Consider the following 57,671-nt stretch of genomic DNA (forward strand, 5'->3'; position numbering starts at 1 on the left):
ACGATACGACCAGCGGCCGCTGGCGCCATCTGCTGCAAACCCCGCTGACCGACGGCGAGGGCCAGCGAAACGCCTATTTCGTCGGTCCCGTGCTCGGCCCGGACAAGCTGTTCCACATCGCCTGGGTATGGCGGGAATCGCCGAACGCCGAGACCAACCACGATCTTTCCTACGCGCGCAGCCGCGATCTCGTGCATTGGGAAGATTCGAGCGGAAAGGCCCTGCAACTGCCGATCCGGCTCAAGACCGGCGAGATCGTCGATCACGTGCCGGTTGGCGGCGGGATCATCAACAACAACACCGTCGTCGGCTTCGATCCGGCCGGGCGCGTGATGATCACGTTCCACAAATTCGATGCGGGCGGAAACACGCAAATCTATGTCGCGCGCCGCGACCCCAAGGGCTGGACGATCGCGCAGGTGAGCCACTGGAGCGGCTTCCGCTGGGATTTCCGGGGCGGCGGCTCGCTCGACAGTCGCCTGTTCGTGCAGGGCCCGGCGCCCGTCGGCAGCGATCGCATCCGGGTATCGGTCATCCGCGACGGCAAGCCGATCGATTTCCTACTCGATGCGCAAAGCCTGAAACCGTTGGAGGAAAAGGCTGGCACGTCGTTGGCGGAACGCCTCGCTCCCCATGTCGCAACACCGAAGGAGATGATGCTCAACACCGTGGAGGATCCCGGCGGTTCAGGGATAGCCCTCATCTGGCCATCGCGCCCGCCTCATCGCGACCAGCCCGATGACGATATCCCGTCTCCGACGGTTTTACGCCTCGCTGTTCCGAAATAGCCACGCCTTCGCACACGAAAGCCAGTCGGCGAAAACGGTCACGATGACGGGCAAATGCGTCCGATGCGGAACGTGTCGGACACCCCCATCGCAACTCCAACGGAGCGCCGGCTGCCGATCCTGGTCCCGATCCAGACGGCCGTTCGTGTTGCTCCGCCTCCCTCAACCTCGGATCGCGCAGCCGCTATGTTCACCGTTCGGCACTCGCCCGACGCCGGTCGCATTTCCAGCCGGAACGCGAGAGCGTCGCCGCGACTACGGCGAACCGCACGCCTCTAATCAGGCCCCGTACTCAATCGATAGACCGGCGACGTATCGCCGGGCCAAGGCAGTGCGTGAAGGCCGTTGGCAGCACCCAGCCACTCCGGACAGGATCGGCCCCTCGCGGGTCGGGATGATCGCCGGCGTCCATCTGTTGAACGGGGGACTGCCGGTATGCTCTGGGGGCCGGCGCGCCTTGCCTATTCAACGGGATACGCATCCCGCACGGCCAAACCGCACGTGATCGCGGCACCGATCGCCCGGCCGAATAGATCATAGGGCGCCATGAACGAAGCGCCTCCCCCCTAATGCCGAGGGGGCGACATCCCGCTGGATAAGGACGGTCGCTCGCGATCGCTGTCCAGCGCCTTCATCAGCCCGGCCGGGTCGTTGGTGAACAGGGCATCGTCGCCGCGCGCGCGATAGGCCTCCCAGTCCTTCGGATCGTCGATCACCTCGGAGACGACCATCACGCCTGCCGCGCGCAGCCTCGCCACCTCGGCTGCATCGGCATCCTGCATCCGCAGCAGCATGCAGGTGGCATGATGCTGGCGGGCGATGTCGAGAGGATCGCCTTTCGCGCGCCACACATACAGAAGGCAGGTGCGGATGCGCGGGTTGAGCGCGTGCATCGCATCGATCGTGCGCCAGTCGGCCGACTGGAGGATGAAGCGATCCTCCAGCCGATACCTGCGAACCTCGGCCTCGACGAGGCGGGCGAACAGCAGCGGATCGACGTCGCCCTCGCCCGCATCCGGCATCTTGATCTCGCCGAACAGCAGCGCCTTGCTATTCTTGTAGCGCGCCAGCAACCGATCGAAGGTCGGCATGCGCGTGCCGGGCACGGCGCGCTGGTTCGGGTAGAGCGCACGATGCTTCGCCCCGCAATCGAAGCGCTGCAATTGCGCGAGCGTCAGGCTGTGCACCGGCGCTGGCATTACGCCCGAGCCGGGATCGGCGGTGCAGAAGGTGCCGTTGACCGAGGAATCATGCGTGACGATCAGCTTGTCGTCCGCGCTTAGCCCCAGATCGAATTCGAGAACGTCGGCACCAAGGCGCACGGCATGATCGAAGGCCGGAAACGTATTTTCCGGCATCAACGCGGCGCCGCCCCGGTGCGCCACGACCAGCGGCCCGTCCGCTCCGCCGGCCGAAGCCGGCGTCGCCGCGAGGAGCGCGCCTGCCAGCGCCGCTCCCCACATGCCCATCGAGAACATAGGTGCCATCCCGAAACCTTCGATCCGCGACATCAGAAGTTCACGTCGAGCTTGACGAAGGCATAGCGCCCGATCGCGTCATAATAGCCGGCGCCGGTCTGGGCTCCGCCCGAACTGTTCGGCCCCGGCGCGGTATCCTGCAGCGGTCCGAAGATGCCGACATTGCTGACATTCTTCACGCCGAAGGTGAGGCCATATTTGTCGGTCGGCCGGAACTGTACGGTCAGGTCGTTATAGACATAGGCGGGCACATGGCCGGGATCGCGCGTCTCGGCCGAGGCGTCGGTCAAGTCGAACTGGCTACGGCTGATAAAGCGGGTGTTCACGCCGAAGCTGAATTTGCCGATGCTGTAATCCAGCATCATCGTCGCCTTGAAGCGCGGGTAATTCCACTGACCGGAATAATCGACACCGGCGCGGCCGCGCGACGCCACCGTCGTCTGCTCCAGCAGATAGGTTCCGTTCAGGCCCATCCGCAGCATCCCGCTGCCGATCCTATGGCGGTAGTTAGCGCCGATATCGATGCCGCGCGCACGCTGGGCGGCGAGATTGTAGTTGCTCGCCTGGATCATCACGATCTGCCCCGCCGCGTTGCGCTGGATCAGCCCGCAATAGAAGCTGTCCGGCCCCGAGGCGGAGTCGACGCACAGGTTCAGGATGTTGAGATAGGGGACGGCGGTGATGACATTGTCGATCTTGATGTCCCAATAATCGACGGTGAGATCGAAGCCGCGCAGGAATTTCGGCTGGACGACGCCGCCCAGCGTGAAGCTGTTCGAGGTTTCGGCCGAAAGCCCGGTATTGCCGCCCAGCGTGATCTGCGGCGCATTGGTGTTGGGATAGGGCAGCGGCAGCGTCAGGCCCGGCATGACGGCCGCGCAATTCTTAGCCCGGTTCGGCCCCTGTGTGATGTACACGCCCGAGCAGGGATCGTTCGTGATGCCCACCGTCTGGACGAACTGCGGCGAATAAAGCTCGCCGAAATTGGGCACGCGTACGCTGTGCGAATAGACGCCGCGCAGCGTCAGCCCGCTCACCGGCTCCCAGGTCGCGCCCGCCTTCCAGGTATTGGTGGCGTCGGTGTCGCTATAATGGGAATAGCGATAGGCCCCCTCCACGCCAAGATGCTTGGCGAAGGGCAGGTCCGCGAGCAGCGGCACCACGACTTCGCCGTAAAGCTCGGTCGTCGTGCGCGAGGCGTCCAGCGCGGGATGCCGCACATAATCCCAGCCGGGGCTGAAGATGATGTCGGTCAGCTTCACCGTATCGGGATCGTCGCGCGTCGAGAGCGTCTCCTTGCGCCACTCGGCGCCCGCCGCGATCGAGACATCTCCGTAAGGCAGGCTGAAGAGCGCACCGCTGACGGTGCCGCCCGCCGTATAGAGCTGGTTCTTGCGCCGCTCATACCGATCGGCCTGCACATAGTTCAGAAAGGCCTGGCTGGGCCGGTCGGTGGTGAACAGGTTGAAGGGCACGCAGCCCGCCGCGCGCGCCGTGGCGTTCGCGCACATCGGCTGGCCGGTGGCGGGATCCGCGATCACGTCCCGCGCATACAGCCAGTTGAAATGGCGGATCATGTTGGTGGTGGTGACGTTGTCGATCACCTGTCCGTACTGGAAGAAGGCCGACCATTTGAGTTTATCGGTCAGCGCGCCGCCGACGTCCGTGCCGATCGTCACATTGTCGCGCTCATGGATCTCGAACGGCTGGTCCAGATTGAGATAGGTCCGGTTGAGCGCCAGCGAGGTGAGGCCGTTGCTCGTCATGAACTGGCGCAGCGAGGCCGGCAGATAGGGGTTGGTGAGCGTGGCCACGCCGCCCGTGGTCCCGCCCCACCAGTTGGTCGGGCGGGAATCGTCGCGCACCTCGGGGAAGACGGTGGGCGAGCGGGTGTAGCTGTGCGCATAGCTGGCGGTGGCGTTCCAGGTGACCGCCGGGGTCAGCTCGTAGCTGAGGTGGCTGTAGAGCGACCCGTTCACGGATTTGTTGCGGAGGAAGTGGTTCTCGAAGCCGGTGGCACCGGGACCACCCGTTCCCGATCCGAGCGCGCCGGCCGCGATCACGCGATCATAGCCGGTGGGGCTCACCGCGCCGTTGTTCAGGATGTACCACTGATTGTTGTAGAAGAAGGTCGGCGTGGCCGAACGCTGCAGATAGCGGATGTTGGTGGCGAGGATATTGTCCGGAATGCCGTCATTGGGTCCGGTATTGGCCGGGTTCGCGATATAGCCGACGCGCTTTGTGTAGCGATCCGAATAGCGCAGCGGGGTCGTCTCATTATAGGTGCCGCCCAGCACGAACGATCCGCGCCCGTCGTCGAACTTCAGGCCGGTGGTGGCCGAGATGTTGGTCTGGCGGCCGTCGCCCCGCTGCGAGATGCCGTTGGTCGCCGACAGATGAACGCCGGTAATGTCCTTCTTCATGATGATGTTGACGGCACCCGTCACGGCATCGGCGCCGTAAATGGCGGCTGCGCCGCCAGTCACCACCTCGAAACGATCGATCATCGCGTCGGGGATCGTGTTGAGATCCACCGCCGAGGTGCGCGCGCCGCCCGAGACCCAGCGCTTGCCGTCGACCAGCACCAGCGACCGGTTCACGCCCAGATTGCGCAGATTGATGTTGGCAACGCCGACATCGTAGGTTTCGCCCTGCGAATTGGAGTTGCCGATGCCGGGGCCGATCGCGGGGTTGAGCGTCAGCGCATCATAGACGGTGTTGTAGCCGAAGCCCTTCACCGTCTTCATGTCCAGCACGGCGATCGGCATCGCCGACTGCAGTTCGGGGCGCGCGATGCGCGTGCCCGTGACGATCAACGCCTGCTCGCCTTCCGCCGGCTCACCCGTCGCCCCGGCGATATCCGGGGACGTCATTTGCGCCGAAGCGCCGCTCGCCGTGACCAGAGATACGACGGAAACGCCCGCAAGCAGCAAGTTTCCCCACAGTCCGTTCATGTGTCCCCCGAATGAATATCGCAAATGGTGAAGATGATCAGGCGCGCACGCGCATGATCTGGCGCGAACAGTCGCCGGATGATTCAGAATGATCGTGTGATGAATGGATCGATGACGCCTCTTGCGAGGCTTCAATCGGGAGATGTTCGGGGAACCGGATTTCCGGACAGGGATTTCGAAATTTTTTTTCGGCGCCGGACTGAGGAGAAATCCAGCGTCTCTAGAAGCTGACGGCGACCTTCGTGAAGAAATAGCGGCCGACCGCGTCATAATAAGCCGCACCGGTCTGGACGCCGCCCGAGCTGTTGGGGCCGGGCGCGGTATCCTGCAGCGGGCCGAAAATGCCCGCATTGCCGACATTCTTGATACCGAACGTCAGGCTGTATCGAGCGCTGGGCCGGATCTCGACCGTGACGTCGTGATAGAGATAAGCGGGCACGCGGCTGGGATCCCGCGTCTCGGCCGAAGCGTCGGTCACGTCGAACGCGCTGCGGCTGATGAACCGACTGTTGAGCCCGAACGTGACCTTGCCGATCGAGTAATCGGCGGTCAGCGTCGCCCGGAAGCGGGGATAATTCCACTGGCCGGCATAATCGATGGCGTCGGTTCCGGGCGAACCGATATTGGTCTGCTCGATCAGATAGGTGCCGTTGAACTGCAGCCGCGCCCGCCCCGGCCCGAGAGATCGGCGGTAGCTCGCCCCGAAATCCACGCCGCGCGCCCGTTGCGTCGCGAGATTATAATTGCTGGCGAGGATCGAGACGATCTGGCCGTTCGCGCCGCGCGTGACGAGTCCGCAGCAGAAATTGGCGATGCCCGAGCTGGAATCGACGCAGAGATTGAGGACATTCAGATAGGGCAATGCGGTGATGACGTTGGCGATCCGGATGTCCCAATAGTCGACGGTCAGATCGAACCCCGTCAGAAAGGGAGGCTGCAGCACGGTGCCGAACGTGAAGCTGTTCGATCGCTCCGGCGTGAGATCGGGATTGCCGCCCAGGTAGATGGTGGGGGCGTTGGTGTTCGGATAGGGGAGCGGCAAGGCGAGGCCGGGCAGCAAGGCGGCGCAGTTGCGGGCGCGATTGGGCCCTTGCGTGATGAACACGCCCGAGCAGGGATCGCTGGTGATGCCCACCGTCTGGATCAGCTGCGGCGAATAGAGTTCGCCGAAATTGGGGATGCGGATGCTGTGCGAATAGACACCGCGCAGCGTGAGCCCGCGAAAGGGCTGCCACGTCGCCCCCGCCTTCCATGTGCCCGTGCCGGGCTCGTCCGAATAATGAGAGAAGCGATAGGCGCCCTCCACCTGCAGCGCGTGGGCGAGCGGCAGGCCGCCCAGCAACGGCACGACCAGCTCGCCATAGACTTCGGTCGTATCGCGCGCCGCATCGAGCCCAGGATGCAGCACATAATCCACGCCGGGCTTGAAGACGATGTCCGCGAGCTTCGCCGTATCCGGATCGTCGCGCGTGGACAGCGTCTCCCGCCGCCATTCGGCGCCCGCCGCGATCTTCACCTCGCCATAAGGGAGGGAGAAAAGGCCGCCGTTGACGGTGGCGCCCGCCGTATAGAGCGCGTTGCTGCGCCGCTCATGCCGATCCGCCGCGACATAATCGAGGAACGCCCGGCTGGGTGGCTCGGTCGTGAACAGGTCGAAAGGCACGCAGCCCGCCGCCCGCGCCGCCGCATTCGCGCACACCGGCCGGCCGGTCGCGGGGTCGGCAATCGCGTCGCGCGCGAACAGCCATTCCGTGTGGCGGATCATATTGGTGGTGGTGACGTGGTCCGAGGTCTGGCCCAACTGGAAGAAAGCGGACCATGTCAGCCTGCCTGAAAGCCGGCCGTCCAGTGCGGTGCCCACCGTCCCATAATCCCGCTCATGGATCTCGAACGGCTGCGGCAGATTGGAATAGGTGCGGTTCAGCGGCAGCGATGTCAGGCCGTTCGCCAGCATGAACTGCCGCAGCGAGTCCGGCAGGAACGGGTTCGTCAGCGTCGCCATCCCGCCGGTGGTGCCGCCCCACCAGTTGGTGGCGCGCGTGTCGTCGCGCGCCTCCGGAAAGACGGTGGGCGCACGCGCATAGCTGTGCGCGTAGCTGAGGGTGGCGGACCAGGAGAGCGCGGACGACAGATCGTAGGCCAGGCGCGAATAGAGCGAGCCCAGCACCAATTTGTCTCGCAGCAGATGGTTTTCGAAGGCGGTGGCGCCGGCCCCGCCATGCCCGCTGCCCAGCGCGCCCGGCGTGATCACATAATCGTATCCCGTGCGGCCGAGCGTGCCTTCGTTCAGGATATACCATTGATTGTTATAATAGATGGTCGGCACGGACGACCGCTGCAGATAGCGGATGTTGGTATCGAGGATATTGTCCGGAATGCCGTCATGCGGCCCCGTGCTGGCGGGATTGGGCACATAGCCGACCCGATCGGTGTAGCGATCCGAATAGCGGAGCAGCGACGTGTGGGTGAAAGTGCCGCCCAGTTCGAACGAGCCGCGCCCATCGCCGAAGCGAAAGCCGGTGGTGGCGGACAGGCTAGGCTGGCTCGCATCGCCATGTGTCGACAGGCCGTTGGTGGCGGACAGATGCAGCCCGGTGACGTTCTTCTTGGTGATGATGTTGATCGCGCCCGTCACGGCATCCGCGCCGTAGATCGCAGCGGCGCCACCCGTCACCACCTCGAACCGGTCGATCATGGCATCGGGAATGCTGTTGAGGTCGACCGCCGAAGTCCGCGCCCCGCCCGAGACCCAGCGTCGTCCGTCCACCAGCACGAGCGAGCGATTCACACCCATGTTGCGGAGGTTGATGTTGGAGACGCCCACCTCCCAGGTGTCGCCCTGTGAATTCGCGATGCCGAGCCCCGGCCCGATCGCGGGATTGAGCGTCAACGCGCCATAGACGGTGTTGTAGCCGAAGCTCCTGGCGGAGGCCGCATCCACCACGGCGACCGGCATCGCCGATTCCAGTCCGGGCCGGGCGATGCGCGTGCCGGTGACGATGATCTGGGGCGCGGCGTCGGCGTGCGGCTGTGTCGCCGGGGCATGGCGGAGCGGCAGAGCCGCCGGTCTGGGTTTCGCCGCGAACTCGGGCGTGCTGGCGGCCTTCTCCGCAAGCGCGAGACCGACGACATTATCCCTGTGCATCACCACGCGCAGCCCCGTCCCGCGCAGCAGCTTCGCCAGCGCCGCATCGACCGGATAGCGGCCGCGCACGGCGCGCGTCTTCTGATGGCCCAGTTGCGAGATCGGCGAGACGATCTGCAATCCCGCCTGCCGCGCGAATTCGGGAATGCCGGTGACGGCGGGCTGCTCGGCAATATCGAAGGTCCGGAGCTGCGCCTGGGCGAAAGCGGGCGCACACAGCAGCAGCGGGGCGATGATCGCGCCTACCCCCTTGGCGGGAATCACGGGATTCCTCCTAACGGACTCGATCTTCGGAGCGGGCCTCCGCTGGAAGATGTCTGGGCATCCGCGCTTCCGGCTATGCCGAAGGGGATTTCTTCGCGAGGATGCGGACGATCTCGCCCTGACCTGAGACGATGCCGCCGAAGCTCGCCGCGGCCACCGCTGCGAAGCCGCGCGGATCGTCCGCGCGGAACAGGCCGGTGATCTTCTGCGCGGCCAGCTCGGGATCGACGACGATCCGCACCGTGCCGTAGCGATCGAAGGCGCGGACAGCGGTGGCCAGCGTCTCCCCCCCGAACGAGATCATGCCATCCCGCCAGGCGAGGAAGCGATCCCGCTCGGACGCGGCGATCGCGCGTATGGCGCCCGCACCCAGCGGCGCGCCGTCGGCCAGCGACAATTCCTGATATTCGCGTAGGTCCAGCCGTCGTGGCGCACGGAACAGGCCGTCGCTCTGCGAAACCGTCAATTGCCCCTTCGCGACCAGCGCGACCAGGGGCAGGCCCGCCATCGCCTGAATGCCCACCGCGCCTTCGGCCATCTCCATCGCCAGCCCGCCGGCATCGATCCCCAGCGCCCGCGCACCACGCCGCGCGACATCGAGGAAGATCTTGCCGCGCTGCAGGGTCAGGCGGCGCCCGTCTCCAGCACCCGCCACATCCACCTTCGTATCGGTGTCGAGCATGATCGTCGTGCCGTCGGCCAGCGCCAGCTTGCGGATCTCGCCCACCCCGCTCTCCAGCGTGCGAACGCGCCCGCGCCCGACGAAGGCGACCGCCGCCACGGAGGCCGCGATCGCCGCGCCGCCGCCGAGGATCATCCGCCGGTCGGGACGGTGTCGCCGGTTCGGCGTGATCGGTTCGGGCTGCTCCGCCTCCCCCGCGCCGGTCCCTTCCGGCATGGCGCCGAGCGCGACCGCGCGTTCGGCATGGATCCAGGCGGCCTGCGCACGCACATAGGCGCCCAGCCGGCGCGGATCGGATTCCAGCCACCGGTCGAGTTCGGTCCGTTCCGTATCGCTGAGGCCGCGCTCCGCCCGCGCTGCCCAGTCTATCGCAGCGTCGTCGATGTCAGCGGCCCGTTCTCGATCGGCCATTCGTCGGTTCGGGTCCTACGGAAGAGAGATCACGAACCCTAGATGACTCGGGCGACACATTTCCGCCACGTCCAAATTGCGCGAGCAGCAGCTTCATGCCGCGTGCGGCATATTTCTCGATCGTATGCTCGGCCAAGCCCAGTTCGTGCGCCGTCTCGCGTTGCGAGAGCCCCTGCACGCGGCGGAGCCAGAAAACCTTGCGGACCTGCGGCGGCATGGTCTCGATCGCCGCCTCCACCCGCCGCAGTTCGCGCTGGCCGAACACATGCTGTTCGGGCGAGGGCATGTCGTCCGGCTCTTCGAGCGCGGCGAGATCGGCGATGGCCTCGATCGAGACGATCTTGCTGCGCCGCAGGCCCTGCAGGAACACGGAGCGCGCCACCTGCATCGCATAATGGCGCGGATCGCGGATGCCCTCGACCGAATCGAGCTTGGCGAGGATCGCGTAGGTTTCCTGGATGAGATCGTCGATATCGGAGTCCGCCACCTGCGTCGTCCGGCGCAGCCACGCGCGTATCGCGGGCTCGTGCGGCAGCACGTGCGAGGCCAGCCACCGGCTTCGTGCGCGATAAGGGGCGTCCATGCGCGGCAGATCGCATGGAAGTATGACAGCCGTGCGAAACGAGACAGCCCGGATCAGCCGGGACCGCGCCTCAACTTCCGCCGTTCGTTCAGATTTCGATTTCCGCGTAATCGTGTTCATGTCGGACGCGGGCCGCATCCGCCGCGGGCATCTCAATTCCCATCGGCGTCGACCATGAACACTATCGGCCTACCGCGCGACACTGGCTCCCAACCGGCCGACAGAGCGGCGCGCACGCACCGCGAGATCGTGGCGTCGTCGAGTTGAAGACGACCGCGCGGCAACCCCTTCAACAGCCGCTTGGGCGGCGGAAATTCCACCAATGCTTCGCGCTTGGCATCCTGCTGGAGAAGGGAAATCGTCATTCCCTTCCAGCCTTCGTCATCCGACAAATGCGGTTCGCGCTGAAGGTGCCAATCATATGATACGCCATCGACATCTACGGTGCCGGCATTGCCTCGGGAGTTCGACATAGCGGCGGCACTAGCATGCCCACCGTGCCGAAGCACAGGTGCGGGTTGATGCCCAAGGCGCAAACGATGCCCGCGCTTGCTGACCGGCCCGATCGCGGCGCGCCAAGCCCCGCCTTGCTTCGGCACCCTGCCATCGTCGATCGACGGAGGTTTGGGTCGATCGCCGAACAACCGATCCTGACGGAGAAAGCAGGCAAGCCGACCGACAGCTTTCAGGTGGGTCCAGCGGGCGCAGCCTGTCCGGCGACGGCATGGGCTGAAGACAGAGCCGCAACCGAACGATATGAGCCCGGGATGGCCCGGCTGCTCCTGTTCAACAAACCCTTCGGGGTCTTGTCGCAATTCACCGACCGCGGATCGCCGACGGTTCGGTCGACATTGTCGGACTTCATTGCGGTGAAGGGCGTCTATCCCGCCGGAAGACTCGATCGGGACAGTGAGGGCCTCCTGCTGTTATGCGATGATGGGCGGCTGCAGGCGCGCATTGCCGATCCACGCTTCAAGCTGCCCAAGACCTACCTTGTTCAGGTCGAAGGCGATCCGCAGGAACCGGATTTGGAGCGCTTGCGGCAGGGCGTCCGGCTCACGGATGGCATGACCCTGCCGGCCGATGTTTCCCGCATTGACGCGCCGGACCTGTGGCTGCGCGATCCGCCGATACGCCAGCGCAGGTTCATCCCCGACAGCTGGCTAAAAATCACCATCCGCGAAGGGCGCAACCGGCAAGTGCGCCGAATGACGGCGGCGGTCGGGTTGCCCACCCTCAGGCTGGTGCGCTGGTCGGTCGGCGACTGGACCGTTGCCGGGATCGAGCCGGGCCGGTTCGAGGAATTGTCTGGTCCGGGCGAGATGACCAGGGGCACGTAGGACCGATGACGCGGTTTGGCGTGTGAGCCTTCGCACAGAAGGGCTTTGAAGCTTTCCGCCTGGCTCGTACGAGATCCGGATGGGTTGCTTCCATCGTCTCGCGCTCGGTGCCCGCGCCTAGCAGCTCGTACAAAGGCCGATCGGCAGGGTTTTCGACTACAATGAATTATCGCCATTCCTTCCATGCCGGCAACAGCGCCGATGTCATGAAGCATAGCCTCCTGATCGCCCTCGTCCGGGCCTTGCAGCTCAAACAGGGCGCGCTGACCCTGATCGAAACGCATTCCGGCTGCGGGCTCTACGACCTTGACGGCGATCAGGCCCAGCGCACCGGCGAGGCCACGCAGGGCGTGCTGCGGGCCTTTGCCGACCCGAACCCTTTGCTGAACGACTATCGCGCCGCCGTACAGGCGGTGAATGTGGGGGCCGAGCCGCATCTCTACCCCGGCTCACCGCGCATTCTGGCGCAGCTTCTGCGCCCGCAGGACATCCTGATCCTCAATGAAAAGCATCCCGAGGACGCCAGTGCCCTGCGCGGCGCGATGCGCGGCACGCAAGCTGCCGTGCATGAGCGGGACGCCTACGAGCTTTGGCTGGCGATGCTCCCGACCCGCACCCCGCGCGGCGTGGTGGTGGTCGATCCGCCGTACGAGCAGACAGACGAACGCGCCCGCATCACAGCCACCCTCGCGGCCGCTTACCGCAAATGGGCGCATGGCGTGACGGTGATCTGGTATCCGCTGAAAGACCGCGCCACGCATTCGCTGTGGAAGGAGCAGTTCCGCAAGCTCGGCATCCCCAAATTCATGGTCGTGGAGCATTGGCTGTACGATAGCGATCAGCCGGGCATATACAACGGCGCGGGTCTTTTCATCGTCAACCCGCCATACGCCTTCACGCAGGCACTCCCACCTCTGTTGGAAGCCCTCCGCGCCGCGCTGGCGCCGGAAGGACATAGGGGCGAGATCACAGCCGATTGGCTGGACGATTGAAATAAACCCACATCGCCGCCCCGGCCCGAAAGAGAAATTGCCGCACTGCAGATCATCAGCAAACCATCTCACGAGTTTCGCGCGATGTCGGATATTGGCTGGTGACCAGCGCTTCACGTGCACCACGTCAATCACGGAACGCTGGCAAGTCCGCTTTCTCCGCGCTCGATCCAAGGCCCGGGGAGACGTCAGGCCGGTTTGGCTGGCACGGGGCGAACCACGACGGCGAACCGATGCTTTACCGTGCAAATATACCTTGCGACGGTTACCGAACGCTTCGGAAGGGAGCGATGGGGCATCATCGTTGGATCCTGCCTTCTACGAACTCCGCCCTTGGAGCGAGGGGCGCGTCGTCGGCGCGCGGCAGCGTTGAGTTGTTCGACACGATCGCGAAAGTTGGCCAGGCGCGCAGCACGTCCGCCACATTAGGCAGCAACTGGTTGTCGAGCGCGAGGCAGCCATCCCCATCGCAGAGCAACGCCTCCGCACGACGGATCGCCCCGCGCAGCGTCTCCCACGACGCAGGCCTCAAAGCATGAGACGACGTGCAGCATCGAACTCGGCCATAGCATCCCGATTTTTGGATTGGATGGACCAATAAATAATTGGCTTTTTCCGTCCGTGCTTCGCGAAAAGGAAGAGCCGCGCAAGTCGGTGAAAACATAATTTCAATGGGAGATGTCGATTGCGTAATTGCTGTCTGACAGTTTCGTCCGCCGCGCTCGCCTTTGTCGGTTCCGCCGCTTCCGCACAGAATGTCGCCCTCCCCGCATCGAGTTCAACCACGACAGCGACAGCGACAGCGACATCGGCAGCACCCGCATCGGCCGCCCCTACTGCGACGGATGCAGCGGCTGAGCGCCCGACGGCACCGGTTTCCGGAGGGGGCCTTGAAGAGATTGTCGTGACAGCGCAACGCCGAACGGAATCGTTGCAGCGCGTGCCCATTTCAATATCGGCGATCACATCGACGGCGCTTACCAAGGCCGGCGCGACAGGAACATTGGCTCTGACAACTGTCACGCCGGGGCTGCAATTGCCACAGAACCGCAACTCGGTCACGCCCTCCATTCGCGGCGTCGGCTCACAGAATGTGACGCCCGGCGACGAGGGCGCCACGGCGGTCTATGTAGACGGCATTCTGTATGCGGCGGCTGGCGCGAACATTTTCTCGCTAAACAACGTGGATCAAGTGGAAGTGCTTCGCGGCCCGCAAGGAACGCTTTTCGGGCGCAATGCCGTGGGCGGCCTGATCAATATCATCACGCGCACGCCGAACGACGAGCAGCAAATTCGCGGATCGATCGGTTACGGCAATTACGATACGACGACCGGCCAACTTTATGTCGCAGGCGGCCTCACCACCGGCATCGCCGCCGACCTCGCGCTTTACGGCTCTTATCAGGGCAAGGGCTGGGGCCGAAATCTCAATCTCGGCAATGAGGTGAACTTCAATCGCGAAGGATCGGCTCGAAGCAAATTCGCGTTCGACCTCGACGGGGCGACGAAACTGATACTGAGCGGCGACTATTCCTATGGAAAGAACGATATCGGCAACACTCGCCAGCCTCTGCCCGGAACTCGTGCCGTCGGCGGCGGCGGATTTGTCGGGACAATCTATGACACGAGCGGCGACATGCCGATCTACGCAAAAAAGGAAACGTGGGGCGTATCGGCGAAACTGACCCATTCGCTCGGCTGGGCCGACTTCACGTCAACGACAGCGTTCCGCCATTATGATCTCGAATATAATTTGGATCAGGACGGCACCCCGACCGTATATGTGGATGGTCGAACGCCCGAACTCACGAAGACTCTGCAGCAGGAATTTCTTCTGGCAGGTAGCGTCGGGCGGCTCAAATGGACGACGGGCCTTTTCTATTTCTACTCCAATGCGGCCTGGGTTGATTTCACGCAACGAAGCACGGTCACGCCAGCAACAAATTTCATTCTCAATTCTCGAATGCTTACCAATTCCTATGCGGCCTTCGCGCAAGGATCCTACGCGTTGACGGATGCGACACATCTCACTGTCGGTCTGCGATATACGCGCGACACGCGGGCTATCAGCGCGGCGCAATATGCGCTTGCCGGCAATCCCCGTCCTGCCGGGACTCTGCTGAATTCCACGGATCTATTACCACATGATCAGACCCATCGCGCGTTTGACAAGCTCACGTGGCGGTTCGCGCTCGATCAACAGATCACGCAATCGATCCTGGTGTTCGGGTCCGTCAGCCGCGGCTTCAAGAGCGGGGTATTCAACGCATCGAGCCCGTTCAATCCTGCGGTATCGCCGGAAACGCTCGACGCATATGAAATCGGCGCGAAGGCGGATCTGTTCGACCGCCAGTTGCGGCTGAACGTCTCCGCCTATCACTACAATTACGACAATATCCAGCTGCAGGCTGTCAACGCGACGGGGCAGAGTATCCTGCTCAATGCCGCCAAGGGCCGGATCAACGGCATCGACGGCGACATCACCGTCGCGCCAAGAGTGAGCTTCGGCGACCTGCAAGTGCATCTGACGATGGCATATCTGGATGCCACGTATCGCAGCTTTCCGGCAGGACAGGTTCTCACTCCACGACCTGCCCCGGCCGGAGGCAATATTCTCAGCAGCGGCGATCTTTCCGGGAACGATATCATCTTCTCGCCGCACTTCACATCCGGCGTTTCGGGGAGTTATGAATTCCCCGTCGACGGTAGCCATGATCTGGGCCTGAGCGCGACATGGTATCGCAACGGCAGCTTTTACTGGGATCCTCAAAACCGGGTGAAACAGCCCGCTTATGATCTCGTGAACGGACAGATCTCGCTCTCGTTCGCGGACAGGAAATTCACCATCCGCGGCTTCGTTCGTAACTTGCTGAATAAGAAATATTACGCTCAGGTTTCGCCGAGCCCGACGGGAGATCTCGGCGTGCCAGGTGCACCCAGAACGTATGGCGCCGCATTCGACTTCTCCTTCTGATGACACAGCACGGCGCAACGATCCCCAGCAACACGGAATTGGGAGGCAAGGTGAGCGCGACATATCAGCCCGCATCGGGATCGGATGATCCGGACCTCGCGACGGCGGACCTCCTGGAAGCGCTTCCTTTTTCCCGCTTCCAGCTCGGTCTGTTGCTGATGACCGGTGCGACTGTGGTGCTGGACGGGATCGACAACCAGATCCTCGGGCTGGCAGCGCCGTCTTTGATCGCCGATTGGCATATCAGCAAAGTCGAGCTTGGCACGGTATTCGCCGTCGGCTTCGCGGGCATGGCGGCGGGAACCGTGATCGCGGGCTGGATCGGCGACCGTTTCGGCCGGAAGATTGCACTCGTCCTCGGCGTGCTTGCCTTTGCGATCGCAACCCTGCTCACCGGCTACTCCCGCTCATTGTTCGAGATGGGCGCTTTGCGGCTGATCGCCGGGCTTGGGTTGGGCGGCGTTCCCGGCACGGCGGCCGCCTTGATTGGCGAGTATATGCCCGCCCGCTTTCGAGCCGCCGCGATCTCGTTCGGGATCATCTGCGTGGCGATCGGCGGAATCATCGGCGGCTTCGCTGCCGCCGCGATCCTGCCGACACATGGCTGGAGATCCTTTTTCTACGTCGGCGGGCTCGTTCCGCTCGTCGGCGCCTTCTTTCTGCTCTGGAAGCTACCGGAATCACCGCGTTTTCTGGCGGCGCGCCCGCGCCGTCATGCCGAACTCGCCAGGAATTTGGGACGTATGGGGCTGTCGCAGCCGCGTATGTTCGTGGAGACGCTGGCGATGGATCGCAAAGGCACGCACATCCCGGGCCGCGCGCTGTTCGGCTCGGAACTGCGTCGTGATACGCTCGCGCTCTGCGCAGCCCTCTTCATGGGGCTGTTTTTGATCTATTCCATGTTTAACTGGGCGCCCACGTTGCTGTTCAGTAACGGTTTCGCGCTCGAGCTGACGCACAGCGGCCTTACGGCATTCAATATTGGAGGAGCTGTCGGATCGGTCATCGCCGGTTTCGCGATGACGCGCCTAGGCTCGCGTCGGGTCTTGATTCCTCTGACGATAATCGCAGCGTTCGTTTGCGCTGGACTGGCCGTATCGCCGATCAATCCCGGCGCGTTTACGAGCCTGCTGGTGGCGCTGCTTGTGCTGGGCCTCACGGGCAGCACCGTGCAATCGACCATCTACGCCGTGGCAAGTCATGCATTTCCTACCAGCCTGCGCGCGCGGGGAATTGGCGTGATGGCGGGAGCCGGGCGACTTGGCGCAATGCTGAGCGCCTTTGCCGGCGCCGATCTTGTGGATTGGGGGGGAGCCGCTTTCTTCACGGTCCTGGGCGTGGTTCTCCTTGTTCAGGCCATCTGTCTCGCCCTATTACGAAACCATATTCCAGCAGCGTCGGCGGCGTGAGGACCGTCCTGGCTTCGTACGTCGTCTGGATAAGCGTATCGTGAACGACGCACGCCGCTCCGTTGCCGCACACGCCGCGCCTATGTGGGTATTGGGCATGGTCACGCTCAGCGGAACGCTTGCCATACATATCTTCATTCCGGCGATGGCGATGGCGGCCGCCGATTTACAGGCGACGCCCGCCGCAATGCAGCTGACGACGAGCTTTTACGTCGTCGGCTTGGCGCTGGGTCAACTCGTTTACGGTCCGCTCGCCGATCGTCATGGTCGTCGGCAGACGTTGTTGGGGGGGCTTGCGCTGTACACGCTGGGCGGCCTCGCCGCATGGACCGCGACCGACGCGGGCACACTCGCTGCGGCGCGCCTCGTCCAGGCGCTCGGAGGATGCAGCGGAATGGTGATCGCACGCGCTGTCGTCCGTGACACGATGGGGCCGGCTCGGGCGAACCGCGGACTGGCAACCATGAACCTGATGATGACGGCCGGTCCCGGCATTGCCCCCTTGATAGGAGGCTTCGTGGCTGAGGCGTTCGGCTGGCGATCCATTATGGCGTTGCTCGTGTTGATGGGGAGCATCAGCCTGTTATGCGTGTTCCTCAGGCTCCCAGAAACACATATGCCGGGCCTGCCAGAACCGGCCGGAACGATCCTGCGTCGGTATCTGCATCTGGCGTTCACGCCGCACTTTCTGGGATATGCGGTCGGGGGAGCGTTCGCGACGACGAGCTGGTATGCATTCATAGGTGCCGCCCCGGGGATTTTCTTCGTCGGGTTGGGGCAGACGCCGCGTGCGACGGGCGTGTGCATGGGCATCATCGTAGGCGGCTTGTGGATAGGAACCGTGGTCGGCTGGCGTTTGGCCGGGCGTCTGACGGCCGAGCGCCTGCTCATAACGGGAAGCCTGCTCAGCCTCGTCGCGGCCATCCTGTTCCTGTTCGTGATGATCGCCATGAATTCGGTGACACTGGTGACCTCGGTCATGTTTCTCTTCACCGCGGGGATCGGGATCGCCGGCCCTGCCGCGCTCGCTCAAGCGTTGGGCGCGAACGATGCGATGATCGGCTCGGCCTCAGGGTTGTACGGTTTCGTCCAGATGGCGATGGGTGCCCTCTGCACAGCGGCTGTCAACCTGGGACGCGATCCCGGCCTGTGGGCGGCCTGTGTGATGCTCGCCGCCGGCATTGGTGCCCAGGTCATGTTTCGGATGGGGCGGGCCGCACGGCTTCAGGGCGAAAGCTGATGTCGCCCAACGACGAATTCTCGCAGCGATACTGCGCCGTCGGATTGCCCCGCCGCGAGAGACATCCCGCCCCTGCGATCATGTCCTCGACCTTGTTCTGACGCAGCGCGATCGCCGCCTGTGCGCCGCTACGGCCCGCGCCTACGGTCGCGACATCCCGATATTCATCCCCAGGCGTCCCGCTCGGGAATTGCCATCTTCAGGCAGAGCTACATGTTCGGATAGTTGGGACCGCCGCCGCCTTCGGGCACGACCCAGTTGATATTCTGTGTGGGGTCCTTGATGTCGCAGGTCTTGCAGTGGACACAATTCTGCGCGTTGATCTGCAGGCGCGGCGTGCCGACATCCTGCCCCACGATCTCGTAGACGCCCGCCGGGCAGTAACGCTGCTCGGGCGCATCGTAGAGCGGCAGGTTCACCGTGATCGGCACCTCCGGATCCTTCAGCGTCAGATGGATCGGCTGATCCTCCTCGTGATTGGTGTTCGACAGGAACACCGAGGAGAGACGATCGAAGCTGATCTTCCCGTCGGGCTTGGGATAGTCGATCGGCCGCGCATGGTCCTTGCGCGCCAGCGTCGAACAGTCCCGGTGATGCTTGAACGTGTACGGCAGGCCGAGCCCGAAAGTGTTCATCCACATGTCGAGGCCGGCCCAGACCGTGCCCATCAGCGGCCCGAACTTCGCGATGGACGGCTCCGAATTGCGGACGAGCTTCAGCTCCTTGGAGATCCAGCTGGCATTCACGGCGGGCTGGTAGCCGGCCAGCACGTCGCCCTGCCGCCCGGCCGTCACGGCCGCATACGCCTCCTCGGCCGCCAGCATGCCGCTCTTCATCGCGGTGTGGCTGCCCTTGATGCGCGGCACGTTCACGAAGCCCGCCGAACAGCCGATCAGCGCGCCGCCGGGAAAGGCCAAAGTCGGCACGGACTGCCACCCGCCCTCGTTGATCGCGCGCGCGCCGTAGCTCACGCGGCGCCCGCCCTCCAGGATCGCGCGGATCGCGGGATGCTGCTTCCAGCGCTGGAATTCCTCGAACGGAAAGAGGTGCGGATTCTTGTAGCCCAGCCCCACCACGAAGCCGAGCGCCACCTGCCCGTTCGCCTGGTGATAGAGGAAGCCGCCGCCCACCTCCTCGGTCAGCGGCCAGCCCTGCGTGTGGATCACGCGGCCGGGCACATGCTTCTCCGGGGCGATGTCCCACAGCTCCTTCATGCCGAGGCCGTAAACCTGCGGCTGGCAGCTCGCCTCCAGATCGAAGATGCGCTTCACCTCCTTGGTGAGGCTCCCGCGCGCGCCTTCCGCGAAGAAGGTGTATTTGGCGTGCAGCTCCATGCCCGGCTGGTAATCGGGCTTGTGCGTGCCGTCGCGCGCCACGCCCATGTCGCCGGTCGCGACGCCCTTCACCGATCCGTCGTCGTGGAACAGCACCTCGGCCGCCGCGAAGCCGGGGAAGATCTCGACGCCCAGCTCCTCGGCCTTGCCCGCCAGCCAGCGGCACAGATTGCCGAGCGAGCCCGTATAGGTGCCCTTGTTGTGCATGAAGCCGGGCGTGAAGAGGTGCGGCATCGCCGTCTTGCCACCCTTCGACAGGAACCAGTGATGATTCTCCGTCACCGGCACTTCGGCCATCGGGCAGCCGTCGGTGCGCCAGTCGGGCAGCAGCTCGTCCAGCGCGATCGGATCCACCACCGCGCCCGACAGGATATGCGCGCCGATTTCGGACCCTTTTTCGAGGATGCACACCGAAAGCTCGGCGCCTTTCTCCGAAGCCAGCTGCTTCAGGCGGATCGCCGCGGCGAGACCGGCCGGCCCACCGCCGACGATCACCACGTCATACTCCATCGATTCCCGCTCGTGCATGGACTATAATTTTCCGGTCAGTTCGGGGACGATCTGGAAGAGATCGCCGACGAGGCCGATGTCGGCGACCTGGAAGATGGGGGCGTCCTCGTCCTTGTTGATGGCGACGATGGTCTTGCTGTCCTTCATGCCGGCGAGATGCTGGATCGCCCCCGAAATGCCGACCGCGACATAGACGTCCGGCGCCACGATCTTGCCGGTCTGGCCGACCTGATAGTCGTTCGGCGCATAGCCCGCATCGACTGCGGCCCGGCTCGCGCCGACGCCCGCGCCGAGCTTGTCCGCCAGCGGATCGATCACCGCATGGAACTGCTCCTCCGAGCCCAGCGCGCGGCCGCCCGAGACGATCACCCTGGCCGACGTCAGTTCCGGACGCTCCGACTTGGCGATCTCGGCGCCGACGAAGCTCGACAGGCCCGCATCGGCACCCGACGCCGCCTCGATCGCGGCCGAGCCGCCCTCGCGGGCCGCCTTCTCGAACGCGGTGCCGCGCACCGTGATCACCTTCTTCGCGTCCGACGACTGCACCGTCGCGATCGCATTGCCCGCATAGATGGGGCGCGTGAACGTATCGGCGCTCTCGACCGAGAGGATGTCGCTGACCTGCATCACGTCGAGCAGGGCCGCCACGCGCGGCGCGATATTCTTGCCGTTGGAGGTGGCGGGCGCCACGAACGCGTCATGGCCGCCCATCAGCGCGACCACGGCCGGCGCGACATTCTCCGCCAGCGCATGCTCGAACGCGGCATCGTCCAGCACCACGACCTTGGCGACGCCGGCGATCTTCGCGGCCGCCTCCGCCACGCCGGCGACGCCGGAACCGGCGACCAGCAGGTGGACCTCGCCGAGCTGGGTGGCGGCGGTGACGGCGGAGAGCGTGGCGTCCTTCACGGCGCCCGCTTCCTGTTCGACCCAGACGAGGACGCTCATGCGGCGACTCCCAAAGCTTTCAGCTTGCCGACGAGTTCATCCACGTCGGCCACCTTGATGCCCGCCTGACGCTTCGGCGGCTCGGCCACCTTCAGCGTCTTCAGGCGCGGGGCGATGTCCACGCCCAGATCGGCGGGCGCCTTCACGGCCATCGGCTTCGACTTGGCCTTCATGATGTTCGGCAGCGACGCATAGCGCGGCTCGTTGAGGCGCAGATCGGTCGTCACGATCGCGGGGATCTTGAGGCTGACCGTCTCGAGGCCGCCATCCACTTCGCGCGTCACGGCGACGCTCTCGCCCGACACCTCGACCTTCGACGCGAACGTGCCCTGGCCCCAGCCGAGCAGCGCCGCCAGCATCTGGCCGGTCTGGTTCGAATCGTCGTCGATCGCCTGCTTGCCGAGGATCACGAGGCCGGGAGCCTCCTCGGTGGCGATCGCCTTCAGGATCTTGGCGACGGCGAGCGGCTCGACCTCGTCGTCCGTCTGCACCAGGATCGCGCGATCGGCGCCCATCGCCAGCGCGGTGCGCAGCGTGTCCTGCGCCTTCTGCGGGCCGACCGAGACGGCCACGACCTCGGTCGCGACACCCTTCTCCTTCAGGCGGATCGCTTCCTCGACCGCAATCTCGTCGAACGGGTTCATCGACATCTTCACGTTCGCCAGATCGACGCCCGTGCCGTCCAGCTTCACCCGCGGCTTCACATTATAATCGATCACCCGCTTCACGGGCACCAGAACCTTCATCTCGCCGATCTCCCTTAATGGTCAGACCATTCGATATTTCGGCATATTCTGTCAATCGGCGATTATGGTTCACATGTGACCAGGACGACAAAAAAAGGGCCGCCCAAACGGACGGCCCTCACATCGTCTCAAACTACTTGGCGAACCGATCGTTCACTCCGCCGCGACGAGAATACTTTCCTCCGCCTCGAACATACCGCTCAGCAGACGCCGCGTCTGATTGACCGCGCCGTCGCTGGCAATCCCGACGAATTTTCGATCCGGACTTTCGTTGATGCGCGCCTGCTGCTGTTCGAGCGTGACTTCATCTTCCGTGATCGTATCAAAGAACTGCGCGAAAAGGACTTCCGGGACACCGCTCTCTTTCGATGCCGTCGTACAGATCGTCCACAGATAATGACTTGTCGTCTCGGTCTCGGGTGTAACGAAATGATTGTTCGCGAGCATGAAACCGCTGTCGCGCTTGCCCTCATACGCGCCGGTCCCGACGTCACAACCGCCGGCGTTCACGCGCAGCGTCATCCCCCGGCCCGGCTCGAACCGCACCTCCTGCCAACGATCGACACGGCCCTTGAAGCCGCCAGCGTCGATATAAGAGCGCGGTGGCACCGAATTGGGCATGTGACGGATGAGAGTAACCTTGCGCCCGTCGAAATCCACATTCGTATCCGCGCCATAATGCTGCTCGGGATTACCGCCGATCGTGCGCGCGTGAATGTACGGCACGTGCGTCAGATCCATGATATTGTCGACGATCAGTTGCCAATCCGCCTTTACGTGGAAATTGAAAGGCTTCCAGGTCCAGCGAGGATCGTCATGCTCAGGGGTATCGATAATGTCGTCCGGATCGGCCGCGGCGGCGTCGCCCATCCAGATCCAGATAAGTTGGTCTTTCTCTACCACGGGGTATGAGCGAACGTTCGCGGCGGCCGGAATGCGTGCCTGATTGGGAATGCGCGTACAGGCACCACTCTTGTCAAACTCCACGCCATGATAACAGCAGCGGATGACGTTGCCATCGACGTGGCCGGCGCTCAGGGGCATCGCGCGATGGCTGCACCGATCTTCGAGCGCCGCAATCTCGCCCCCCTCGGTGCGAAACACCACGACGGATTCCCCGAGATACTTACGTCCGATCTGCTTACCGGGTGCGATCTCGCTGGCGAAAGCAGCCATATACCAGGCGTTACGAATGAACATTGCGGGCTCTCCAAAACCTCACCAGGCTGCCGACGGCGCACCCGTTTTCTTCTCGCCAGGAAGATAAAGGTGCGACGATAAGCGACCAAATAACTTTCCGGATCCTGCATTCAAGAATCGGGATCGATGCCACGATGTCGGAGGCGCTCCGGCTTAGCGCAGGTAAAGCCCGCCATTCATGTCCAGCGTTGCGCCCATGAAAAATCCGCCCCGGTCAGAGGCGAGCAGCGCCGTGGCGGCCGCGATCTCGCCGACTTCCATGAAACGCCCGATCGGGACCTCATCCTCGACAGCAGCGATCATGTCCGGTGACATGCGTTGCTTAGCGGAGTCGATTGGACCGGGAGAGATGGCATTGACCGTCACGCCGGTTCCGGCGAGATGCCGCGCGAAATATTTGGAAAGCATGATCGCGCCTGCTTTCGATGCTGCATAATGGGCAGAAGCAACCGTTCCGCCATTCTGGCCCGCCAACGACGTGATGTTGACAATCCGGCCATAGCCGTTGGCGACGAGGTGATCCTGGAATACCTGGATGCTGAGGAAAACGCTGCGCATGTTGATGCGCGAAATCTCGTCAAACTCCTCCGGCGTTATGTCGGGCGTCGGCGTGCGCTTGCCCTGACCGGCATTGTTGATCACGATATCAAGTTTGCCCCAGCGATCGACGATCGCCGCCAGCGCGGCCTCAAAGTCTGCTTTCTCGCGCACGTCGAGCTTCAAGGCAAATGCGGTTGCGCCGGAAACGTCCAGTGAGGCGGCGACCGCCTCGGCCGCAGCCGGATTGATGTCGCTCACTGCAACTTTACCCCCGCCCGCGTGAATTTCGCGGACGATTGCCTCCCCTACCCCCGAGCCACCGCCCGTCACGATGGCGATCCGTCCTGCGAAGGAGAAGCTGCCGTTAGCGGGAAGGACGAGATCGGACATCGGGGCGCTCCAAACAGAAAAGGCGGGAGGCGCCTTTGAACGCCTCCCGCCAAAGGGGATGTTGTCAGTTCTTAAAGGTCAATGTCGCGCCAAAAGTCCGCGGCGTGTTGGTGAAGATCTTCCAATATGTCGTGCCGGCGCCGGGCCGTATCAGGAAAGCGGTGATGTCGTCGGCATGAAGGATCTGATAATTGTTGGTGAGATTCTTCACCCAGGCGCCGACCGTCCAGCGCTTGTTGGGATCCTCATAGGTCAGACGCGCATTGAGCGTACGGCCACGCGTCTTGTCGTACAGGTTCGGATAGAGCCGCAGCGTGTTGGCATCGTCCGTCGAGATCCGATCCGAATAGCTGAAATCGGCTTGCGGCGTGATCGTCCCGCCATTTCCGATGTGCGCATCATAGCTCGCGCCAACGGCAAACGCGTTCCGCGGCGCGTATTTCGCCGGGTTTCCGGAATAATCGGCGACGACCAGCGGGTCCTTGAGCGACGTATATTTCCCCTTGAGGTAGGTATAGTTGAAGGTAAGCCGGACATCGGGAGCGGGCCTGACGACCGATTCCAACTCCGCGCCGCGCATGACCAGCGTCCCGTTATAGGTATGCGCGATCCCGCCGGCGCCGGAGAAATTCTGCAGGTTCTTCGTCTTCTGGCGGAAAACCGAAAGGTTCACATCGACCTTGTTGTCGAAGAAGCGGCTCTTGATGCCACCCTCGATATTCTCGGCCTTTTCGGGGTCCAAGGGAATAGTGGGATTGCGATAGGCATTGTCGACGAAGCCGCCGCTCTTGAATCCCTTCGCATAGGTCACGTAGAAATTGACCGCATCGATCGGCTTCCACTTGGCGCTGAAGCGCGGCGTGAAAGCGTTCCACGTCTTGCCGCCCGAGGCGAATACCTCACCCGGAAAACCGAAGCCCGGGATCGTGCCGGGGTCGGTCAGAGAGAAAGCGTGATAGTCGATCTTCTTGCGGTCGCTCGTATATCGGCCGCCGGCAATGAGCGAAAAGCGGTCCGTCACGGCGAATGTCGCCTCTCCGAACACGGCGACGCTGCGGACATTGCCGTTCTGCACGCGATCGATGTTGGTGATGCTGGGGTTCGGGCGAACGGCAGCCGCTGTCGAGCTTCCCGGCAGCGGGCTGTAGAAGAATTGGTTGTTCGTGTAGACGTTGGCCGACAGATAATAAGCGCCGACGACGTAAGAGAGGCGGTTCGGCGCGGAGGCGAAGCGCACTTCCTGGGTGAAGCTGCGATTGCGCACATTCTGCGCGCGACCGAAAACAGGGGTCACGGTGCCGACGGGAACGTCGTCGTTCAACGCATAGCTGTTGTTCATCCGATATCCGCTGATCGCGGTCAGCACGCCGCCCAGAAGATCGAGATCGCCGCGCAAATAGCCCCCTCGCAGCCGCTGATGGTAAGGCGAGCGCGCATAATCATTGTTCACCCACTCGGCGTTGGTGAAATTACCAAACGTCGCCGGAACGACCTGATTGCCGCCAATCCCTAGCGAGATCGCGCCGCCATTACCGCTCGTATAGCTATAGTCACCGGCGAGGACGATCTTCAGCGTGTCCGTTGGCGTGAACAGCAATTTGCCGCGGGCGGCATAGCTGTCCATGTCGCCATAACGACCGGACTGATTGGGCGCCTTGATGAGACCGTCAGAACGCTCGGTGCTGAACGCGATGCGCCCCGCAATCTTGTCGTCTTCCAGCACCGTGTTGAACGCACCCTCGGTACGCAAATAGCCGCGATTGCCGCCGGTCAGTTGGCCATAATAGTTGGTGTCGAACTCAGGATTGTTCGTGATGACGGCAATCGCGCCGCCCACGACATTGCGACCGAACAGCGTACCCTGTGGGCCACGCAGCAGTTCCACGCGGCTGACGTCGTAGAAATTCGAGTTCAGATCGTTGTTGAAGACATAATAGACATCATCAACGAAGAACGCGACAGGCGTGTCCAGAGTTGCTGTTCGAAAGGTCGACACGTTGCCGCGGATGGCGACAATGGAAAGCGACTTGTCAGCCGTGTTGATCGTGATTCCAGGCGTCGTGCCGACGAGAGCGGCCGGGCTGTTAATCTGCTGGGTGCGAAGCTGTTCACCGGAGAAAGCCGCGATCGAGAACGGCACCTCGCGTACCGTCGACGCACGCCGCTGGGCGGTCACGATGATGTCTCCAGTGACTGCGCCTGCCGCCGTGGCAGGCCCGGCTTCCGCTGGCGCCTGCGTGCTTGCGTCAGCTGGCGTCGGCGTAGCGGTCTGGGCATGGCTCGGGGCCGCGAGCACCATTGCAAGCGCGGCCGAAGACAAAGCGATATTGGTCTGCACCTTTGCATCTCCCCGGTAAAATGTCGCGGTCTCTCGGGGCCGCTTCTGGGGGGTGAAGACAACAAGCCGGGCCGCCGCGCAAGGGTGTTATTAGAACAATCCCGGTTTTCTAATGGGATAGATCGCTTTCCGATCGGTACTCGCCGTCAATCTCTCTAGCGGCCGATGGCAGGTCCGCTTATCAAAACTGCATCGGGCACGAGGCTGGAGAGGCTCGACGGACCAAATCCAGCCGGCACCCAACCGATCGAGATCATTGGAAAGAGCCGAGATGCAGTCGAACGATAGCGCCGACCTCACCCGCGTTGGCCCGGGCACGGTCATGGGCACCTTCATGCGCCAATATTGGATGCCCGCCCTCCTGTCGTCGGAAGTGGTGGCAGACGGCGATCCGGTACGCCTGATGATCATGTGCGAAAAACTAATCGCCTTCCGCGACACCAGCGGCAGGGTCGGGATCATGGATCATCGCTGCCCACATCGCTGCGCATCCTTGTTCATCGGGCGCAACGAGCAGAGCGGGATCCGATGCGTCTATCATGGCTGGAAGTTCGACGTGGATGGCAAGTGCGTCGATATGCCGAGCGTGCCGGCGCGGATGGACTTCAAGGAAAAGGTCCACGCCAAGGCTTATAAGACGCATGAGGCCAACGGCCTGATCTGGGTCTATATGGGCGAGAACCAGGCCAGCCCCCCGCCGCTGCCTGAGATCGAGGCGACGATGGAGCCCGACGCAGAGATCTGGTGCCTGCAACGCGACTGCAATTGGCTCCAGGCTCTGGAAGGCGATATCGACACGAGCCATGTCGGCTTCCTGCATGTCGGTGGCATCGAGGCCGATGATCTCGAGCCGGACCATCCGATGCGCCCGACGGTGCTGGATCGTGCACCCGAATATGAGGTTGCCCAGTCAGATTGGGGCGTGATGTACGGCGGCTACCGCCCGAACGATGACGGCCAGATGTCGTGGCGCATCGCCCATTTCATGTTCCCGCACTGGACCCAGACGCCGAATAACCGCTTCGTGAGCCGGGCCATCGCGCGCGCCTGGGTGCCGATCGACGATGAGCATTCGATGCTGTTCGACATCACCTGCGGCGTGGACGCGGGGAATCCGGCTTATAATTCGACGCTCAAGGACGGCACGCCGCTCTACGACAAGATCAGCTACGCACCGAACACCACCGACTGGTATGGTCGGTGGCGCTCGACAGACGACATCCGCAACGATTGGGCGATCGATCGCGACTCCCAGCGCAATGGCCATCAGTTCACCGGCATCCCCAACATCACGATGCAGGATCAGGCGGTAACGGAGAGCATGGGACCGATCACGGACCATAGCTTCGAAAATCTGGCGCCGACCGATCAGATGATCGCGCGCGTCCGCCGGCGCCTGCTGCTCGCGGCGCGAGCCTTGTCCAACAAGGGGACGGTGGGCCCCGGAGTCGAGGATCCGAGCATTTTCTACAAAGCGCGGGCCGGCTCCTTTCTCCACGATCCCGCGGACGGTCTGATGGGGGCCTACGAAGCCGCGCTCGCCAAGGCGGTGCGCTGGCCGATCAGAGAAACTGAAGCAGCCGAGTGACGAGTAACGCGGACCGGTCGATCCATGCCCGGCCCGAACAAGGACATAACAGGTGACGAAACGAGTAGAGGTGGAGCCGACGCGCCGATCCAGGGCGCGCACGGACTTCGACCATCGCGCGCAACGCACCGCGAGGAGAGGCTGATGCGCGTACGACTTCGGAACATCCGCTGGGAAGCGGAGGGGATCAATAGCTACGTCCTCGAGCCCATGGCAGGCGAACGTCTCCCGGCCTTTACCGCCGGTGCCCATATCGATCTTCAGCTCGCGAAAGGTCTGGCGCGCAGTTATTCGCTGGTCAACGATCCGGCGATCCGCGGCTATTACGAGATTGCCGTCCACCACGCGATCGACGGACGCGGCGGCTCCCGCCATATCCACGAAAACTGGCGTGTCGGCGAAATCCTCGAAATCTCGGACCCGAAGAACAATTTCCCGCTGGAGGAATCGGCCGAGCATACCGTGCTGATCGCCGGGGGAATCGGGGTGACGCCGATGTTGCCGATGATCGCGCGCCTCGAGCAACTCGGCCGGACGTGGGAACTGCATTATGTCGCAGCCACGCCCGATCGGGCGGCCTATGTCGATCGTATCGAGGAATATCCCCAAGTCGAGATCGCCTATGATGGCATCCCCGGCGGCCAGCGGCTCGATCTGAAGAAGATCTGTGACCGGGCGCCAGCGAACGCGCATCTCTACTGCTGCGGCCCAACGGGCATGCTGGATGCCTTCGTCGCGATCAACGCAAGCCGGCCCAAAGGCCATGCCCATATCGAGTACTTCTCCGCGGAGACCGAATTGGCCATCGACGGTGGGTACAGCCTGGAACTCGCCAAGAGCGGCAAGACGATCGTCGTGGAGGAAGGCGAGACGATGCTGGACGCTTTGCTGACGGCAGGCGTCGATATCGGTTTCGCCTGCGCCGAGGGCGTGTGCGGCACGTGCCAGGTCAAGGTGCTGGACGGCGTGCCGGACCATCGCGACCATTTTCTGACCGAAGACGAAAAGGCCGCGAATACATCGATCATGGTGTGCTGCTCGGGATCCAAGAGCCCCGTGCTCGTGCTGGACGTCTGATGCCGGTAGCCGGACTATAATCCCGGAAAACGAATGCGAGCGCTAGAATTCTTATGCCCAACCTTGGGCAGAAAAGTCCGATGGTCAGGCCAATAGGTCTTATGAAAATGATATGCTGGCCATCAAGGCGAGCCTGAGAGGAACAGAGTGACATTCGCAGGCGAACCTGACGAGACGAGCACCGGCCGAATGCTGGACACGTTACCGATGTCGCTCTTCCAGATCGTCGCGGTGCTGATGATCGCACTGAGCGTGATACTGGACGGACTCGATAACCAGATGCTCGGCCTTGCTGCCCCTTCCCTCATCAGGGAATGGGGTTTTGCCAAGGAGGTGCTGGGCGTCATCTTTGCCCTCGGCTTTGTCGGCATGGGGGTCGGCACACTCGCCTCGGGCTGGCTCGGTGATCGGTACGGCCGCCGCGTGGCGCTGCTGTTCGGCGTCATCACCTTCGGCATCGCGACGATCCTCACGGGGCTGGCGACCTCCGTCGCACAGATTGCGATCCTGAAGACTCTTGCCGGCGTGGGCCTGGGCGGGATCCCGGGGACGGCTGCTGCGATGATCGCCGAATTTACGCCTTCGCGCTGGCGCAGCCTGGCTGTCACCTTCGGTGCGGTCTGCGTCTCGATCGGCGGCGTGCTCGGTGGAATTGCGGCCGCGTTCATCTTGCCACCGTTCGGTTGGCGGGCGCTCTTCTATCTGGGCGGCGCGATCACGTTGGTGTTCGCGCTCCTCTTCTGGTTCTTCCTGCCGGAATCGCCACGGTATCTTGCGGTCACATCCGGCCGCACGGCCGAACTGGCCGAAATGCTGCGCCGAATGGGGCATGAGGACCCGGACCTGGCGCTCACGGAGCGCTGCGAGCAACCAAGCCCCGATCGCGCGCCTTCCAGCCTGCTTTTCAAGGGTTCGTTGCTGCGTGACAGTCTTGCGCTCTCGGCCGCGATGCTCGCGGGCATGTTCATGATCTATCTGATGTTCAACTGGGCGCCGACGCTGCTTTCGGGCCTGGGCTTCGGTCTGCCCACGGCAAGCCTGGGTCTGACGAGCTTCAATCTGGGCGGCACGATCGGCGCCCTGATCGCCGCGACCATCATCCTTCGAATGGGGTCGCGTGGCCCCCTGATTTTCATGGCGCTGGTCGGCACCGGGATCTGCGTTTTCCTGGCCGCTCTGCCCATCGTCGGCGGCCAGAATGAAACGCCGTTGCTGGCGGCCCTATGTGGGCTCGGCCTGTTTGCCAGCGCAGCGCAATCTGCGATGTTCTCGGTCGGTGCGCATGCCTTTCCGACCGCGGTGCGCGCACGGGGATTGGGGCTGATGGGTGCCGCTGGCCGGGTTGGCGCGATCCTGAGCGCGTTGCTCGGCGCGGCTTTGCTGGGCGGCGGCAATGCCAGCTTCTTCGGAATCCTCGCGATCCTCATGTTCGTCAACGCGATGGCATTCGTAGCGGTACGGAACCACGTCCCGTCGCGATTGCCTCCCGCTTTGCTCCGGGAGATACCTGCGTGATCGAAAGCTTCGATTATATCGTGATCGGCTCCGGATCGGCCGGGGCCGTCATGGCCAATCGTCTGTCCGCCGATCCCGCCGTGCGTGTGGCGCTGATCGAGGCGGGCCCGTCCGACCGCAAGTGGCCGGCCAACATCAAGACGGCGCTGCCGGTCGGCAACATCTTCCTGCTGCCCCATGCCAAATACAACTGGCAGCATGCGCTCAGCGGCAATGCCGAAGTCGGCAATCGCACGATCAACTTCCCGCGCGGAAAGGTCTTCGGCGGGTGCAGCGCGATCAATGGCGGCGTCTATATTCGCGGCCAGCGCGCCGACTATGACGCATGGGAGCAGGCCGGCAACGAAGGCTGGTCCTATGATGATGTCCTACCCGCCTTCAAGGCGCTCGAAAACTATGCCGGCGGCCCGACGCCCTTTCATGGCACCGGCGGCGAACTCGATGTACAGAAGCCGCGCGAGGTCAATCCGCTGACCCTCGCCTTCGTCGAAGCCGCGGTGGAGGCGGGCCATCACCGCAACGACGATTTCGCCGGCACGCGGCAGGACGGTTTCGGCCGCTACGATCTCAAACAGCGCAACGGCCTGCGCCTCAGCAGTTCGCGCGCCTTCCTCCATCCAGCGCTGAAGCGACCGAACCTCACCGTCTTCGAACTGACCATAGTCCACCGGATCGTCGTCTATCGCGGGCGAGCGGTCGGGATCGAGGTGGAGCATGACGGTCAGCGGCGCACGATCCGGGCAGTCCGGGAAATCATCCTGAGCGGCGGCACGATCAACTCGCCGCAATTGTTGATGCTCTCCGGCATCGGCCCGGAAGATCATCTGCGCGCGCACGGCATCGATGTGGTGCAGCCGCTGCCCGGTGTTGGCGCGAACCTGCAGGATCATCCCACCGTCCACGTCGCGATGGAGAACCCGTCAGCTGAAAGCTACGCCATGTCGCCACGCTCCTGGCCGCGCATGGCGATGAGCCCCTTCCGTTACCTGCTGCGCCGGGACGGCATGCTGGCGTCGAACGTGGCCGAGGCGGGCGGGTTCGTGTCGACCGACGGCACGGGCCGCCCCGACATCCAGATGACGTTCCTCGTCGGCCTGAAATCCAATGCGCGGACGATCCCGAAGGCGCACGGCTATATGGCACTGGTGCAGCTCCTGCGGCCGAAGAGCGCGGGATCGGTGCGGCTGCGGAGCGCCAACCCGCAGGACAAGCCGATCATCGATCCGAACTTCTTTGCCGATCCGTATGACCTAAGCACCCTCATGGCGGGCTTCCGCGAGGCGCGGAGGATCGTCTCGCAGCCGGCGCTCGCACGCTTTTCGGGCGCGGAGATCGAGCCGGGCGCCGAGCTTCAGAGCGATGCGCAGGTCGGTGCCGCGCTGCGCCGTTACGTCAACACGGCCTATCACCCGACCGGAACCTGCAAGATGGGTCCGGACAGCGATCCGATGGCGGTCGTCGATCATCGTCTGCGCGTGCGCGGCATTGCGGGGCTGCGCGTCGTCGACGCTTCCATCATGCCCGACATCATCAGCGGCAATACCAGCGCGCCGACGATGATGATCGGCGAGCGTGCCGCTGGCTTCGTGCTTGAAGACGCCGTGAAATCGAACATCGCCGCCTGAGCGTGGCGGACAAAGGAGAGATGCGATGGAGATGATCAAGGTCGGCGCACGCCGCCCGGCGATGCTGGATCGCCCCCAGCAGGAGATGTTGATCGACGGCCAGCGCGTGCCTGCGCTTTCCGGCAAGACGTTCGAGACGCGCAACCCTGCGACGGGCGAATTGCTGGCGATCGTGGCCGATGGCGACGCGCAGGACGTGGATCGCGCCGTAAAGTCCGCGCGCGCTGCCTTCGAAGGTCCATGGAGCCGCATGAAGGCGGTCGAGCGCCAGCGCATCATGCTGCGCCTCGCCGACCTCGTCGAAGATCATTACGAAGAATTGGCGATGCTCGACACGCTCGATCTGGGCGCGCCCTATTCGCGTACCATGCTGGGCAAGGCACGCGCCGGCGCATTGCTGCGTTATTATGCGGGTCAAGCCACGCTGATCGCAGGCGAAACGCTGCCGAATGCCGCGATGGGCGACGTGATCAGCCATACACTCAAGGAACCGATCGGCGTGGTCGCCGCGATCAACCCGTGGAACGGGCCGGTCGGCATGTCGGTGTGGAAAGCCGGCCCCGTTCTGGCGAGCGGGTGCACGCTGGTCATGAAGCCGGCCGAGCAGACCCCCCTGTCCGCGCTCCGCTTCGGCGAACTGTGCCTCGAGGCGGGTGTGCCACCCGGCGTGATCAACATCCTGACGGGCCAGGGGGCGGCCGGGGCTGCGCTGTCCGCGCATCCGGATGTCGACAAGATCGCCTTCACGGGCTCGACCGGCGTCGGCGAAAAGATTCTCCACGCAGCCGCTGGCACGATGAAGCGCGTCACCGTCGAGCTCGGCGGCAAGTCACCCAACATCGTCTTTGCCGATGCGGATCTCGACAAGGCGGTTCCGGCCGCCGCGATGGCGGTGTTCGCCAATTCCGGACAGATCTGCAGCGCGGGCACGCGCCTCTTCGTCCAGTCCTCGATCCGCGAAGAATTCATGGAGCGGCTCGCGGCTTTCACCCGGACGATCAAGGTCGGTGACCCGCTCGATCCCGAAACCCAGATCGGCCCGGTCGTCTCCGCGCCGCAGATGGACAAGATCCTCGCTTATATCGAGAGCGCCACGCGTGAAGGTGGCGAGGCCCTGGTCGGCGGTAAGCGCATGAGTGGTGTCGGCTATGATGATGGCTTCTTCATCGAACCGACTATTTTCACTGGCCTCGACGACACGATGACGATCGTACGCGAGGAGATCTTCGGGCCGGTCCTGTCGGCGTTAAGTTTCGATACGATCGAGGAGGCGCTGCAGCGCGCCAACGCCACGGAATTTGGATTGGCCAGCGGCGTATGGACCAGCAATCTCACGACCGCGCATCGCATGGCGCGCGGCATTCGCGCCGGCTCCGTTTGGATCAATTGCTATCAGATGCTCGATCCCGGCGTGCCGTTCGGGGGCTACAAGATGAGCGGCTTCGGCCGGGAATCCGGCCCGCATCACATCGAGGATTATCTCGAAACCAAGTCGGTCTGGATCAAGTTGGATTGAACTCAGGGTTCGGCCGTCTGTTCGCTTTGATCTTCGATCCAATCGGACACCGGCCGGTCCTTGCTCGTCCGGGCTATCTCGCCGAGCAGTTCGAGAAAGCGACGCTGCATCGCCGTCGGCCGCCAGCTGCGCCGCGTCGTGATGCCAATCATGCGGGAACTGTCGTCCAGCGGCGGTCCGACGCGCGCCAGCAAACCGAGACGGATCTGGAGCGCGACCTGATCGGGCGACAGCAGGGTGAGGAAATGCCCCTCCGTGAGCAGCCGGCCGATGATCATGACGGAGCCACACTCGATGGGTGTCTTGGGCAGGTCACGCCCCTCGAACATCCGTTCCCAGATCAGGCGCAGCGGTGTGTTGGCCGGAGGCACGATCCAGGGATAGGAAGCGAGCGTATCGAGGTCGGGCATGAGCGGCCCCGCCAGAGGATGCCGACTGCCACACGCAATGACGAGCCGGTCTTCGTAAAGCGGGATCTGGTGAAGATCGGTGATGTCGAAGGCGCGCAGCGCACCGACGATCAGATCGACCCGCCCGTCGCGCAACGGCTCGACCAGTTCACGCCAGCTTCCTTCGATCACCTCGAAACGCGCAAGCGGCTGTTCCTGCGCGAGACGTCCCATGGCCGTCGGCGCCAGGAACGGCCGTGAGAGCGGCAAAGCACCGAAGGCGATGAGTTCACCTTCCGTCTCGACGCCCAATTCCGTCATCGCGGCCGTCAGCTCGCCCAAAGCTAACCGGATACCGCGCGCGAGCTTGCGGCCCGCAGCGTTAAGCCAGACGCCGCGCCCGCGCCGCTCGACCAGCTTCCCGCCGATCACCTGCTCCAGATCACCCACGGCGCGGTGTACGGCCGTGTGCGAAAAGGGCGTGTTGGCGGCCGCGACCACGAAGCTGCCTGCATCCGCCAGCGCGAGAAAGGCCCGCAGCTGCGTCATCGTCATGAGCCGCTCCGGGTGCGAAAAGACGCGGGTCAGGCCCCTCGCCCCCATCGCGATATGATCGATCGCCGCGCGCACCCGCTCGATCACGATCGTACCGACCGGGGTGATCACCATGCCCTCAGACCGGCGTTCGAAAAGGACGTAGCCGATCTGCTTTTCCAGCTTGGCCAGCCCCTGCGTGAGCGCTGGCTGCGAGAGACTGACCGCGTCCGCAGCGGCGGTGATGCTGCCTGTCTCTTGTATCGCGAGCAGGGCCCGCAAGTGTCGCAGATTGAGATCGAACGGATCCGCAGCCATCCGATCAGCCTCGGATCACGCGCGGGGTCGGGTATGCGATCGCCATTCCCTTTCCTGCCATCATAAGCGTGCATTTTCAAATAGACGACGTGATAACGTCAATGGTAGGACCATTCCGAAAGATCGACCCATCTTGGGGTTGATACCGGGAAGGAGCGCCGATCATGGACTTTGAACTGCCAGCAGAAGTCGCGGAATTTCGTGAGGTCACCCGTCAGATCGTTACGGATCTCCTTCCGTATGAGCGCGAGTTCGTGGAAGAAGGCACTATCAATCCGATCATCCGCAAAACGCTGATCGACAACGGCTATTTCGCGCTGGCCTTTCCCGAGGAATATGGCGGCCTTGGCCTGGGTGCGCTGGCGCAGGCTGTCGTGCAGATCGAGCTCGCCCGCCTTCCCCCGCAATTCTGGACCGAGCTTCGCCCGCTGATGGGCCCGGGCGCGAAGAACATCCTGAACCATGGCAATGCCGAGCAGAAAGCGCGCCTCGTACCCGGTATGGCGGACGGCACGATCCCGATCGCCTTCGCGCTGACCGAAGCGCATTGCGGATCGGATCTCGCCTCGATGCGGACCACTGCGGTCCGCAATGCCGACGGCTGGGTCATCAACGGCAGCAAGACGTATATTTCCAACGGCAAGAACGCCAAGGAAGTGATCGTCTATGCCTATACCGACAAGTCGGCCGGCCGGAACGGCATGTCCGCTTTCCTGATGAGCGCCAGCACACCCGGATTCTCGGTGGACGGCACGATCCCTTTGATGGGAACCGCCACGCCGGGCGTGTACGAATTGTCGTTCACCGATTGTCAGGTGCCGGCCGAAGCGATGCTCGGCGAGGAAGGTCGGGCGTTCCACTATGCGTTGGAAGGCCTGAACGAGGGCCGCCTCAACGTCGGTGCGACCGCGGTCGGCATGGGCGAATATGCGTTGGAACTGGCGATCGACCAGGCCAAGACACGGCCGGCTTTCGGCGGCGTCATCGCCGACTTCCAGGCGATCCGCCATTATATGGCGCAGATGGCGACCGACATGCGCGCCGCGCGTATGCTGCTGCTGGATGCCTGCTGGCGCTACGACAATGGTGATCGTCGCCGGGAGCTCGCCTCGATGGCCAAATTGTTCGCGACCGAGGCCGGCAGCCGCACGGTCGACAGCGCGGTGCAGATCTTCGGCGGCGCCGGCTATTGCAAGGGCTATGCGGTCGAGCGGCTTTATCGCGATATCCGCATCACGCGGATTTATGAGGGCTCTTCGGAGATCCAGAAGAATACGATCGCGCGCGAATTGCTGCGCTGATCCCGGCGAGGAGGGGCGTCGTCGCCCCTCCTTCAGCCCATGATGCCGGCGTTTTTGAGCGCCGCGATCGCTTCGTCCGACATGCCGAGTTCCTGCGCCAGCACATCGGCGCCATGCTCTCCGAGCCGCGAAACCATGTCACGCGCTTCGGCGCGCGATCCCGACATGCGGAACGGCGGATTGGGCACGCGATATCGCCCGCCCTCGTCCCCGATTTCGGTGAAGAATTTACGCGCCGCGAGCTGTGGGTCGTCCAGCAACTCCTCAACGTTGCGATAGCGCGCGCAGGGTACGCCAAAGCGCGACAGGATCTGCTCGCCCTCTTCGGAACTGTGCGTGATCGTCCATTTCTCGGTCTCGGCCAGCAGGTCCGACCAGTTGGCGTTGCGATCGGCATTGGTGCGAAACCGGGGATCCTCGCGCCATTCGGGGTGGCCGACCGCATCCGCCAGCTGCTCGAAATTCTTCGGGCTCGTCGGCGCGACCATCAGGAAACCGTCTCGGGTCTTGAGCGGTGTGTAGAGCGGTCGGCGCGGCGCGACATTCTGGGCCTGCTGCAGTTCGAACACGAGCATGCCCGCCATCGCCTCCAGCATCGACACGTCCAGAAACTGGCCGACGCCGGTCTTTTCGCGCTGATAAAGCGCAGTCTGAATCGCACCGAAGGCATGGGTGCCGCCGAGTACGTCGGCCACGAAGATCCCGCTTGTCGCCGGACGGTCCACGGCGCCGTCCTGATAGTCCATATTGACCATATCGAAGCCACTGGAGGCGTGGACGACCGGTGCGTAGGCCGGATCCTGCGACCGTGGCCCAGTCTGACCGTAGCCCGAGATCGAACAATAGATCAGGCGCGGATTGATCGCCGCGAGCGTGGGATAATCCAGTCCCAGCCGGGCCATGACACCCGGCCGGAAATTCTCGACCAGCACGTCGAAGCCGGCAACAAGCTGCCTGATCGCCGCGATCGCCTCGGGCGCCTTGAGATTGAGCGCGATGCTGCGTTTGCCGGCGTTGAGATGCCCGAAATAGGAACTTGCCCCGTCGCGCAGCGGCGGCCGTGCGCGGACCTGATCGCCTTCGAGCGATTCCACCTTCACCACATCGGCACCCAGATCCGCCAACATCCGTGTGGCGAACGGGCCGGCCATGACGGCCGTGAAATCCAGAACCCGGACGTCCGCCAGGGCGTCGCTCGTCGTCCGCCCGCTCTCACTCACTCGTGCTCTCCGTATCACAAACTATAATGGTCTGACCATTATAGTTTGTGATAGCAGTGTCAACGCGTGGCAATTCCAACCAGACCGCGCGCGGTCAGCTATTCTTCCTGATCTTCCGGATATGGCGATGGATGCGCTCCAGATGGTTGCGCATTTCCTCGGTCGCCGCTTCCACGTCGCGAGCCCGCAGATGTTTGACGAGGCGGAACCGCGCTTCGATCAGGGACTCCTGCAAGGTCTCGTAGCCCGGCCCCTGCACAAATTCGTGAAGGATGGCGGACAGCGAATCCACGAACGGCCCGAAAATCCGGTTCTTGGTCGCGCGCGCCAAAACGCGATAATAATCGATCGCACATTGATAGCGGGCCTCGACCTCCGAAACCGTCTTCGTCCGCTCTGCGATCGCCTCCAGTTCGGCGAAATCCACTTCGCTACCGCGCACGCAGGCCAGTCGCACGACGATATCCTGGATCGCGATACGCGCTTCTGTCAGTTCCTCCAGCGTGATCTCGCCCAGCCGGACATAGTCCTGCAGCGCCGCCGTGATCCGCTCGGGGTCGGCGGACTGCACGAAGGCGCCCCCTTTGGCGCCTTTCATGTTGCGGATGATGCCGGCCATCTCGAGACTGCGCAGGGCTTCGCGCAACGCGCTTCGGCTGACCTGGAACTGGATGGCCAGCTCGCGCTCCGGAGGCAGCTTGTCTCCCGTCCGCAAGGTTCCGTTGGCGAGTTCCTTGCGGATCTGCTCGCAGATGATCTCGAACGCACGCGGCGTCTTGACGGGCGAGAAGGTCGGAGCTCGCAGCGGGGTCGAGGCAGCTGGCTTGGGTTGGCGCATCACCCGTGGCTAACCGCCAACCCGCCGATAGACAATCGGTTGAACCCTTCCAACGTCATATTGCGACGTTGATGATTTTCGCTTGCCTAAATTCCTTCATGCCGCTGCCCCTGTTCCGGGCCCAATCCGGACTCCCGGGTACGCCGAATGGAATGTCAAACGGCATGTCCAGATGCATGTTTGATCCATTTGTGGACATTCGGAAGTCTCTGCCTTCTTCCCACTTTCGGACATCCGTTCATATCGGCGAAGGCTTCTTTCCCCGCGCCCCCTTTTACGCTGCCAACCATCGTAACGAGCTAAGGCCAATTGGTCCCGCAAAGCTGTGGACTACCGATCTCAAATCGGTTGCGATAACGAGGCAGGCGCCTGGACATAGCCGCCGACTATGGACAATCGAGCGCTTCGCATATCCGCCCGCGTCATCTGTCTGTCATATCTCGATGGCGAGGTCGCGGACGCGACCCGGACGGCGGAGAGAGGATGGGCTCGTCGGCGAGGCGCGCGATCTGAAGGCATGACAACCAAGGGGGTTTCATGGCCATTCTGACATCCAAAGTGTCCTGTCTCGCACTCACCGCCACATGTCTCTGGAGCCAGGCGGGCTATACGCAGGACGGTCCCGCGCCCGGCATCGTTGGCGATGCCTCGCCGGATGCGGCCGCCCTTTCAGGAAAACCGGATAGCGATATCGTGGTCACCGGATCGCGCATCGTGCGCAACGGTTATCAGGCGCCGACCCCGCTGACGGTGCTCAGCACGCAGGACATACAGGCGACCGCCCCGGTCAACGTCGCCGATTATGTCAATCAGATCCCCTCGGTGGTCGGCAGCACAACGCCCGCCAATTCCAACCTTTCGATCAGCGCGGGCACGTTCGGCATCAACGCCATCAACCTGCGCGCGCTGGGCGCCAACCGTACATTGGTGTTGCTGGACGGCCAACGGTCGGTGGGATCGACGCTTGCCGGCCTCGTGGACGTCAACACCTTCCCTCAGGGACTTATCAAGGGTGTCGAGGTCGTGACCGGCGGCGCATCCGCAGCCTATGGCTCAGATGCCGTCTCCGGCGTCGTGAACTTCATTCTCGACAAGGAGTTCACCGGGCTCAAGGCGAACGCCCAGTACGGCATCACCAGTTATGGCGATGCCCCCTCCTACAACTTCGGCATGACGGGCGGCCTATCCTTCGCGGAAGGGCGCGGCCATGCGCTGCTGAGTGCCGAGATGACGGTGAAAGAGGGCCTCGATGGCGTTCCGCGCAAGTGGAACAACAAGGGCTGGTACATCATCAACAACCCTGCTTACACGGCGGGCAACGGGGCGCCCGAGCGGCTGCTGGTGAGCGGCGCGGGCCTGAGCAACGCGACGCCGGGCGGCATCATCACCAACACCGCGTTCAAGGGAACCGTGTTCGGCCAGGGCGGTGCGCTGAGCCAGTTCAACTATGGCACGGTCCGCGACCCCTGGATGATCGGCGGCGATTGGCAATCGACCCAGGTCAACGGCTATCAGTCCCTCGACCCCGCCGAGAACCGCAAGACCATCTTCGGCCGGCTCAGCTACGAAGTCGCCGACTGGCTGAACCTCTATGGCCAGGCCTCCTATGCGCGCTCGCACACCGTCGGCCAGCTGGGCGTGCAGCTGAACCAGGCGAACGTCACGATTCAGTCGGACAACGCCTTCATTCCGGCGGCGCTGCGCCAGCAATTGGCGGCGGCCCGCATTTCCTCGTTCACGCTCGGCACCACCAACGCCGATCTGCCCATCCGGACCAACGACACCACGCGCGAAGTGCAACGCTACGTCGTCGGCGGCAATGGCAAGTTCGATGCGATCGGTCGCACGATGCGCTGGGACGTCTATTATCAGAAAGGCATTGCCGACACGCGTGAGGCGGCCGTGGGCATCACCAACAATGCCCGGCTCGCGCTTGCCCAGGATGCGGTGTTCGCGCCGGCAGGCAATGCGCTTGGCGTAGCGGCAGGCACGATCGTCTGCCGCTCCTCGCTCACCACCCCGACCAATGGCTGCGTGCCGCTCAACCGGCTCGGCATCGGCGTGGCGAGCCCGGCGGCGCTCAATTACGTCCTTGGCGATCCCTATCGCAAACAGCGTTTCCAGGAGGATGTCGTCGCCGGCAATCTTTCGACTGATGCCTTCAGCCTGCCGGCCGGCCCGGTTTCGGTCGCGATCGGCATCGAGCATCGCCGCGAGAAGGTCAGCGGCTTCGTCGAGAGCCAGTATCAGACGGGCTGGTTCGTCGGTAACTATCTCCCGACCTTCGGCAGCTACGACGTGACGGAAGGCTATTTCGAAGCGTTGGTCCCGATCATCAAGGGGCTCGATCTCAACGGTGCCGTGCGCGGGACGAGCTATTCGACCTCGGGCTACGTCACCACCTGGAAGGTCGGCGCGACCTTCCAGCCGATCTCCGACATCCGTTTCCGCGCGACGCGTTCGCGCGATATCCGCGCACCCAATCTCGGCGAACTCTACACGGCGGGATCCACCCGAACCAACGTGCTGATCGATTCCAGCCAAGGCAACGCCTCCGTGCAATTCAGCGGCACCACGGCAGGCAATGCGAACCTGAAGCCTGAAAGGGCCGATCAATGGGGCGTCGGCGTGGTGATCCAGCCGCACTGGATTCCGGGGCTCGCTTTCTCGGTCGACTATTACGACATCAAGATCAACGGCGCGATCAGCTCGGTCGCCGCACAGACGGTCGTGGATCGCTGTAACGAGGGCATCGCGGCCTTTTGTGCGGCGGTCGTGCGTGGCCCCAACGCTTTTGGCACCAACCTCCAAGTGTTCGAGAGCCCGTTCAACTTCGCAACGCAAAAGGCACGCGGCCTCGATTTCGAGACCTCGTATCGAACGCGGGCTGGATCGGGCAGCGTAACGCTACGCGGCATGGCGACGCGCTATCTCGAAAACTATTCCAACAATGGCATCGACGCGCCGGTGGATACGGTTGGATCGAATGCATCGGGCGGCACGCCAAAATGGCTGTATCGCGTCACCGCCACCTATAATCGCGGCGGCTTTACGTACAATCTGATCGGTCGCGGCGTGAGCGCCGGCGTATATGATACGAGCTTCGTCGAATGCTCGTCCACCTGCCCTGCCTCGACGGTCACCAATCGCACGATCAACGACAATCATATCGCGGGTGCTTTCTATATCGACACGACCATCTCGCAGAATATCAGGATGGGCAGCCAGTCGATCGAGCTATTCCTGAATATCAATAATCTGTTCGATAAGGATCCGCCCGTGGTGGCATCCGGCCCCGCCGGCAGCGCCTATGCCACGCCCGCGACCAATCAGTCGCTCTACGATCTGCTCGGTCGCACCTTCCGAGTAGGAGCCCGTTTCCGATTGTAAGAGCGGAGAATGCGATGGGCGACGGGTGCTGGCGGGGTGTCCGGCCAGTCTCCGTCGCAAGCATAAGCGTGCGAAACGGGCCTCGTTGAAGAAGTCCAACCATAACGGTCGTCTATGCTCTTTCATCGCTTCAGTGCTGGCCGACAACGGACAGCCATTTTAGCTTTTCTTCGCTCGAACAGCGGGAGAACGATGATGACGCGGACCACCCCATTCTCTGCACGCCGGCATGTGCTGGCGGTCGGCTCCGCTTTGGTGGTCCTCGCGTCGCATGCTGCTGCGGCTCAAGCCGAAGAGTATGATGTACTGATCCGCAACGGCACCGTGTTCGACGGCAGCCTCGATGCACGCCGCAAGGCGGACGTCGCCATCAAGGGTGACAAGATCGTCGAGGTGGGCGTGATCCCCGAAACCGCCACCGCCACGCGCGTGATCGACGCGACCGGCCGTTACGTCACCCCCGGCTTCATCGATCCTCATAATCATGCCGTTTTCCCTGGTCGTCCGGGAATCGATACCGAGCAACTCGCGGGCGCGCCGCCCCTGCTGTACGAGGGCATCACGTCGATTCTGCTCAATCCCGATGGGGGTGGCCCGGCGGATCTCAAGCCGCAGGTGGACGCTATCGCGCGCTGGACCCCGGCAGTGAACGTCGCGCCGATGATCGGGCATAATGGCGTCCGCACGGCCGTGATGGGCCTCGCCAATCGCAAGGCGACCCCGGCCGAGATCGCGAAGATGTCGGCGCTGGTGAAGACGGCGATGGATTATGGCGCCTTCTGCTTCTCTACCGGCCCCTTTTACGTACCGGGCAAATATTCGGACACGGCGGAACTGGTCGCGCTTTCGAAGATCGCAGCCCCCTACAAGGACAGCTGCTACATCAGCCATATCCGCGACGAATCGAGCTACGATATCGGCGTGGTCAATGCGGTGAAGGAGTTGATCACGGTCGGCCGTGAGGCGAAGATCAAGGCCGTCGTCACCCACCAGAAGGCGATCGGCCCGGATGTCTGGGGCAAGTCGAAGGAGATCGTCGCGCTGATGCAGCAGGCGCGCGCCGACGGCGTCGATCTGTGGGCCGATCAATATCCTTACGCGGCCTCGTCCACCGGCCTGTCCGCCTCGACCGTGCCGGGCTGGGCGCAGGAAGGCGGCGCCAAGGCGATCGCCGATCGCATCAAAAATCCCGAGACGCGCGCGCGCATGCGGACCGAGATGATCGACAATATCCGCCGCCGGGGCGGTGCGAATGCCTTCATGATCCGCGATTATCCGCCCGATCGCTCGGTGGAGAATATGCGGCTCGACGAGATCGCGCGGAAATGGGGCAAGGAGCCCGTCGATGCCGCGCTCGATCTGCTCGCCAGCGGCAACGAGACGATGGTGATCTCGTTCAACATGAACGAGGGCGATGTCGAAACCTTCATGAAGCAGCCGTGGACGATGACGTCGTCGGATGGCGAACTGCACATCCTCGGCGTCGGTGCCGCGCATCCGCGCTCTTATGGCGCCTTCCCGCGCAAGCTCCGCCACTATGTGATCGATCGCAAGATCCTGACGTGGGAACAGGCGATCCATTCCTCCACCGGCCTGACCGCCACGGTCTTCAATTTCGAGGGGCGCGGCTTCCTCAAGCCCGGCTACTTCGCCGACGTGCTGGTGATCGATCCCACAACGGTGCGCGACACCTCCACTTATGTAAAACCGCACTCTTATGCGGTCGGCATGGATTACGTCCTCGTCAACGGCAGGTTCGAAGTCGATCACGGCAAGGTGACGGGCGCCCGCGCCGGTCGCATCCTGCTGCGCGATCGCAAGGCCGAAGCGACGAGTGCGGGGGCATGAGCGACACCGTGACGGAATAGGTTTTCGGGCAGTGCTCGCCTCAAGCCCCTGACGATACACTCAAGCATCCGACGACTGCGTCAAACACAGTCCTTCCAGCCGGATCGAGTGCCTATTCAACAGGTTCGAACACTATCGACTGCAAGACCCAAAATGAGCCATTCGTGCAGGTTGTGCGGAGCCCGAAACCGGACGTCGGTTCACTTCGATTTTAGCTGCTGCAAGGGCGTGAGGCGGACCCGGCTGGCGGCCCACACCGCCCGAAAGCGGCCGTGCCGCTCACCACCCGTTTTATCGGAAGCCGCCGATCCCACCGCCACCCGTTCTGAACGACACAACATTCGCAGAAGAAAGACCACTAGCCAGTTGCGAGGGAGAAATGCACCTTGAGGGCAAACCCCGGCTGACCGGGTCTAATCTCGATATCCCCGGAATGCGCCGCAGCGATCGCGGCTACCATGCTGAGGCCCAGTCCATGACCTGGACGAGACCGGGCTGAATCAAGACGAGCCAGTCTCTCAAACACCCGCGCGTGATGCTCGGTGGAAATGCCGGGCCCATTATCCGCCACACGCAAGATCACCTGCCGCATCTGGCACTCAACTCTGACGCAGATATGTGTGCCGGGCGGCGTATGGACGAGCGCATTATCAAGCAGGTTGCCTACGAGGCGCTGGAGAAGCGCGCGATCGCCACGGATAGGCGCGCTGATCGTATGGACCTCCAGCGATAGGCCGGCATCTTCGATCGTTGGGCGATGCGCCTCGGCGATCTCGGCGACCGCATCCCCGAGATCGAGCCGGACGAAACGGCGCCGTATATTCTGGCTGTCCAGTTCGGCGATCGCGAGCAAGCTGGCAAACAGTGCCAGCAAGTCATCCGTCTCGGCGATAATATTATCCAGCAACGCCCGCTGCGGTGGTTCTGTCGCCAGCGCCTCCGCCTGCTCCAGTTGTGCTCTGACACGGCTGAGCGGCGTGCGGAGATCGTGCGCCAACGCGGTCGAGACATCGCGCAGGCTGGCGACCAGCAGCGATATACGGTCCAGCATCTGATTGAGTACGTGCGCCAGCTGATCGAATTCGCCACCCGATCCGTCGACAGCGACGCGCTGATCGATATCGCCGGCGATAATCGCGCGGGCCGAACCTTCGAACGCCCGCAACCGCCGCTGCACGACGCGACCGAAGCCGAAGATGACCAATACCCCCGTCACGAGCAGCAGGCCGAACGCCGAGACGAACAGGCGCAGAAGCGTGGCGTCCATATGATCGATGATCTCGCGATCGGCCGCGACCACCAACTGCCCGCCTCCCGGCAGCGCCGTATTCATCGCCTGCGCTATGCCCGTGGAGCCGTCGCCGCGCCGAAACGTCAGGAATTGGCTCCAGCCAAGCGGCGGCATCACCGCATGGAGCGTATCGGCCTGCCGCCGCCCCGCGCGATCGACGAGCATATACCCCATCGTGCGACCGACATCGCGATCCAGCTTGGCGAGATAGCCGATCGCGGGCTGATCATCGTCGCGCAGGCGGATCACGTGACGCAGCCCTTCGAAGCCGTGTTCGCGATAATATTTCAGCAGCGTGCGCGTCTCCGCATCCACGCGCTGGTCGATCTGCCGTTCGAGTTCCTCGTGCACGATCGCGTAGGTCGCCCCGCCCAGCAGGGCCGTGACGAACGCGGACGCACAGGCGACGACGGTTGCGAGCCCCCGGATCGTCTTGGGCCAGAAATAGCCCGTGCGGGGCGACAGCGCTTCAGCCACCGGTTTCGGCCAGAATATAGCCCGATCCTCGAACGGTGCGGATCGCATCGGCGGAGAAGCCCTGGTTCAGCTTGCTTCGCAGCCGGCTCATATGAGTCTCGACAATGTTGGTCTGCGGATCGAACCCGAAGTTCCACACCTGATCGAGCAACATCGTCCGGCTGACGACACGATCGGGACTTCGCAGCAATTGCTCCAGCAGGCTGAACTCGCGTGGCTGGAGCTCGATCGCACGCCCGTCACGGCGGACCGTCCGCCGCTTCAGATCCATCTCGATCGCACCGCACGCCAGCACATCGTTGCCGACCATGTTCGGCGGCCGCCGCGTCAGCGCGATGAGACGGGCAACGAATTCGGAAAAGGCGAACGGTTTGACGAGATAATCATCTGCTCCGGCCTCCAGCCCCAGCACACGATCCTCGATCCCGCCAAGCGCAGTCAGCAGCAACACCGGTGTCTGGCAGCCCGCCTCCCGCGCCAGCCGGACAACCGACAGGCCATCCATGCCCGGCACCATCCGGTCCAGCACCGCGACATCGAACCGCATGCCCATAAGCATCGTGCCCGCCGCCTGCCCGTTCGAAACGCAATGGACGTGGTGGCCTAGTTCCTCAAGCCCGCGCGCGATGAAGGCAGTCAGCGCCTCATCGTCCTCCAGCAACAAGATGTTCATTCGCCTGCGCCCGTCATGCACGGGTACGGCAAACATGTCGCAAACATTGGGGAAAGATTGGGACCAATATACAATGTCCCAAGCTGCCCAATTCTGCATTTTACAGTGCAAGGCATGCAGTTATCGGCCCCATTCGAGTGAGAATGTTTCGCATTAGCGAACAATCGAAAAAGGGGAAATCATGCATTTCGAGAAATTCGGCATCGCTTGTGCGCGAGCAGCCTTGCTGTCGTCTGCGGCGGCCACGCTCCTGCTCGCGGAAGCGGTCGGCGCGCAAACCACAGAAGCCGCACGCAAGGCTGTCGAACTACAAGGCGTCACCGTCACCGACAGCGCGATCGACGAGACCGACAGCTCTTACAAGATCTCGCACACCACGAGCGCGACCCGGACCGACACACCGCTCGTCAACGTGCCGCAGAGCGTCAACATCGTCTCGATCAAGCAGATCAACGATCAGGCCGCCAACAGCATCGGCGATGCGATCCGCTACGTGCCTGGCGTCTATTCGGCGCAGGGTGAGGGCAATCGCGAAACGCTCGTCTTCCGCGGCAATTCCACCACCGGCGACTTCTTCGTCGACGGCCTGCGTGATGACATCCAGACCTATCGCGATCTCTACAACATCGAACGGCTCGAGGTGTTCAAGGGACCCAACGCCATGATCTTCGGACGCGGCGGCGTCGGCGGCCTCATCAACCGCGTCACGAAGATCGCGGACGGGCGGCAGCACCTCGCCGGTCGCGTCGAGATTGGCAGCTTCGATCATTATCGCGGACAGGTCGATCTGGGCAGCGTGGTCAGCGAGGGCGTGTCGCTGCGCCTCACCGGCGTTTATCAGGACAGCGGCAGCTATCGCGACGGTGTCGATTACAAGCGCTGGGGACTGAACCCGACCGCGACCTTCGCCCTCGGCGAAGCCACGACCATCTCGCTCGGCTACGAGCATTTCAAGGACGAGCGCGTCGCCGACCGCGGCGTCTCGGCCTATCAGAACGTGCCGCTGCGAACGCCGCGCGGTGCCTTCTTCGGAGATCCGAACGAGAGCCCGACGGATACGAACACCGACGCGGGCACACTCTATATCGCGCACCGGTTCAGCGACACGGTCTCGATCCGGAACCGCACGCGCTACGCCGACTATGACAAATTCTACCAGAACGTGTTCCCGGGCACTGTGAACACGACGGCGTCCGTCAATCCGGTCGGTCTCCCCGCCGGCAGCTATGCGCCGGGGACGATCGTTCAGATCCAGGCCTATAATCAGGCGACGCAGCGCAAGAACTTCATCAACCAGACCGATCTCAACGCCACCTTCTCGACGGGTTCGATCGAACATACGCTCCTGGTCGGCGCCGAATTCGGCCACCAGAAGACGGACAATATCCGCCTCGAGGGCTTCTTCCCGACGGCCACCAACGCACAGGGCGTGCAGACCATCTTCGCGACGATCGCGTCACCCCGCGTGCGCCGCCCGGATGTCCAGTGGCGCGCGATCGCCAGCAGCGGCGCCAATCACGGCACGACGGATCTCGCCGCCGGCTACATTCAGGATCAGATCGAAATCTCGCCGATGTTCCAGATCATCCTCGGCGTCCGCTACGAGCATTTCGTCACCAAGGTGACCGACACGCGGACGGTCGGATTCCCCGCCACGCAGCAGCGCGATTTCAAGACGACCGACAATCTCTGGTCACCGCGTGCCGGCCTGATCTTTAAGCCGATTGAACAGGCCTCGATCTACGCGTCCTTCTCCAAGACGTATCTGCCGCGCGGCGGCGATCAGCTGACCGGTTTGACCATCTCCACGCAAAGCCTCGCACCGGAAAAGTACCAGAATTACGAGCTCGGCGCGAAATGGGACGTGCTGCCCGGCTTCAACCTGCAGGCCGCCATCTTCCAGCTGGATCGCGACAATGTGCTGGCGCTGAGCGACCCGAACAATGCGGCGTCACCGACCGTCCCGATCGGCCGCCAGCGCACCAAGGGCGTCGAGCTCAGCGCCGCCGGCAACATCACCGATCAGCTCAGCATGGTCGGCGCATACACCTATTCGGATGCCAAATTCCTCGACAGCGTCTCGGGCACGGTGCTTAAGGGTAATCGCGTCGCAATGATCCCGAAGCAAAGCGCCTCGCTGTGGACGCGCTTCGATCCGATCAAGCCGCTCGGCGTGGCGGTCGGCATCATCCATATGGGCCGGCGTTTCGCGGCCACCGACAACACCGTCTCGATGCCGGGCTTCACCCGCTTCGATGGCGCGATCTATTACAAGCTGACCGACACTCTCGACGTGCAGGTCAATGTCGAGAACATCTTCAACAAGCGCTATTTCCAGTTCGCACACAGCAACACCAACTTCACGCCCGCATCACCGACAGCCGTCCGTGCCGGCATCAACGCGCGCTTCTAAAGCGTTAGAACTGGACACCATGGAGTGGGGCCGCCGACCGCGGCTCCACTCTTTACCAGCGCGCGCACTCCAGAGAGCCCGACGTCGAGCGCGGGTACCGATCAGATGATCAAAAGCTCTCGGGCCCTGCCGCCTGCTGAACGCCAAGCGCTCGCCCTCTTAAGGGCAGCGAAGGCGTCGACAGCCGCTACCCCGGACGCCCCGGACCGCGTATCTCCGCTCGAACGGATCGTACGCTCTTCGCTTCTTCCCTGCCGTGCGATCTTGGGGCCCAACTCCGGCTATGTCTCTGGTGAGGAGCAAGTTCTGCTCAGCATGCTGGCCCTGAGCCAGCGTCGCGAGCAACACCAGTCGCCGATGGCAGAGCAGGCCATCGGGCACTCCCTGAAAGACGCAGCGCATCACCTTCTGGAACTCGGCATAAAGCTTTCGGTCACGGGCGCGATCGCCAAGATCCGCATATTCCGGAGCAGAGTGACCACAGAAGCGAGCTACGGCAGCGTCGATACCAACCTTGCAGATATTTCGCCGATCGGCAGTACGCTGCGATCGAAGGTCGAGATGTTATTGTACAAGAGAGGATCACTGCACCGTTACGAGATCGAGCGCCTCGGCATCTCCCGCCAATATCTGAGCCAGCTCGTTCGGCGTGGCACGATCGTCAAAACGAAATCGGGGCGTTACGCTCTGCCAAACTCTGCAAGCAGATGAATGCGCGGCTGTTTATCTCAGTTACCTGCTCCAAAGCGGCCGTGCCGCTCACCTGAAGAGTTTCGGGCGCCGGCAGGCGTACGAAAGTCGTGGAAGCACGAACCCGCGGGCTGCAGGCGGTGCGCTATGGGGTTTTCGGTTTTAGCCCTGCCTCAGGGTTGGGGCGACACGGCAGGCATGGGCGTGTCCGCCAATGCGGACCGGCTGAATTTGGGCGGCGAGAGATATTCGCAGATGGCGGTGGCCGGGTTTCATGGGCTGTTCCGGCAGCCCTGACAGAGACCGGCACAGGCTCGGCTGCTTCCGCAGATGCAAGCACCGCGAGATTGGTTGGGGTCGGGCCATGCCGGGTCATGGCGCACGTATCCCGGGCGGCATTGCAGGCGCCGGTGGTGCGCGAGGCTGGCGTTGGCGCTCGAAGGTCTCGACGATGACCATGTGCCCGCCGCAACAGGGGCATGGAGGGCATGTATCCGGCGGCTCCACGGCGACATCGTCGGTGGACGCCGGCGCTACGCCGAGCAGCCGGCGTATGGTGTCGAGACCGGCCTTGCGGGTAGCGCCAGCGAGCAGGCCGTAGTGACGGATGCGGTGAAAACCTTTGGGCAGGACGTGAAGCAGGAAGCGGCGAATGAACTCGTCGGCGGCAAGCGTCATGACCTGCTGGCGGTCGGCGTCGCCGCGGCGATAGTCCTTGTAGCGAAACGTGACGCCGGTCTCGTCGAAGCGGATCAGGCGGCTGTTCGAGATGGCAACCCGGTGGGTGTATCTCGACAGATAGGCGAGTACCGCCTCGGGACCAGCGAAGGGCGGCTTGGCGTAGACGACCCAACGCTTCTTCCTGACCGGTGCCAGGTGGCGCAGAAACGCACGCCGGTCGGCGAGATGGGCGAGGCTGCCGTAGAAGCCGAGCTGGCCGCCCTCGTGGAGCGCCATCAGTCGGGTCAGGAACAACCGGCGGAACAGCTTGCCGAGCACGCGCACCGGCAGGAGGAAGGCCGGGCGTGAGGATATCCAGCGGCTTCTGTCTGGAGAGAGGCCACCACCGGGCACTATCATGTGGATGTGCGGATGGTGGGTCATGGCCGAACCCCAGGTATGGAGCACGGTAGTCATGCCGATGCGGGCGCCAAGATGCTTCGGGTCGGCGGCGATGGTGGTCATCGTCTCGGACGCCGCCTGGAACAGCAGGCCGTAGATGGCGGCTTTGTTCTGGAAGGCGGCGTCGGCGACCTCGGCCGGCAGCGTGAAGACGACGTGGAAGTAGCCGACCGGCAGCAGGTCGGCCTGGCGCTCGGCGAGCCAGGTGCGTGCGGCTGCCCCCTGACACCTGGGACAGTGCCGGTTACGACAGCTGTTATAGGCGACCCGCCAGTGCCCGCAGTCGGTGCAGGCCTCGACATGCCCGCCCATGACGGCGGTTCGGCAGGTCTCTATCGCCGACATTACCTTGAGCTGGTCGAGGCTCAGGTGCCCGGCATGAGCGGCCCGGTATGGAGGGCCGGCGGCGCGGAAGATGTCAGCGACCTCGAGAGAGGCGCGCACGCCAGCTCAGCCGCCAGGCGACCTTCCCTCCATGGCGGTCACTCCCAGCCTGTCAAACGGACTGGCCACGTTACGCAGAGTCCGCGTGGCGACCTTGGTGTAGAATGCGGTGGTATCCAGCCTGGCGTGGCCAAGCAGCGCCTGGATGATGCGGACGTCTATCCCGTCCTCGAGCAGGTGCGTGGCGAAGCAGTGCCGCAGCGTGTGTGGCCCGACCCGCTTGCCGATACCTGCCGCCAGGGCGGCCTCGACGACGACGCGGTGTAACTGACGGGTGCTGAGAGGCTTGAGATAATGCTGTCCGGGGAACAGCCATCCGTCGACATGCAACACCCCCTCCTGGCGACCGACCCTCCACCACTCCCTGAGCAAGTCCAGCAACCCGACAGGGAGCATGGCATTGCGGTATCGACCTCCTTTGCCGCGCTCGACCCGGAGCAGCATACGCTCGCTGTCGACATCGCGCACCTTGAGGGCCGAGACCTCGGCCGCACGCAGCCCCGCACCATAAGCGACGGACAGCGCCGCCTGATGCTTCAGACACGTGGTCGCGTCGAGCAGCCGCGCCACCTCGTCCTGGCTCAGCACCACCGGTAGCTTGCGCTCATGATGCGTGCGGACCAGCTTGCGCGCCAGGTCGGGCCGGTCGAGCGCCTGCGTGAAGAAGAAGCGCAGCGCCGACACGATGCTGTTCATCGTCGGCACCGGCACGCCAAGGTCGAGCTGCTCGACCTGGAAGCGCCGCACCTCCTCGGCAGTGGCCGTGTCCGGCGAGCGCCCCAGAAACGTCGCGAACCGCCCGACGTCACGAAGGTAGTTGCGCTGCGTCTCGCGGCCGAACCGCCGTATCTCCATCTCGTCGATGAGACGCTGGCGCAGAGGGCTGACGGCAACCGGAATAAGACTAGTCATAACAGGGCTCCTTCTCGTGGAGCCCCGATGCTCTGCCTGCCTCCCGTAGCGCTCAATCCGAGCGCAACGCTCGACCTGTCACCTCAACCGTGCCGCACATACCCCTCCCGCGCAGCGGGTTCGTGCTTCCACCCGATCGCTACAGGAGCAGCCGACCGAAAAGTTGTAATTTGCCGTTGGCTAACGCCGCTCAGCCGACGCCGGTCGCATTTCCAGCCGGAACGGGAGGGCGCCACCGCGCCTACGCCAAGCATCACACCTCTCATTGGCCGATAAGGCCCGTTGGTGGACCTGCATTATAACAGCGCTGTCATTGGACAGACATGAGAGGCGGGTATCGGCGAGACAGTACGACACGCCACCTCGTTACAGGTGAGACTGTGTCGACGCGAGAGGATGTATCATTATGCGTTTCGGTATTTCTGAAGCCTTGATCCGTTGCGTTTCGAACGGTCTCTCTGCGAGCGACCGTGAAATTGACGCCCTCGCAAGCCGGATCTGGACGGAAAGTGCGCCTTTTCGCTCCGCGCTCGCCTGGACGATGCTGGAAATCTCTTCCTCAGAACGGCTGACGGCTCTGCGCGCCGCAACCATCGCCCTCAACGGTTATGTCGTCGAGAGACCGCCGGCATCTGCCGCACGCAAAGCCTAGGCCGGAAGTTCGCTTTGTCCGCCGCTTGAGCCCACCTTCCCGTCTCTCAGCCACGCTTGGCCGGGCGACACGAGCCGTTCCGTCACGCGTTAAAAAAAAAGGGCCACATCCCGAAGGAGCGGCCCTGAAATCTAGGAGAGGATGCCTAAAAGGCACGCCCCTTGTGCGCTGCAACATGATCTCGCGCAAATGCTCCTTGATCAAAAAGTGTTGCGTCTCGCGCAGCCGGAATCGCGCGGAAGGCGGTGGAATGGCTATGACCGCCGCCCAACAATCGGAACTGGCTCGGCAGCGCCGCGATCGCCAGGATCCATACTCAGCTGGAGTGGGCGCGTTTGGGCCCTTCACCAGAGAATCCGCCAAAGTGCCCGAGGGGTTTACGGTATCATGCCCCCGCCCCTTTTTGCTGCGTTAGAACAGCCGTTTCAGGAGACCGGCATTGGTCTTGCCGAGCTCGACCACCGCATCGCCTCGACCGGAAATGATCGCCTTGGCCATATAGAGCGTGAAGCCCTTCATCTGCTCGAGCGTGATCTTGGGCGGCATCGACAATTCGGTTCGCGCGGTGACCGCATCGAGCAAGGCCGGCCCCGGATGCGCGAGCACCTCACGCACGCCGGCCTCAACCTCGCCCGGATCCGTGATCCGCACGCCATGCAGCCCGATTGCGCGCGCCATCGCCGCGAAGTCGGGATTGTCCAACATGACCCCGGTCTCGATCAGACCGGCCGCCTTCATCTCCATTTCGACGAAGCCGAGCGTGCCATTGTTGAAGACGACGATCTTAACCGGCAGGCCCAGTTGGCGCACGGTCAACAGCTCGCCCATCAGCATCGCCAGCCCGCCGTCGCCCGACAACGTCACCACCTGTCGCGTCGGGAAGGCCGACTGCACGCCGATCGCCTGCGGCAGCGCATTGGCCATCGAACCATGGTTGAAGGATCCGATCAGCCGGCGCCTCCCATTCATCATCAGATAGCGCGCCGCCCAGATCGTCGGCGTACCGACATCACAGGCGAAGACCGCGTCATCGTCGGCCAGCGCGCTGACGACGCGCGCGACATGCTGAGGGTGGAGTATGCCGCTGCCAGGCGTGCCGTGCGCCAGCTCGTCCAGGCCCTTGCGAGCATCGGCATAATTCTCGCGCGCGGATTGCAGGAAGGCACCATCACTCTCGCCCATCAGCTGCGGGATCAGCGCCCGCAGCGTGGCGCCGACATCGCCGACCAACCCGATATCGATCGCTGTCCGCCGCCCGAGATTTTCGGGAATGAGATCGATCTGCGCGACCTTGGCTTTGACAGGATAGAATTGCCGATACGGAAAATCGGTGCCGAGCATGAGGAGCACGTCGCACGCCATCATTGCATCATAACCGCTGGAGAATCCGATCAACCCCGTCATGCCGACATCGTAGGGATTGTCGTATTCGACGAATTCCTTGCCGCCGAGAGCATGGACGACCGGCGCCTGGAGTAGTTCGGCGACCTTCACCAGTTCCGCATGCGCTGCCCGGCATCCTCGCCCGGCCAGGATCGTGACCTTCGCGCCGTTCAGCATCGCCGCCAATGACGCCAGGTCTGCGTCCGCAGGAACCGTTGTCGATGGCGGCGGAAGCAACGCACCGGTGGATCGTGCCAGCGTGCCTGTCGTTGGACGCAGCGCCACGTCACCGGGCATGGCGACGACCGAAACGCCGCGGTGGCCGACCGCTGCGCGGATCGCCGTCTCCAACGTCCGCGGCATCTGGTCCGCGTCGGAGATCGTCTCACAATAGACGCTGCATTCCCGGAATATGGCTTCCGGCCGCGTTTCCTGGAAATAGTTCGACCCGATCTCGCCGCTCGGCACCTGCGCGGCAATCGCGAGAACCGGCACGCGCGTCCGGTTGCAGTCGTACAGCCCGTTGATGAGGTGCATGTTGCCGGGGCCGCAAGACCCGGCGCACACCGCGAGCCGCCCGGTCAGCTGCGCCTCGGCTCCTGCCGCAAAGGCGGCGGCTTCCTCGTTGCGCATATGGACCCACTCAATCTTGCCCTGCCGCCGCACGCTATCCGTCAGACCGTTCAGGCTGTCGCCCACCACCCCATAGATCCGTTCGACGCCAGCGAGGTGGAGCGTTTCGGCAAACAGGTCGGCGATGAGGGTCTTCGACATGACATGGCTCCGGGCAGTTCAGAACGATCTTCTCGTCCACGTAGCCCTCCTGACGCAAACGCGTTGCGTGTTCGTCGAGATGAAACGAGCGCAATCTGCTTCGTTCATGCCCTGCTGTCGGATGCCCGCAAGCGAACGTCGCTTAACGTGTCCAATCGCGCCATTTGTTCGGCCGTTGCGCTTGGAAAGCACGGATTTGGCGGACAAGCGTTGCCTTCAGCTGGTCAATGACACGTTCTATCGAACATCAGCGGACATTCGCCTGGCAGTAAGCGAGCATCAAGCCGGCAATGATGGATAATTGCATCGCAGTGCGAGGCATGCGGCCAATAAAGGAGTCGGCAATTTGCGGATGATCCTCATCATGGCGGAAGCGATCGGAGAGATTGGAGGCGCCTTGATAGCAGCCTCATTATTGTGCTGGCTGCTATGGAACGGTTTTAAGCTTCTGCATCTTCCTGCTTGGGCAATGTGGTCTCTGCTCCTCGTCCCCTTGCTCGCGGTTGCGGCATTGCTCCCGAACAGCGAGTTTCTCGGTATGACACTCGCTTTCGCAGCATCTGGCACGATACCGCTTTGGATCGATGGGCGTACGCTGCGGAAACGCGGCATTGGGCAATCGGACGGTGCAACGAGCGGCTTTCGAGCGGCCTAGGCTCAGTTCCAACTATTTGATGCGGCGAGCGCTCGCGCGAGCATAGGCCAAGGCTGGCCTCAGGCCACCGCTGCGGGGCGTATCTCCCGATCTCGACGGTACTGCCCGAGCCTCCAAATAACCGCGTCGGCGAGGCTGCCCGCGTACAGAGGGGACGGTGGCGAACAGCCCGCACCAAATCAGGGTTGCCAGAGCCATGATGTCGAGAAGCTGGGTCATGCCTCGAAGATAGCTTGGTGATCGCAGGCTCCAAGCGGCCTTTTCCGATTACAGAGATCGAAAGGGCATCACCAAGGCCATGACACCCAATCGACGGTAGCGGATTGTCATTTCGGTACCTTACGATCGTGGGCTGGCTGTATCCGCTGAAAAGAAAGACTTTTTGAGCGGTCCGCTTTCACCAGCACCTGCGTGGGGCAGACTTCAGGCTGCCACCCGGCGAGGCCCGTTGCTTCTAGCCCTCATGTGAGGGTCAAGCCGGCACTCACCAAAGCCCGACATTCGCCAACATGGCATGTCGGAGGCGACCCATAAAGCGCCATTCACCGCCCTCCCACGGTTCCCAAAACCGGACGCCCATTCATGGACCGTGTTGGCACGCGCCATGGTGTTACGAAGGCTGCCAACTGAACCGCACACCGTCCCCGCCATCGGACTGCGGCCCTGACCGATCCGCTCGGAACACATGGCTTTGCCCGTCGACGCCAAGAAACCGGTTCGTGACAAGCGACATCAGGACCAATTCACCTGTCGGCGTCTCGATCCATTGAAAGCTACGCGCCTCTTGCGAGGGGGCTGCTCCGACCGACACACTGCCGTCGGCCGCGACGCTCAGGTAACCCGCGCTCGTTTTCAACGCGACGCGCCCGAACTTCATGTCGACAACCTCAAATTTGGCCGGGGCGCCCAGCCCCGGTTTTCCGTCATCGGCGGTTACTCCGAGCTTGTCGGGCACCGACGTCAGAGTGATCGACCGCCCGTATGGTATCGGCCGCGTCAGACCGTGCGGATGCGGCTCATATAGATCGATCGCATCGAAGTCGGCATGCCCGCCTTCAATCCCGCTGCTGTTGTAGGCGAATAGCGAGTAGCGAACCCCTTGGAAGGTGCGTCCCTGCATCACCATCGTGAACTCGGTGCCGAATGGTACGAAGCGCTTGCCATCGAGGGAATAGCGGAAGCGCGCTTTCTCGGTCATGTAATCGCAATCGGCACGCAGCCAGATACGGGACGCCGTGGTCGGGATGCGCACGCTCTTGCCGGTTTGCTGATCGAACTGGACGATGGTCATTCCACTGGCCGACCTTTCAAGGCCGATCCAGGCATAAGGCTGCATCAGGAGCGCGAGCCCCGCCACGTCACCCGGCTGCAAGCCGCTGCCATCGAGCAGGACTGTCGGACGAGACTGTGGGCCGATCGCGCGCTGGGTGAGGCTATTGCGGGCTTGCCAGAATGATGTGGCGGGGAGCGTATGAAGCCGCAGATAGCCGGAGCGCTCCGTCAACGACCATTTATTGTCGACCGGAACATGATTCCATTGCCAGATCGGCTTGAGCGTCGAGGCCGAAAAGTCGTCACTGCGCTCATAGGGCATATGGATCGGCACCGGTGCTGCCGTTTTCGGCTTCACCCAGGTACGCGGCGTGCGCCCGAGATTGCCGGGCAATCCGAAATACGGCCAGCCATCCTTCCAGGTGATGGGTGACAGGGCGAGCAGGCGGCCCACCGAATTATAGTCCATCATCGAAAAGCCCCACCATTCGCCAAGCGGGGTCTGGACCACGCCTCCCTGATGCAGCGAGACTCGCCCCAGTGGGGCGGGGTTCGGCGGGATGATCGCGAATGGCGGCGTCTTGACCTTCTCGTCCTCGCGATACCCCTGAGCGAGGCCGAAATCCTCGTCGATGCTGATCGCGGGATTGACCTCCCACGGCCCCCAGACGGTGTCGGCGCGGGCCGCGGGCATCCGCATACGGCCATCCCACCAGGCACTCGTGATGAAGTATTTGCCGTTGATCTTGTAGAGATGCGCACCCTCGCCCATCCCGGCTTCCGTCGGCACGATCTGTCGTTCCGTGCCTTCAACGATATCGGTCAGGTCGGGCGTGAGCTGCGCCAGATGCAGCCCCTTATAGCCCCAGACGACATAGGCTTTCCCGTCATCATCAAAGAGGACGGAGAGGTCGTGGAGCGACCGCTTCATCGCCCGCTGGGTCCAGGGGCCGCGCGGATCCTTCGCGGTAAAGATCTGGACGGTTCGCCCGTTGACGTTGGAGAAGATATAGAAGGTGCCGTCGTGGTAGCGAAAGCTCGGCGCCCAGATGCCCCGGCCATAGCGATCGCCGCCTTCAAGCCGATACTCCGGCCCCAGATCGAGCTTGTCGACCGCGTAGGAAACGAACTCCCAATTCACCAGGTCGCGCGAGCGCAATACCGGCAGCCCCGGCATCGCGTGCATGGTCGTGCCGGTCAGATAGAACCAGTCGCCGACACGGATCAGATCGGGATCCGAAAATTCGTCGTAGAAGAGCGGATTCGTGAAGGTGCCGTTGCCATTGTCCGCGGTCCAGGTTCTTGGCGGCTCTGCCGGTCGTGTCGGAGCTGGAACCGCAACCAGTCCGCCAGCCAGCATAATCGACAGTGCCAACGCCCTCATCACCCGCCTCCATTTGTAGGAGTAATACAGCGCCATCCGAGCAACTGGTCAATCCGCTCCAGCCGAACGCTGCGGACATCGTGTCTTGAAGCAATTCCTATCTG

Annotated in this window: 38 protein-coding genes (1 of these 38 running past the window's edge); 17 read left to right on the top strand and 21 right to left on the bottom strand. The window is 63.2% G+C overall.

Annotated elements, in window-relative coordinates:
* Positions 1-788 carry the 3' portion of a BNR repeat-containing protein gene (locus tag HL653_RS21170; RefSeq protein ID WP_171746254.1) on the top strand. 580 nt of this gene lie to the left of the window's left edge, so 788 of the gene's 1,368 nt are visible here — the last part of the coding sequence; its start codon lies off the left edge, out of view; the stop codon is at positions 786-788.
* A gap of 566 nt (positions 789-1,354) precedes the next feature.
* On the opposite strand, the gene HL653_RS21175 is transcribed toward HL653_RS21170, so the two are convergent.
* From HL653_RS21175 to HL653_RS21200, 6 genes are all read right to left on the bottom strand, one after another.
* Positions 1,355-2,275: a glycerophosphodiester phosphodiesterase family protein gene (locus HL653_RS21175; RefSeq protein ID WP_171746255.1), complete on the bottom strand. Its 921-nt coding sequence runs from the start codon at positions 2,273-2,275 to the stop codon at positions 1,355-1,357.
* Between the two features lie 23 nt (positions 2,276-2,298).
* Positions 2,299-5,139: a TonB-dependent siderophore receptor gene (locus HL653_RS21180; protein ID WP_171746256.1), complete on the bottom strand. Its 2,841-nt coding sequence runs from the start codon at positions 5,137-5,139 to the stop codon at positions 2,299-2,301.
* Between the two features lie 301 nt (positions 5,140-5,440).
* Entirely contained in the window at positions 5,441-8,629 is a 3,189-nt protein-coding gene (locus HL653_RS21185) for a TonB-dependent receptor (protein WP_171746257.1), read from the bottom strand.
* Positions 8,630-8,702: 73 nt separating this feature from the next.
* Positions 8,703-9,722, bottom strand: coding sequence for a FecR domain-containing protein (locus HL653_RS21190; protein WP_253717224.1), 1,020 nt, complete (start codon positions 9,720-9,722; stop codon positions 8,703-8,705).
* On the bottom strand, positions 9,697-10,305 hold the full coding sequence (locus HL653_RS21195; RefSeq protein ID WP_171746258.1) for an RNA polymerase sigma factor: 609 nt from the start codon (positions 10,303-10,305) through the stop codon (positions 9,697-9,699). Before HL653_RS21195 ends, HL653_RS21190 begins: the two co-directional genes overlap by 26 nt.
* A gap of 152 nt (positions 10,306-10,457) precedes the next feature.
* Positions 10,458-10,778 carry a hypothetical protein gene (locus tag HL653_RS21200; RefSeq protein ID WP_171746259.1) on the bottom strand — a complete coding sequence of 107 codons (321 nt, stop codon included), beginning with the start codon at positions 10,776-10,778 and terminating at the stop codon, positions 10,458-10,460.
* A 294-nt stretch (positions 10,779-11,072) separates the two neighbouring features.
* Here HL653_RS21200 and HL653_RS21205 point away from each other — a divergent pair, with 294 nt between their 5' ends.
* From HL653_RS21205 to HL653_RS21225, 5 genes are all read left to right on the top strand, one after another.
* Positions 11,073-11,645 carry a pseudouridine synthase gene (locus tag HL653_RS21205; protein WP_171747177.1) on the top strand — a complete coding sequence of 191 codons (573 nt, stop codon included), beginning with the start codon at positions 11,073-11,075 and terminating at the stop codon, positions 11,643-11,645.
* A gap of 161 nt (positions 11,646-11,806) precedes the next feature.
* Positions 11,807-12,637 carry a 23S rRNA (adenine(2030)-N(6))-methyltransferase RlmJ gene (locus HL653_RS21210; protein ID WP_171746260.1) on the top strand — a complete coding sequence of 277 codons (831 nt, stop codon included), beginning with the start codon at positions 11,807-11,809 and terminating at the stop codon, positions 12,635-12,637.
* Positions 12,638-13,541: 904 nt separating this feature from the next.
* Positions 13,542-15,611 carry a TonB-dependent receptor gene (locus tag HL653_RS21215; protein WP_171746261.1) on the top strand — a complete coding sequence of 690 codons (2,070 nt, stop codon included), beginning with the start codon at positions 13,542-13,544 and terminating at the stop codon, positions 15,609-15,611.
* Positions 15,612-15,661: 50 nt separating this feature from the next.
* Positions 15,662-17,020: an MFS transporter gene (locus HL653_RS21220; protein WP_253717226.1), complete on the top strand. Its 1,359-nt coding sequence runs from the start codon at positions 15,662-15,664 to the stop codon at positions 17,018-17,020.
* A gap of 97 nt (positions 17,021-17,117) precedes the next feature.
* The gene (locus tag HL653_RS21225; protein ID WP_216599910.1) at positions 17,118-18,260 is read left to right on the top strand and encodes a Bcr/CflA family efflux MFS transporter; all 1,143 of its coding nucleotides are present in this window, start codon (positions 17,118-17,120) and stop codon (positions 18,258-18,260) included.
* A gap of 209 nt (positions 18,261-18,469) precedes the next feature.
* Here the strand turns inward: HL653_RS21225 and HL653_RS21230 are convergent, their stop codons facing one another.
* From HL653_RS21230 to HL653_RS21255, 6 genes are all read right to left on the bottom strand, one after another.
* The gene (locus HL653_RS21230; RefSeq protein ID WP_171746263.1) at positions 18,470-20,122 is read right to left on the bottom strand and encodes an electron transfer flavoprotein-ubiquinone oxidoreductase; all 1,653 of its coding nucleotides are present in this window, start codon (positions 20,120-20,122) and stop codon (positions 18,470-18,472) included.
* Positions 20,123-20,125: 3 nt separating this feature from the next.
* A complete protein-coding gene (locus tag HL653_RS21235; RefSeq protein ID WP_171746264.1) occupies positions 20,126-21,052 on the bottom strand; it encodes an electron transfer flavoprotein subunit alpha/FixB family protein in 927 nt (308 codons plus the stop codon).
* Entirely contained in the window at positions 21,049-21,798 is a 750-nt protein-coding gene (locus HL653_RS21240) for an electron transfer flavoprotein subunit beta/FixA family protein (RefSeq protein ID WP_171743498.1), read from the bottom strand. Before HL653_RS21240 ends, HL653_RS21235 begins: the two co-directional genes overlap by 4 nt.
* Before the next feature lie 153 nt (positions 21,799-21,951).
* On the bottom strand, positions 21,952-22,998 hold the full coding sequence (locus tag HL653_RS21245) for an aromatic ring-hydroxylating dioxygenase subunit alpha (RefSeq protein WP_171746265.1): 1,047 nt from the start codon (positions 22,996-22,998) through the stop codon (positions 21,952-21,954).
* A 153-nt stretch (positions 22,999-23,151) separates the two neighbouring features.
* Positions 23,152-23,928, bottom strand: coding sequence for an SDR family NAD(P)-dependent oxidoreductase (locus tag HL653_RS21250; RefSeq protein WP_171746266.1), 777 nt, complete (start codon positions 23,926-23,928; stop codon positions 23,152-23,154).
* A gap of 64 nt (positions 23,929-23,992) precedes the next feature.
* On the bottom strand, positions 23,993-26,266 hold the full coding sequence (locus HL653_RS21255; RefSeq protein ID WP_253717228.1) for a TonB-dependent receptor: 2,274 nt from the start codon (positions 26,264-26,266) through the stop codon (positions 23,993-23,995).
* Positions 26,267-26,537: 271 nt separating this feature from the next.
* On the opposite strand from HL653_RS21255, the gene HL653_RS21260 reads away from it, so the two are divergent.
* From HL653_RS21260 to HL653_RS21280, 5 genes are all read left to right on the top strand, one after another.
* The gene (locus tag HL653_RS21260) at positions 26,538-27,854 is read left to right on the top strand and encodes a Rieske 2Fe-2S domain-containing protein (protein WP_216599911.1); all 1,317 of its coding nucleotides are present in this window, start codon (positions 26,538-26,540) and stop codon (positions 27,852-27,854) included.
* A gap of 24 nt (positions 27,855-27,878) precedes the next feature.
* Positions 27,879-28,931, top strand: coding sequence for a PDR/VanB family oxidoreductase (locus HL653_RS21265; RefSeq protein ID WP_253717230.1), 1,053 nt, complete (start codon positions 27,879-27,881; stop codon positions 28,929-28,931).
* A gap of 207 nt (positions 28,932-29,138) precedes the next feature.
* Positions 29,139-30,446: an MFS transporter gene (locus HL653_RS21270; protein WP_253717232.1), complete on the top strand. Its 1,308-nt coding sequence runs from the start codon at positions 29,139-29,141 to the stop codon at positions 30,444-30,446.
* A complete protein-coding gene (locus HL653_RS21275; protein ID WP_171746267.1) occupies positions 30,443-32,071 on the top strand; it encodes a GMC family oxidoreductase in 1,629 nt (542 codons plus the stop codon). The genes HL653_RS21270 and HL653_RS21275 overlap by 4 nt, the downstream gene beginning before the upstream one ends.
* Before the next feature lie 25 nt (positions 32,072-32,096).
* A complete protein-coding gene (locus HL653_RS21280; RefSeq protein WP_171746268.1) occupies positions 32,097-33,587 on the top strand; it encodes an aldehyde dehydrogenase in 1,491 nt (496 codons plus the stop codon).
* A gap of 2 nt (positions 33,588-33,589) precedes the next feature.
* On the opposite strand, the gene HL653_RS21285 is transcribed toward HL653_RS21280, so the two are convergent.
* A complete protein-coding gene (locus tag HL653_RS21285) occupies positions 33,590-34,828 on the bottom strand; it encodes a LysR family transcriptional regulator (RefSeq protein WP_171746269.1) in 1,239 nt (412 codons plus the stop codon).
* A gap of 164 nt (positions 34,829-34,992) precedes the next feature.
* On the opposite strand from HL653_RS21285, the gene HL653_RS21290 reads away from it, so the two are divergent.
* Positions 34,993-36,129 (top strand): acyl-CoA dehydrogenase family protein, encoded by a 1,137-nt coding sequence (locus HL653_RS21290; RefSeq protein ID WP_171746270.1) that lies wholly within the window; start codon positions 34,993-34,995, stop codon positions 36,127-36,129.
* 32 nt (positions 36,130-36,161) lie between these two features.
* Here the strand turns inward: HL653_RS21290 and HL653_RS21295 are convergent, their stop codons facing one another.
* Together HL653_RS21295 and HL653_RS21300 are read right to left on the bottom strand one after the other, a co-directional pair.
* Complete coding sequence (locus HL653_RS21295; protein WP_171746271.1) at positions 36,162-37,349, bottom strand: CaiB/BaiF CoA-transferase family protein; 1,188 nt, start codon at positions 37,347-37,349, stop codon at positions 36,162-36,164.
* A 94-nt stretch (positions 37,350-37,443) separates the two neighbouring features.
* Complete coding sequence (locus tag HL653_RS21300; RefSeq protein WP_171746272.1) at positions 37,444-38,187, bottom strand: FadR/GntR family transcriptional regulator; 744 nt, start codon at positions 38,185-38,187, stop codon at positions 37,444-37,446.
* Positions 38,188-38,724: 537 nt separating this feature from the next.
* Here HL653_RS21300 and HL653_RS21305 point away from each other — a divergent pair.
* Positions 38,725-41,577 carry a TonB-dependent receptor gene (locus tag HL653_RS21305; RefSeq protein ID WP_171746273.1) on the top strand — a complete coding sequence of 951 codons (2,853 nt, stop codon included), beginning with the start codon at positions 38,725-38,727 and terminating at the stop codon, positions 41,575-41,577.
* Between the two features lie 192 nt (positions 41,578-41,769).
* Positions 41,770-43,425: an amidohydrolase family protein gene (locus tag HL653_RS21310; RefSeq protein ID WP_171746274.1), complete on the top strand. Its 1,656-nt coding sequence runs from the start codon at positions 41,770-41,772 to the stop codon at positions 43,423-43,425.
* A 358-nt stretch (positions 43,426-43,783) separates the two neighbouring features.
* On the opposite strand, the gene HL653_RS21315 is transcribed toward HL653_RS21310, so the two are convergent.
* Together HL653_RS21315 and HL653_RS21320 are read right to left on the bottom strand one after the other, a co-directional pair.
* Positions 43,784-45,193 carry an ATP-binding protein gene (locus tag HL653_RS21315; RefSeq protein ID WP_171746275.1) on the bottom strand — a complete coding sequence of 470 codons (1,410 nt, stop codon included), beginning with the start codon at positions 45,191-45,193 and terminating at the stop codon, positions 43,784-43,786.
* Positions 45,186-45,866 (bottom strand): response regulator transcription factor, encoded by a 681-nt coding sequence (locus HL653_RS21320; protein ID WP_171746276.1) that lies wholly within the window; start codon positions 45,864-45,866, stop codon positions 45,186-45,188. Before HL653_RS21320 ends, HL653_RS21315 begins: the two co-directional genes overlap by 8 nt.
* Positions 45,867-46,047: 181 nt before the next feature.
* On the opposite strand from HL653_RS21320, the gene HL653_RS21325 reads away from it, so the two are divergent.
* Positions 46,048-48,279 (top strand): TonB-dependent siderophore receptor, encoded by a 2,232-nt coding sequence (locus tag HL653_RS21325; protein ID WP_171746277.1) that lies wholly within the window; start codon positions 46,048-46,050, stop codon positions 48,277-48,279.
* Between the two features lie 105 nt (positions 48,280-48,384).
* Positions 48,385-48,990, top strand: coding sequence for a type IV toxin-antitoxin system AbiEi family antitoxin domain-containing protein (locus tag HL653_RS21330; RefSeq protein ID WP_171746278.1), 606 nt, complete (start codon positions 48,385-48,387; stop codon positions 48,988-48,990).
* A gap of 351 nt (positions 48,991-49,341) precedes the next feature.
* Here HL653_RS21330 and HL653_RS21335 read toward each other — a convergent pair whose 3' ends face one another.
* Both HL653_RS21335 and HL653_RS21340 read right to left on the bottom strand, forming a co-directional pair.
* A complete protein-coding gene (locus tag HL653_RS21335) occupies positions 49,342-50,535 on the bottom strand; it encodes an IS91 family transposase (protein WP_171746279.1) in 1,194 nt (397 codons plus the stop codon).
* 6 nt (positions 50,536-50,541) lie between these two features.
* Entirely contained in the window at positions 50,542-51,447 is a 906-nt protein-coding gene (locus HL653_RS21340) for a tyrosine-type recombinase/integrase (RefSeq protein WP_171746280.1), read from the bottom strand.
* A gap of 406 nt (positions 51,448-51,853) precedes the next feature.
* Between HL653_RS21340 and HL653_RS21345 the strand changes: the two genes are divergently transcribed.
* Positions 51,854-52,099, top strand: coding sequence for a hypothetical protein (locus HL653_RS21345; RefSeq protein WP_171746281.1), 246 nt, complete (start codon positions 51,854-51,856; stop codon positions 52,097-52,099).
* Positions 52,100-52,510: 411 nt separating this feature from the next.
* Here the strand turns inward: HL653_RS21345 and poxB are convergent, their stop codons facing one another.
* Both poxB and HL653_RS21355 read right to left on the bottom strand, forming a co-directional pair.
* Positions 52,511-54,256: a ubiquinone-dependent pyruvate dehydrogenase gene (gene poxB / locus HL653_RS21350; RefSeq protein WP_171746282.1), complete on the bottom strand. Its 1,746-nt coding sequence runs from the start codon at positions 54,254-54,256 to the stop codon at positions 52,511-52,513.
* A gap of 1,265 nt (positions 54,257-55,521) precedes the next feature.
* A complete protein-coding gene (locus HL653_RS21355; RefSeq protein WP_171746283.1) occupies positions 55,522-57,567 on the bottom strand; it encodes a glycoside hydrolase 43 family protein in 2,046 nt (681 codons plus the stop codon).
* Positions 57,568-57,671 lie beyond the last annotated feature (104 nt).

It is taken from the genome of Sphingomonas sp. AP4-R1, from assembly GCF_013113735.1.
In the GTDB taxonomy this organism is placed as follows: domain Bacteria; phylum Pseudomonadota; class Alphaproteobacteria; order Sphingomonadales; family Sphingomonadaceae; genus Sphingomonas_I.

Excerpts from the sequence above, each read along its gene's own strand:
- HL653_RS21260 (WP_216599911.1), top strand. The coding sequence starts at position 26,538 with ATGCAGTCGAACGATAGCGCCGACCTCACCCGCGTTGGCCCGGGCACG.
- HL653_RS21305 (WP_171746273.1), top strand. The coding sequence starts at position 38,725 with ATGGCCATTCTGACATCCAAAGTGTCCTGTCTCGCACTCACCGCCACA.
- HL653_RS21265 (WP_253717230.1), top strand. The coding sequence starts at position 27,879 with ATGCCCGGCCCGAACAAGGACATAACAGGTGACGAAACGAGTAGAGGT.
- HL653_RS21225 (WP_216599910.1), top strand. The coding sequence starts at position 17,118 with ATGGTCACGCTCAGCGGAACGCTTGCCATACATATCTTCATTCCGGCG.
- HL653_RS21180 (WP_171746256.1), bottom strand. The coding sequence starts at position 5,139 with ATGACGTCCCCGGATATCGCCGGGGCGACGGGTGAGCCGGCGGAAGGC.
- HL653_RS21340 (WP_171746280.1), bottom strand. The coding sequence starts at position 51,447 with ATGACTAGTCTTATTCCGGTTGCCGTCAGCCCTCTGCGCCAGCGTCTC.
- HL653_RS21355 (WP_171746283.1), bottom strand. The coding sequence starts at position 57,567 with ATGAGGGCGTTGGCACTGTCGATTATGCTGGCTGGCGGACTGGTTGCG.
- HL653_RS21325 (WP_171746277.1), top strand. The coding sequence starts at position 46,048 with ATGCATTTCGAGAAATTCGGCATCGCTTGTGCGCGAGCAGCCTTGCTG.
- HL653_RS21270 (WP_253717232.1), top strand. The coding sequence starts at position 29,139 with ATGTCGCTCTTCCAGATCGTCGCGGTGCTGATGATCGCACTGAGCGTG.
- HL653_RS21300 (WP_171746272.1), bottom strand. The coding sequence starts at position 38,187 with ATGCGCCAACCCAAGCCAGCTGCCTCGACCCCGCTGCGAGCTCCGACC.
- HL653_RS21280 (WP_171746268.1), top strand. The coding sequence starts at position 32,097 with ATGGAGATGATCAAGGTCGGCGCACGCCGCCCGGCGATGCTGGATCGC.
- HL653_RS21210 (WP_171746260.1), top strand. The coding sequence starts at position 11,807 with ATGAATTATCGCCATTCCTTCCATGCCGGCAACAGCGCCGATGTCATG.
- HL653_RS21235 (WP_171746264.1), bottom strand. The coding sequence starts at position 21,052 with ATGAGCGTCCTCGTCTGGGTCGAACAGGAAGCGGGCGCCGTGAAGGAC.
- HL653_RS21245 (WP_171746265.1), bottom strand. The coding sequence starts at position 22,998 with ATGTTCATTCGTAACGCCTGGTATATGGCTGCTTTCGCCAGCGAGATC.
- HL653_RS21330 (WP_171746278.1), top strand. The coding sequence starts at position 48,385 with ATGATCAAAAGCTCTCGGGCCCTGCCGCCTGCTGAACGCCAAGCGCTC.
- HL653_RS21230 (WP_171746263.1), bottom strand. The coding sequence starts at position 20,122 with ATGCACGAGCGGGAATCGATGGAGTATGACGTGGTGATCGTCGGCGGT.
- HL653_RS21290 (WP_171746270.1), top strand. The coding sequence starts at position 34,993 with ATGGACTTTGAACTGCCAGCAGAAGTCGCGGAATTTCGTGAGGTCACC.
- HL653_RS21200 (WP_171746259.1), bottom strand. The coding sequence starts at position 10,778 with ATGTCGAACTCCCGAGGCAATGCCGGCACCGTAGATGTCGATGGCGTA.
- HL653_RS21310 (WP_171746274.1), top strand. The coding sequence starts at position 41,770 with ATGATGACGCGGACCACCCCATTCTCTGCACGCCGGCATGTGCTGGCG.
- HL653_RS21320 (WP_171746276.1), bottom strand. The coding sequence starts at position 45,866 with ATGAACATCTTGTTGCTGGAGGACGATGAGGCGCTGACTGCCTTCATC.
- HL653_RS21250 (WP_171746266.1), bottom strand. The coding sequence starts at position 23,928 with ATGTCCGATCTCGTCCTTCCCGCTAACGGCAGCTTCTCCTTCGCAGGA.
- poxB (WP_171746282.1), bottom strand. The coding sequence starts at position 54,256 with ATGTCGAAGACCCTCATCGCCGACCTGTTTGCCGAAACGCTCCACCTC.
- HL653_RS21175 (WP_171746255.1), bottom strand. The coding sequence starts at position 2,275 with ATGGCACCTATGTTCTCGATGGGCATGTGGGGAGCGGCGCTGGCAGGC.
- HL653_RS21345 (WP_171746281.1), top strand. The coding sequence starts at position 51,854 with ATGCGTTTCGGTATTTCTGAAGCCTTGATCCGTTGCGTTTCGAACGGT.
- HL653_RS21240 (WP_171743498.1), bottom strand. The coding sequence starts at position 21,798 with ATGAAGGTTCTGGTGCCCGTGAAGCGGGTGATCGATTATAATGTGAAG.
- HL653_RS21205 (WP_171747177.1), top strand. The coding sequence starts at position 11,073 with ATGGCCCGGCTGCTCCTGTTCAACAAACCCTTCGGGGTCTTGTCGCAA.
- HL653_RS21195 (WP_171746258.1), bottom strand. The coding sequence starts at position 10,305 with ATGGACGCCCCTTATCGCGCACGAAGCCGGTGGCTGGCCTCGCACGTG.
- HL653_RS21190 (WP_253717224.1), bottom strand. The coding sequence starts at position 9,722 with ATGGCCGATCGAGAACGGGCCGCTGACATCGACGACGCTGCGATAGAC.
- HL653_RS21285 (WP_171746269.1), bottom strand. The coding sequence starts at position 34,828 with ATGGCTGCGGATCCGTTCGATCTCAATCTGCGACACTTGCGGGCCCTG.